Annotated in this window: 45 protein-coding genes and 2 tRNA genes (1 of these 47 running past the window's edge); 13 read left to right on the forward strand and 34 right to left on the reverse strand. The window is 65.7% G+C overall.

Annotated elements, in window-relative coordinates; genetic code table 11:
• Window positions 1-129: 129 nt before the first annotated feature.
• The 5 genes from ntrX to dusB form a co-directional block, all read right to left on the reverse strand.
• A complete protein-coding gene (gene ntrX / locus AC1VNY_RS24665; RefSeq protein ID WP_482407117.1) occupies window positions 130-1,500 on the reverse strand; it encodes a nitrogen assimilation response regulator NtrX in 1,371 nt (456 codons plus the stop codon).
• A gap of 17 nt (window positions 1,501-1,517) precedes the next feature.
• Window positions 1,518-3,989: a sensor histidine kinase NtrY-like gene (locus AC1VNY_RS24670; RefSeq protein ID WP_482407118.1), complete on the reverse strand. Its 2,472-nt coding sequence runs from the start codon at window positions 3,987-3,989 to the stop codon at window positions 1,518-1,520.
• A 178-nt stretch (window positions 3,990-4,167) separates the two neighbouring features.
• On the reverse strand, window positions 4,168-5,610 hold the full coding sequence (gene ntrC, locus AC1VNY_RS24675; protein ID WP_021079341.1) for a nitrogen regulation protein NR(I): 1,443 nt from the start codon (window positions 5,608-5,610) through the stop codon (window positions 4,168-4,170).
• A 9-nt stretch (window positions 5,611-5,619) separates the two neighbouring features.
• Window positions 5,620-6,795: a two-component system sensor histidine kinase NtrB gene (locus AC1VNY_RS24680; RefSeq protein ID WP_026192783.1), complete on the reverse strand. Its 1,176-nt coding sequence runs from the start codon at window positions 6,793-6,795 to the stop codon at window positions 5,620-5,622.
• Window positions 6,792-7,793, reverse strand: a complete 1,002-nt coding sequence (gene dusB / locus AC1VNY_RS24685) for a tRNA dihydrouridine synthase DusB (protein WP_482407160.1) — start codon at window positions 7,791-7,793, stop codon at window positions 6,792-6,794. Before dusB ends, AC1VNY_RS24680 begins: the two co-directional genes overlap by 4 nt.
• A 285-nt stretch (window positions 7,794-8,078) precedes the next feature.
• Here dusB and AC1VNY_RS24690 point away from each other — a divergent pair, with 285 nt between their 5' ends.
• From AC1VNY_RS24690 to AC1VNY_RS24700, 3 genes are all read left to right on the forward strand, one after another.
• On the forward strand, window positions 8,079-9,305 hold the full coding sequence (locus AC1VNY_RS24690) for a bifunctional 2-C-methyl-D-erythritol 4-phosphate cytidylyltransferase/2-C-methyl-D-erythritol 2,4-cyclodiphosphate synthase (RefSeq protein ID WP_482407119.1): 1,227 nt from the start codon (window positions 8,079-8,081) through the stop codon (window positions 9,303-9,305).
• A 1-nt stretch (window position 9,306) separates the two neighbouring features.
• Entirely contained in the window at window positions 9,307-9,906 is a 600-nt protein-coding gene (locus tag AC1VNY_RS24695) for a CinA family protein (protein ID WP_038386736.1), read from the forward strand.
• Between the two features lie 173 nt (window positions 9,907-10,079).
• On the forward strand, window positions 10,080-10,475 hold the full coding sequence (locus AC1VNY_RS24700) for a BA14K family protein (RefSeq protein WP_482407120.1): 396 nt from the start codon (window positions 10,080-10,082) through the stop codon (window positions 10,473-10,475).
• An 86-nt stretch (window positions 10,476-10,561) separates the two neighbouring features.
• Here AC1VNY_RS24700 and AC1VNY_RS24705 read toward each other — a convergent pair whose 3' ends face one another.
• The 3 genes from AC1VNY_RS24705 to lipA all read right to left on the reverse strand — a co-directional run bounded on the left by AC1VNY_RS24705 (window position 10,562) and on the right by lipA (window position 12,629).
• Window positions 10,562-11,029 (reverse strand): type II toxin-antitoxin system RatA family toxin, encoded by a 468-nt coding sequence (locus AC1VNY_RS24705; protein ID WP_028339778.1) that lies wholly within the window; start codon window positions 11,027-11,029, stop codon window positions 10,562-10,564.
• Window positions 11,029-11,568 (reverse strand): P-loop NTPase family protein, encoded by a 540-nt coding sequence (locus tag AC1VNY_RS24710; RefSeq protein WP_482407121.1) that lies wholly within the window; start codon window positions 11,566-11,568, stop codon window positions 11,029-11,031. Before AC1VNY_RS24710 ends, AC1VNY_RS24705 begins: the two co-directional genes overlap by 1 nt.
• Window positions 11,569-11,669: 101 nt before the next feature.
• Entirely contained in the window at window positions 11,670-12,629 is a 960-nt protein-coding gene (lipA, locus tag AC1VNY_RS24715; protein WP_038386732.1) for a lipoyl synthase, read from the reverse strand.
• Window positions 12,630-12,842: 213 nt separating this feature from the next.
• On the opposite strand from lipA, the gene AC1VNY_RS24720 reads away from it, so the two are divergent.
• On the forward strand, window positions 12,843-13,448 hold the full coding sequence (locus tag AC1VNY_RS24720; RefSeq protein ID WP_482407122.1) for a DNA-3-methyladenine glycosylase: 606 nt from the start codon (window positions 12,843-12,845) through the stop codon (window positions 13,446-13,448).
• Window positions 13,449-13,466: 18 nt separating this feature from the next.
• On the opposite strand, the gene AC1VNY_RS24725 is transcribed toward AC1VNY_RS24720, so the two are convergent.
• From AC1VNY_RS24725 to AC1VNY_RS24755, 7 genes are all read right to left on the reverse strand, one after another.
• A complete protein-coding gene (locus AC1VNY_RS24725; protein ID WP_482407123.1) occupies window positions 13,467-16,334 on the reverse strand; it encodes a valine--tRNA ligase in 2,868 nt (955 codons plus the stop codon).
• Window positions 16,335-16,508: 174 nt separating this feature from the next.
• Entirely contained in the window at window positions 16,509-17,237 is a 729-nt protein-coding gene (locus AC1VNY_RS24730; protein ID WP_482407124.1) for a PopZ family protein, read from the reverse strand.
• A 334-nt stretch (window positions 17,238-17,571) separates the two neighbouring features.
• Window positions 17,572-18,975 (reverse strand): TolC family outer membrane protein, encoded by a 1,404-nt coding sequence (locus AC1VNY_RS24735; protein ID WP_411781128.1) that lies wholly within the window; start codon window positions 18,973-18,975, stop codon window positions 17,572-17,574.
• A 213-nt stretch (window positions 18,976-19,188) separates the two neighbouring features.
• On the reverse strand, window positions 19,189-19,854 hold the full coding sequence (locus tag AC1VNY_RS24740) for a protein-L-isoaspartate O-methyltransferase family protein (protein WP_482407125.1): 666 nt from the start codon (window positions 19,852-19,854) through the stop codon (window positions 19,189-19,191).
• Between the two features lie 136 nt (window positions 19,855-19,990).
• Entirely contained in the window at window positions 19,991-20,170 is a 180-nt protein-coding gene (locus AC1VNY_RS24745) for a hypothetical protein (protein WP_016842100.1), read from the reverse strand.
• 131 nt (window positions 20,171-20,301) lie between these two features.
• A tRNA-Asn gene (locus AC1VNY_RS24750) sits at window positions 20,302-20,376 on the reverse strand.
• A 273-nt stretch (window positions 20,377-20,649) separates the two neighbouring features.
• Window positions 20,650-21,135 (reverse strand): anthrone oxygenase family protein, encoded by a 486-nt coding sequence (locus AC1VNY_RS24755; RefSeq protein WP_482407126.1) that lies wholly within the window; start codon window positions 21,133-21,135, stop codon window positions 20,650-20,652.
• 92 nt (window positions 21,136-21,227) lie between these two features.
• On the opposite strand from AC1VNY_RS24755, the gene AC1VNY_RS24760 reads away from it, so the two are divergent.
• A complete protein-coding gene (locus tag AC1VNY_RS24760; RefSeq protein ID WP_482407127.1) occupies window positions 21,228-21,866 on the forward strand; it encodes a TetR/AcrR family transcriptional regulator in 639 nt (212 codons plus the stop codon).
• 441 nt (window positions 21,867-22,307) lie between these two features.
• Window positions 22,308-22,490: a hypothetical protein gene (locus AC1VNY_RS24765; protein WP_482407128.1), complete on the forward strand. Its 183-nt coding sequence runs from the start codon at window positions 22,308-22,310 to the stop codon at window positions 22,488-22,490.
• Window positions 22,491-22,533: 43 nt separating this feature from the next.
• Here the strand turns inward: AC1VNY_RS24765 and AC1VNY_RS24770 are convergent.
• From AC1VNY_RS24770 to AC1VNY_RS24795, 6 genes are all read right to left on the reverse strand, one after another.
• A tRNA-Cys gene (locus AC1VNY_RS24770) sits at window positions 22,534-22,607 on the reverse strand.
• 120 nt (window positions 22,608-22,727) lie between these two features.
• A complete protein-coding gene (locus tag AC1VNY_RS24775; protein WP_482407129.1) occupies window positions 22,728-23,453 on the reverse strand; it encodes a tRNA-uridine aminocarboxypropyltransferase in 726 nt (241 codons plus the stop codon).
• Between the two features lie 35 nt (window positions 23,454-23,488).
• Window positions 23,489-26,593 (reverse strand): efflux RND transporter permease subunit, encoded by a 3,105-nt coding sequence (locus AC1VNY_RS24780; RefSeq protein WP_482407130.1) that lies wholly within the window; start codon window positions 26,591-26,593, stop codon window positions 23,489-23,491.
• The gene (locus AC1VNY_RS24785) at window positions 26,590-29,718 is read right to left on the reverse strand and encodes an efflux RND transporter permease subunit (RefSeq protein ID WP_482407131.1); all 3,129 of its coding nucleotides are present in this window, start codon (window positions 29,716-29,718) and stop codon (window positions 26,590-26,592) included. The genes AC1VNY_RS24780 and AC1VNY_RS24785 overlap by 4 nt, the downstream gene beginning before the upstream one ends.
• Window positions 29,719-29,766: 48 nt before the next feature.
• A complete protein-coding gene (locus AC1VNY_RS24790; RefSeq protein WP_482407132.1) occupies window positions 29,767-31,227 on the reverse strand; it encodes an efflux RND transporter periplasmic adaptor subunit in 1,461 nt (486 codons plus the stop codon).
• Window positions 31,217-32,686, reverse strand: a complete 1,470-nt coding sequence (locus tag AC1VNY_RS24795; protein WP_482407161.1) for an efflux transporter outer membrane subunit — start codon at window positions 32,684-32,686, stop codon at window positions 31,217-31,219. The genes AC1VNY_RS24790 and AC1VNY_RS24795 overlap by 11 nt, the downstream gene beginning before the upstream one ends.
• A gap of 612 nt (window positions 32,687-33,298) precedes the next feature.
• Between AC1VNY_RS24795 and AC1VNY_RS24800 the strand changes: the two genes are divergently transcribed.
• Window positions 33,299-34,333: a cysteine synthase A gene (locus AC1VNY_RS24800; RefSeq protein ID WP_482407133.1), complete on the forward strand. Its 1,035-nt coding sequence runs from the start codon at window positions 33,299-33,301 to the stop codon at window positions 34,331-34,333.
• A gap of 70 nt (window positions 34,334-34,403) precedes the next feature.
• Here AC1VNY_RS24800 and AC1VNY_RS24805 read toward each other — a convergent pair whose 3' ends face one another.
• The 4 genes from AC1VNY_RS24805 to AC1VNY_RS24820 are packed head-to-tail and all read right to left on the reverse strand — an operon-like array spanning window position 34,404 to window position 38,918.
• Window positions 34,404-35,144, reverse strand: coding sequence for an amino acid ABC transporter ATP-binding protein (locus tag AC1VNY_RS24805; RefSeq protein ID WP_028339762.1), 741 nt, complete (start codon window positions 35,142-35,144; stop codon window positions 34,404-34,406).
• Window positions 35,145-35,155: 11 nt separating this feature from the next.
• Window positions 35,156-36,676, reverse strand: a complete 1,521-nt coding sequence (locus AC1VNY_RS24810; RefSeq protein ID WP_482407134.1) for an amino acid ABC transporter permease — start codon at window positions 36,674-36,676, stop codon at window positions 35,156-35,158.
• Window positions 36,673-37,878: an amino acid ABC transporter permease gene (locus AC1VNY_RS24815; RefSeq protein WP_482407135.1), complete on the reverse strand. Its 1,206-nt coding sequence runs from the start codon at window positions 37,876-37,878 to the stop codon at window positions 36,673-36,675. The genes AC1VNY_RS24810 and AC1VNY_RS24815 overlap by 4 nt, the downstream gene beginning before the upstream one ends.
• Window positions 37,879-37,901: 23 nt before the next feature.
• Window positions 37,902-38,918 (reverse strand): amino acid ABC transporter substrate-binding protein, encoded by a 1,017-nt coding sequence (locus tag AC1VNY_RS24820; RefSeq protein ID WP_028331912.1) that lies wholly within the window; start codon window positions 38,916-38,918, stop codon window positions 37,902-37,904.
• A 328-nt stretch (window positions 38,919-39,246) separates the two neighbouring features.
• Here AC1VNY_RS24820 and metC point away from each other — a divergent pair, with 328 nt between their 5' ends.
• The 5 genes from metC to AC1VNY_RS24845 all read left to right on the forward strand — a co-directional run bounded on the left by metC (window position 39,247) and on the right by AC1VNY_RS24845 (window position 45,049).
• A complete protein-coding gene (gene metC, locus AC1VNY_RS24825; protein ID WP_482407136.1) occupies window positions 39,247-40,443 on the forward strand; it encodes a cystathionine beta-lyase in 1,197 nt (398 codons plus the stop codon).
• Between the two features lie 286 nt (window positions 40,444-40,729).
• A complete protein-coding gene (gene cpaB, locus AC1VNY_RS24830; RefSeq protein ID WP_016842117.1) occupies window positions 40,730-41,530 on the forward strand; it encodes a Flp pilus assembly protein CpaB in 801 nt (266 codons plus the stop codon).
• Window positions 41,531-41,564: 34 nt separating this feature from the next.
• Window positions 41,565-43,013 (forward strand): type II and III secretion system protein family protein, encoded by a 1,449-nt coding sequence (locus AC1VNY_RS24835; protein WP_038386716.1) that lies wholly within the window; start codon window positions 41,565-41,567, stop codon window positions 43,011-43,013.
• A 33-nt stretch (window positions 43,014-43,046) separates the two neighbouring features.
• The gene (locus AC1VNY_RS24840) at window positions 43,047-43,784 is read left to right on the forward strand and encodes a CpaD family pilus assembly protein (protein WP_028339756.1); all 738 of its coding nucleotides are present in this window, start codon (window positions 43,047-43,049) and stop codon (window positions 43,782-43,784) included.
• Window positions 43,781-45,049, forward strand: coding sequence for a CpaE/TadZ family protein (locus tag AC1VNY_RS24845; RefSeq protein WP_482407137.1), 1,269 nt, complete (start codon window positions 43,781-43,783; stop codon window positions 45,047-45,049). Before AC1VNY_RS24840 ends, AC1VNY_RS24845 begins: the two co-directional genes overlap by 4 nt.
• A gap of 19 nt (window positions 45,050-45,068) precedes the next feature.
• Here AC1VNY_RS24845 and AC1VNY_RS24850 read toward each other — a convergent pair whose 3' ends face one another.
• Together AC1VNY_RS24850 and AC1VNY_RS24855 are read right to left on the reverse strand one after the other, a co-directional pair.
• Window positions 45,069-45,893, reverse strand: coding sequence for a tetratricopeptide repeat protein (locus AC1VNY_RS24850; RefSeq protein WP_482407138.1), 825 nt, complete (start codon window positions 45,891-45,893; stop codon window positions 45,069-45,071).
• 150 nt (window positions 45,894-46,043) lie between these two features.
• The gene (locus AC1VNY_RS24855) at window positions 46,044-46,289 is read right to left on the reverse strand and encodes a PilZ domain-containing protein (protein WP_026192789.1); all 246 of its coding nucleotides are present in this window, start codon (window positions 46,287-46,289) and stop codon (window positions 46,044-46,046) included.
• A gap of 336 nt (window positions 46,290-46,625) precedes the next feature.
• Here AC1VNY_RS24855 and AC1VNY_RS24860 point away from each other — a divergent pair, with 336 nt between their 5' ends.
• A complete protein-coding gene (locus tag AC1VNY_RS24860) occupies window positions 46,626-48,323 on the forward strand; it encodes a Na/Pi cotransporter family protein (RefSeq protein WP_028339753.1) in 1,698 nt (565 codons plus the stop codon).
• A 49-nt stretch (window positions 48,324-48,372) separates the two neighbouring features.
• Here the strand turns inward: AC1VNY_RS24860 and AC1VNY_RS24865 are convergent, their stop codons facing one another.
• The 7 genes from AC1VNY_RS24865 to AC1VNY_RS24895 form a co-directional block, all read right to left on the reverse strand.
• Window positions 48,373-50,169 (reverse strand): peptidoglycan DD-metalloendopeptidase family protein, encoded by a 1,797-nt coding sequence (locus AC1VNY_RS24865; protein WP_482407139.1) that lies wholly within the window; start codon window positions 50,167-50,169, stop codon window positions 48,373-48,375.
• Window positions 50,170-50,309: 140 nt separating this feature from the next.
• Window positions 50,310-50,648, reverse strand: coding sequence for a lipid-A-disaccharide synthase N-terminal domain-containing protein (locus AC1VNY_RS24870; RefSeq protein ID WP_016845896.1), 339 nt, complete (start codon window positions 50,646-50,648; stop codon window positions 50,310-50,312).
• Window positions 50,648-51,439, reverse strand: a complete 792-nt coding sequence (locus tag AC1VNY_RS24875; RefSeq protein ID WP_482407140.1) for a glycosyltransferase family 2 protein — start codon at window positions 51,437-51,439, stop codon at window positions 50,648-50,650. Before AC1VNY_RS24875 ends, AC1VNY_RS24870 begins: the two co-directional genes overlap by 1 nt.
• Window positions 51,440-51,505: 66 nt before the next feature.
• Window positions 51,506-52,351, reverse strand: coding sequence for a phosphatase PAP2 family protein (locus AC1VNY_RS24880; protein ID WP_482407141.1), 846 nt, complete (start codon window positions 52,349-52,351; stop codon window positions 51,506-51,508).
• A gap of 1 nt (window position 52,352) precedes the next feature.
• Window positions 52,353-54,017, reverse strand: a complete 1,665-nt coding sequence (locus AC1VNY_RS24885; protein WP_482407142.1) for an ArnT family glycosyltransferase — start codon at window positions 54,015-54,017, stop codon at window positions 52,353-52,355.
• 163 nt (window positions 54,018-54,180) lie between these two features.
• Window positions 54,181-56,295, reverse strand: coding sequence for a penicillin-binding protein 1C (pbpC, locus tag AC1VNY_RS24890; protein ID WP_482407143.1), 2,115 nt, complete (start codon window positions 56,293-56,295; stop codon window positions 54,181-54,183).
• On the reverse strand, window positions 56,292-57,671 hold the 3' end of the coding sequence (locus tag AC1VNY_RS24895) for an alpha-2-macroglobulin family protein (RefSeq protein ID WP_482407144.1). It continues 3,828 nt past the right edge of the window; only the last 1,380 of its 5,208 coding nucleotides appear in the window; its start codon lies off the right edge, out of view — the gene reads right to left on this strand; its stop codon occupies window positions 56,292-56,294. Before AC1VNY_RS24895 ends, pbpC begins: the two co-directional genes overlap by 4 nt.

Raw genomic sequence — 57,671 nt, forward strand, 5'->3', positions numbered from 1 at the left:
GTACCGGCCCCACCCTCGCCCCGCCGATCGATCCAAACCGCCCCCGAGAGCCGCCTGTCGGCTCCCCGGCGGTGACCGCCGGGGCTTCGCTCCGAGCCGCCGGCGGACTGCCGGCCTGCCGCGCCGGGGTCAGCCGACCCCGAGCGCCTTCAGCTTGCGATGCAGCGCCGAGCGCTCCATGCCGACGAACTCCGCGGTGCGCGAGATATTGCCGGAGAAGCGGCTGATCTGGGCGATCAGATAGTCGCGCTCGAACACCTCGCGCGCCTCGCGCAACGGCAGGCCCATGATGTGCTCGCCATTGTTGGAGGTCGGCATCGCAGGCACCATCGAGCCGACATCCTGCGGCAGCATGTCGGCGGTGATGATCGCCTCCGGCCCGCCGCCGGCCAGGATCATCACGCGCTCGACATTGTTGCGGAGCTGCCGGACGTTGCCCGGCCAGACATGCGACTGCAGCACCGCCATCGCGTCCTGCCCGATCTGCCGCTTCGGCAGGCCGGTGGCGGCCGAGATCTGGTCCATGAAATAGTCGATCAGCTCGGGGATGTCCTCGCGCCGCTCCGACAGCGGCGGCACCCGGATCGGCACCACCGAGAGGCGATGATAGAGGTCCTCGCGGAAGCGGCCCGCTGCGATCTCCTCCTCGAGATTGCGCGCGGTCGAGGAGATGATGCGGACGTCGACATGGACCTTGCTGGTGCCGCCCTGGCGCTGGAAGGTCTGATCGACCAGCACGCGCAGAATCTTGTTCTGGGTCTCGCGGGGCATGTCCGCGATCTCGTCGATGAACAGCGTACCGCCATGCGCCTCCTCGAGCGCGCCGGCCTTGCGCTGCTGCTCGCCGTTCGCTCCCTCGATGCCGAACAGCTCGATCTCCATGCGCTCCGGCGTGATCGCGGCCGCATTGATCACCACGAACGGCCCCTCGGCGCGCCCGGAGGCATGGTGCAGCGTGCGCGCGGCAAGCTCCTTGCCGGCGCCGGAGGGACCGACGATCAGGATGCGGCTGTTGGCCTTGGCGGCGCGGTCGATGGTCTGGCGCAGCTGGTTCATGCAGGCCGAGCGGCCGGTCAGGACGCTCGCCGCAGGTGCCAGTTGCTTGAGCTCCTTCACCTCCCGGCGGAGCCGCGAGGTTTCCAGCGCCCGGGTCGCGACCAGGATCAGCCGATCCGACTTGAACGGCTTCTCGATGAAGTCGTAGGCGCCACGCTTGATCGCGGCGACGGCGGTCTCGATGTTGCCATGGCCCGAGATCATCACCACGGGCAGATCGGCATTGTCCTTCTTGATCTGCTCGAGCAGCTGCAGGCCATCGAGCTTGGAGCCCTGCAGCCAGATGTCGAGGAAGACCAGGTTGGGCCGGCGGTTGGCGATCTCGGCGAGCGCCGAATCGCTGTCGCGCGCGGTGCGCGTGGAAAACCCCTCATCGTCCAGAATACCCGCAACGAGGTCGCGAATGTCAGCTTCGTCGTCGACAATCAGAATGTCACTTGCCATGGGTTACACCTGCCTTGTCAGTCGCTCGTCGCGGCTTTGAATTTTGGCTGTTGCGCATTTGGCTCTTGATTATTTGGCCCTTGATCAGCGGGATCTTGGATTGGTTCTTGGGTCGGTTCTTGGATTTTTGGTTCATTGTTGGTCGCTTGTGCCGGGCTGTTGGTCGGCTCCTCCGGCGGATTTTTTTCACTGTCCGGTTCGGTCTTGTCCGGTTTGACGTCCGGTTTTTGGTCCTTGCCTTCGGACTTGCTCTCCGGCTTGGCCGCCTGGCCCGTGACGGCAAAGCGCAGCCGCATCCAGGCGCCGCGCTGGCCGTCGCGGAAATCGGAGGCATCCTTGAGCTCGATGCGGCCGCCATGGTCCTCCAGAACGCGGCCGACGATCGCCAGGCCGAGGCCGGTGCCCTTCGCTCGCGTCGTGACATAGGGCTCGAGCAGGCGCGCACGGGCGACCTTGGGCAGGCCGATTCCGTTGTCGACGACGTCGATCAGGATGTCGTCGTTCTCGCGCTGCGCCACGACGTCGATGCGGCCCTTGCCGAGCTCCTCGCGCGGCACCTGCTCGATCGCCTCGGTGGCGTTCTTGATGATGTTGGTCAGCGCCTGCGAGATCAGCCGGCGGTCGAACTGCGCCGGCAGCGGCGACTGCTTGATGTCGGCCTCGATGTCGAGATCGGGATGGGCGACCTTCATCAGGAACACCGCCTGGCGCACCACGTCGGCGACGTCCTCGCCTTCCATCACGGGCTTCGGCATCCGCGCAAAGCGCGAGAACTCGTCAACCATCCGCCTGATGTCGTCGACCTGGCGCACGATGGTATCGGTGCACTGCTCGAAGATCGACTTGTCCTTCTCCTCGGTGATGGTCTTGCCGAACTTGCGGCGGATGCGCTCGGCGGAGAGCTGGATCGGGGTCAGCGGATTCTTGATCTCGTGGGCGATGCGGCGGGCGACGTCGCCCCACGCCGAGGTGCGCTGCGCCGACACCAGTTCGGTGATGTCGTCGAGCGTGATGATGTAGCTGTCGCGCGACTGGCTGGTCTGCTCGGCCGAGACGCGGACCGACAGATTGCGCTCATGGCCGTCGCGCAGGATCGTGACCTGCCCCTGCACCAGGCGCTGGGTTCCCTCGCGCGCGGTCTTCATCATCTCGTCGAGCTCGGGCAGCACGTCCGAGAGCGGATGGCCGAGCGTCTCCGACTCGGCGTGGCCGATCAGCTTTTCCGCCGAGCGGTTGAGGACGCCGATGGTGCCTGAGGCGTCGACCCCGATGATGCCGGCCGAGGCCGACGACAGCACCGCCTCGATGAAGCGGCGGCGGCTGTCGATGGTTTCGCTGGCATCGACCAGCTCGTTGCGCTGGGTGCGCAGCTCCTGCGTCATCTTGTTGAAGATTTCGCCGAGCAGCGCGAGGTCGCTTTCCGACTTGTTGACGGGCACCTGGACATTGAGATTGCCGGTCGAGACCTCGCTCGCCGCGCCCATCAGCTGGCGGATCGGCGACACCAACCCGTTGGCGAAGTTCAGCCCGATCAGCACCGAGGCCATCAGGATGGTCAGCGCGATCACCGCGAACATCAGCGCGAACGCGACCTGGATGCCGAGCCTGCGGGTCTCGAGCTGGGCATATTCGGCGGCGCTGGTCTGTGTCTGCTTGAGCTGGGCGACCACCGCCGGATCGAGCAGCCGCGCCACATACAGGAACATGTCGTCATAGGCCCGCAGGCGGACCACGGAGGCGACGTAGTTTTCCGGAAAGACCGAGATCTTCGGCTCGGTCTCGTTGATGTCCTTCAGGATATCGGGCGGGGGCGCCTCGTAGTTCAGGCGAACGCCGGTTTCGGCGCTGGCGACGATCTTGCCGTCCTTGTCCATCAACACCGCGACCGGAAGATTGCGCGACTCGGCGCCGGCCGTCATCAGCTGCAGGAACGTCATGCGGTCCTGGTCGTAGAGCGGCCGCGCATGGGCGAGATCGTTGGCCATCGCCAGCGTGTCGCCGTTGATAAGCTGGGCGTGCTCCTGCATGTAGGCGCTGGCAATCGTCAGCGAGTTCTGGATCACCTGCTTGGTGGGCCCCGAGAACAGCCGGTCGAGGCCGCGCTCAATCGTGACGTTGGCCACGATCGACACCAGCACGGCGGGCAGCACTGCGATCACCGAGAACAGGCCGACGATCTGGACATGCAGCCGCGCCGCGGCCCGGCCGCGCCGCCTCGCCTGCACCATCTGCCAGACTTCCCGGACGATGATGCCGACCAGCAGCAGGATGGTGCCGGCATTGATCATCAGGAAGGAGCGAACCACCTCGGACGTGGGCTCGATCGGGGTCAGCCCGGTCAGCACCACGAAGGTCAGGAAGGCGGACAGCAGCGCGATGGCCACAGCGAACGGAGCCAGCCAGCGCCGCAGCGGGAAGCCCCGCGCCTTTGCATTGGGCTCGGCCGACGGGGCGCGTAATGTTGAAGCGGTGGTCTCTGCGCTGGTCATACCGGCAATTGAGCTGAGAGCGATCGCCCGCGGGAATTGCGAACTGATGCAATCATATCACAATGTTGCCGAATTGCGACATTTCCGCGGCGCAAACCCATGGTGCGGCGCCGTGTCCCCAAAACCATTCGTGACTACTCAATAACGGTAGCGGGGCCCGTGCCGGCCCCGTCAACCTCTACCCGCCGCTCCTGTAGACCTGGATGTCGAGGTCGCGGATCTTCTTGCGCAGGGTATTGCGGTTCAATCCGAGCAGGTCGGCGGCCCGGATCTGGTTGCCGCGGGTCGCCGCCAGGGCGGCGGTCAGAAGCGGGATCTCGATCTCCTTGAGGATGCGATGGTAGAGGCCCGGCGGCGGCACGCCGTTCGGGAAGCCGGAGAAGTGCGAGGACAGATAGGCCTCGACCGCGCCGCCGAGATTGTCGACGCCGACCGTCGCCGTGCTGCCCGAGGTGACCGCGGGCGGCGCCAGTTCGCCATCGATGACGGAAGCGGTGATGACGTCCTGCGGATAGAGCGCGGCAAGCCGCCGGGCGAGGTTCTCCAGCTCGCGGACGTTGCCCGGCCAGCGGTGCTGCTTGAGCCGCTCCAGCGCCTGGGCGTCGAGCTTCTTCGGCGGCAGGCCGTCCTTCTCGGCGAGCGAGAAGAAGTGCCGGATCAGGTCGGGCAGATCCTCGATGCGCTCGCGCAGCGGCGGCAGCCGCAGCGGCACCACGTTGAGGCGGAAGAACAGGTCTTCGCGGAACAGGCCTTGCTGGATCAGGATGCGCAGGTCCTTGTTGGAGGCGGCAACGATGCGCACGTCGGTCTTGATCGGGGTGCGGCCGCCAACCGTGGTGTATTCGCCCTGCTGCAGCACGCGGAGCAGACGGGTCTGCGCCTCCATCGGCATGTCGCCGATCTCGTCGAGGAACAGCGTGCCGCCCTCGGCCTGCTCGAAGCGGCCGGAGGCACGGGTGTTGGCGCCGGTGAATGCGCCGCGCTCATGGCCGAACAGCTCCGATTCGATCAGGTCGCGCGGGATTGCCGCCATGTTGACCGCGACGAACGGGCCGTTGCGGCGCCGCCCATAGTCGTGCAGCGCACGCGCGACCAGCTCCTTGCCGGTGCCTGATTCGCCCGAAATCATCACGGTGAGGTCGGTCTGCATCAGCCGCGCCAGCACGCGGTAGATTTCCTGCATCGCCGGCGAGCGGCCGACCAGCGGGATCGAGTCGAACTCGCCGTCGTCGGCGGGACTGGAGACCCGCTCCTTCGGCTCGGCCAGCGCGCGGCCGACGATGGTGATCAGCTCCTTCAGGTCGAACGGCTTCGGCAGGTATTCGTAGGCGCCGCGCTCGGAGGCGCGGATCGCGGTCATGAAGGTGTTCTGCGCGCTCATCACGATGACCGGCAAATTCGGCCGCATCTTCTTGATCCGCGGCAAGAGATCGAACGCGTTCTCGTCGGGCATCACCACGTCGGTGATGACGAGATCGCCCTCGCCCTGGCTGACCCAACGCCACAGCGTTGCGGCGTTGCCGGTTAGGCGCACCTCATAGCCGGCGCGCGAAAGCGCCTGGTTCAGGACGGTCCGGATGGCGGTGTCGTCGTCAGCGACAAGTATGCTACCTGCAGGCATTGGTGTTCCTCATCGTGCATCCTGAGAGGCAGGCGAGGACGTACCCGGAACGTCATCGCGGTTGCTTTGGTCGAGTTGTTTGGCGGCGCTGTACATCGGCATCAGCACGCGAAAGGTGGTTTTGCGCGGCTGCGACTCGCATTCGATGATGCCGCCGTGATCGCCGACGATCTTGGCGACCAGCGCGAGGCCGAGCCCGCTGCCGGTCTGCTTGGTGGTGACGAAGGGGTCGAACAGATTCGGCAGCAGGTCTTCCGGCACGCCCGAGCCGTTGTCCTTGACGCAGAATTCCAGCGGCAGCGAGACCCGCGATTTCTTGCCGGGTACCGACAGCCGCACCCCCGGCCGGAACGCCGTGGTGAGCTGGATCTCCGCATCGGTGCCGAGATCGGCGACCGCCTCGGCCGCGTTCTTGACGAGGTTGAGGAACACCTGGATCAGCTGGTCCTGGTTGGCCAGCACCGGCGGCAACGACGGATCGTAATCCTCGATGAAGCGCACATTGCGGGCAAAGCCGGACTGCGCCAGGCGCTTCACATGATCGAGCACGGAATGGATGTTGACCGGGCCGCGCGCCACCGGGCGGTCGTCGCCGAACACTTCCATGCGGTCGACCAGCGTCACGATGCGGTCCGCCTCGTCGCAGATCAGCCGTGTCAAGAGCCGGTCCTCGGAGGAGGCCTGCTGCTCCAAAAGCTGCGCCGCGCCGCGGATGCCCGACAACGGGTTCTTGATCTCGTGGGCGAGCATCGCCGCCAGCGCGATCACCGAGCGCGCCGCGCTGCGATGGGTGAGCTGCCGATCCATCTTGTCGGCGATGGTGCGCTCCTGCAGCATCACCACGATATGCCCGGGCCGCTCGGTCAGCGGCGCGACGTGCAGATCGACCTGGCGATCGCCGCCGATCCGCGGCGTGCCGAGATCGACCTTGTATTCATTGACCGGCGAGCCGCTTGTCCGCACCTGCTCGATCAGCGCCAGCAGCGGGCTGCCGAACGGCACCAGCTCCTTCAGCGACTGCCGGCGCAGGAACTGGGTCGATATCTCGAAGAAGGATTCGGCTGCGATATTGGCGTCGACGATCCGCCCGTCGGGTGCGACCAGCAGCACCGGATTGGGCAGCGCATTGAGGATGGCCTCCCCGTCAGTCGGCACCGGCCGGCGGAATTCCATGGCTGACGTCATGCGGCAGCACTCCAGGCAAAATCGTCGTAGGCGTCGGCGAGCGAGCGATGCACGCTGGACGGCTCTTCCGCGGTCAGGATCGCCTGCCGCCAGGTCTTCAGTGTCGCGGCCGGTGCGCAGCTATAGGCCGCAGCAGCCTCCAACGCCCAGCCGAGGTGCTTGCGCGCATGCTTGAGCCCGATGCGCAGGCCATAGTGGCTGCAAACCTCGTCATAGAGCGCGCGAATGTGCTTGAGCTGCTCGGCGAGCGACGGCGCGGCCTCGGCAACCCCGGTCTCCAGGCGGCGGCCAATCTGTCCCGGCAGCCAGGGCTGCCCCTGCGCGCCGCGGCCGATCATGACGGCGTCGGCACCCGACATCTCGAGCGCGCCGACAGCCTTGTCGAACGAGGTGATGTCGCCGTTGACCACGACCGGGACGGTGACGGCGTCCTTGACGGCGCGCACGGCGTTCCAGTTCGCCTCGCCCTTGTAGAACTGGCAGCGGGTCCGGCCATGTACGGTGATCATCTGCACGCCGGCAGCCTCGGCGCGGCGCGCCAGTTCCGGCGCATTCAGCGAGCGGTCATCCCAGCCGAGCCGCATCTTCAGCGTGACCGGCACCTTGACCGCCGACAGTGTCGCCTCGATCAGCGTGATCGCATGGTCGAGGTCGCGCATCAGGGCGGAGCCGGACTGGCCGCCGGTCACGTGGCGGGCCGGGCAGCCCATGTTGATGTCGATGACGTCGGCGCCGGCGCCTTCGGCGATCCGCGCGCCCTCCGCCATCCAGTGGGTCTCGCAGCCCGCCAGCTGGACCACATGCGGCCCGACCCCGGCTGCCTCGCAACGCAGCTTCGACATCGGCTTGCCGTTCACCAGATCGTTGCTGGCGGTCATCTCGGAGACCACCAGGCCGGCGCCCAAAGTGGCAGCGAGTCGCCGGAAGGGCGCATCGGTAATGCCGGACATGGGCGCGAGGAGAACCCGGTTGGCGACAGCAATATCGCCGATCTTCAATGGGTTACGAGGAGTACTTTGCACGCCGGTCACAGCCGTCTCGTCGTTCTGTCAGCCACGCCATTGCAGCTGACGTCGTCTATTCTGCGCACAATTCTTGTGCAGTCAAGGCTCATGCCTACGGTTTAGACATTCCTACCATCAGTGCAGGTGCACTGCAACAAAATCTGCTTTTCCCACAGTCATCGGCAAACGCTCTGTTTTTGCGCAGCGGTCATGCTAAGGGCTGTGCGCGGCGATCCTCGCCGTCCCCCTCATCCCCGATTCGTCTGTCACTGGTTCAAAATGCCGAAGCCTGAGCGTACCGCAGCCATTCTTGTCGCAGCCGGCCGTGGACTGCGCGCCGGCGCAGGCGGGCCGAAGCAATACCGGACGATCGGCGGACAGACGGTGATCTACCGCGCCATGGAGGCGTTCTCCGGACACCCGGACGTGTTTGCGGTGCAGCCTGTGGTCAATCCTGACGACACTGCGCTTTTCGATGACGCGGTTGCAGGCCTCCGTCATCGGCCGCCGACGCCGGGCGGCGCGACCCGGCAGGCCTCGGTCCATGCCGGTCTTGAGGCGCTTGCAAGCGAGAAGCCGGACATCGTGCTGATCCACGACGCGGCGCGCCCCTTCGTCACCGCAGCCGTGATCTCGCGCGCGATCGCCGCGGCCGGCCGGACCGGAGCTGCGATCCCCGTGATTCCCGTCACCGACACGATCAAGCTCACCGGCGACGCCGGCGACGTCGAGGCGACGCCGGAGCGCGCGCGCCTGCGGATCGCGCAGACACCGCAGGCTTTTCGTTTCGACGTAATATTGGAGGCGCATCGTCGCGCAGCGCGCGAGGGCCGCTCCGATTTCACCGACGATGCGGCGCTTGCCGAGTGGGCGGGATTGACGGTTGCGACGTTTGAAGGTGATGCTGCCAACATGAAACTCACCACACCCGAGGATTTCGTGCGCGAGGAAGCGCGGCTCGCAAGCCAACTCGGCGACATCAGAACCGGCACCGGCTACGACGTGCACGCCTTTGGCGACGGTGACCATGTGATGATCTGCGGCGTGCGCGTGCCGCACACGAAAGGATTCCTGGCCCATTCCGACGGCGATGTCGGGCTGCATGCGCTGGTCGACGCGATCCTCGGCGCGCTGGCCGACGGCGATATCGGCTCGCATTTCCCGCCGAGCGACGCCAAGTGGAAAGGCGCCTCCTCCGACCAGTTTCTGAAATACGCGGTCGAGCGCGTCACCGCGCGTGGCGGACGAATCGCCAATCTCGAAGTGACACTGATCTGCGAGCGGCCGAAGATCGGACCGTTGCGCGACACCATGCGGGCGAAGATCGCCGAGATCTCCGGCGTCCATATCTCGCGCGTGGCGGTCAAGGCCACCACCAGCGAGCGGCTCGGCTTCACCGGCCGCGAGGAAGGCATCGCGGCGACCGCGAGTGCCACGGTCCGTCTCCCTTGGGATGATAAAGGTTGGGACGATAAAGGCTGGGACGATAAAGGCCGGAGTGCCTGACATGGGCGGCAGCGACGCTCGTGCCCTCTCCCGCTCGCTGCTCGACCTGTGCCGGATGCGCAAGCTGACCATCGCGACCGCCGAATCCTGCACCGGCGGCCTGGTCGCGGGTGCGCTCACCGACATCCCCGGCTCTTCCGATGTGATCGACCGCGGCTTCGTGACCTATTCGAACGAGGCCAAGCGGGTCATGCTCGGCGTCAAGGCCGCCACGCTGGAAACGTTCGGCGCGGTGAGCAAGGAAACCGCGACCGCGATGGCGATCGGCGCGCTGGAAAAGGCCGGCGTCGACCTTGCGGTCTCGATCACCGGCATCGCGGGCCCTGGCGGTGCGACGCCGGGCAAGCCGGTCGGCCTGGTGCATTTCGCCGTCGCTGCGCGCGACGGCCGCATCATTCATCGTGAGCAGCGATTTGGCGCAATCGGCCGCAGCACGGTGCGGCAGCGCTCCGTGGTCGAAGCATTGCGCATGCTGATGGAGCTTGCGCGCCCACCGCAGGCCGCCAAGCCGCGCCGCGAGGCCGCCAGCCGGTTGCGGCCAAGGGTGGCCCGCTCGCCGCGGAGCCACGCCGCGAAACGCCGCCGGCCGCCGCGCGGATAGGCCCCACTCAAAGTCGGGTCGCGCCACGGCCCGCCCTACACTGACTTGTGTCAACTGCGGCCCAGTGACGCCTACCTAAAATGGAACTCTGACGCGGCTTCGCCGCTTTATGTTGTTCCAACTCTGCTGTTTCGATTGTTCGTTCAACAGCAAAATCCCACAACAAGGAGAAAATGATGAAGTTGGGAACTTTGGTCGTGGCCGCTATCAGCGCTGGCGCCATGACGCTGTCGACTGTTGCGCCGTCGTCCGCCGCACCACTCGCTCCCGCACGATTGCAGGACCAGCCTACCTCCGTCGAGCATGTGCAGTATCGTCATTGGCACGGTGGTCCGCGTTACGGCTATCGCGGCGGGTACGGCTACCGCGGTGGCTACTATCGCGATCGTGGCAGTAACGGCGCGGCGATCATCGGCGGGCTTGCGGCCGGCGCGATCATCGGCGGCGCCATCGCGGCAAGTCAGGCGAAGGCCAACAACGACGCCTATTGCTCCCAGCGATTCCGCTCCTACGACCCGGCTTCGGGCACCTACATCGCATCCGGCGGCGTGCGGCGATCCTGCCCGTAAGTCAGCGAACAGTCTCCCGCATCATCCGTCGTGCCCGGCCTCGTGCCGGGCATTTGCGTTCCAGGGAAGCAAACGAGACGGCTTCGCTACGTCGACAGCTGCGGCTTGCCGTAGACCTGATCCGCGCGCTTCTCGAACGCCGCGGCAAAGCGTGAAAACGCGGCGTCGAACATCGAGCCCATCAGCATCGCCAGCATCCGGCTCTTGAATTCGTAGTTCAGGAAGAAGCCGACATCGCATTCGGCTTCCGACTTCGGCTCAAAACTCCAGCGATTCTCCAGATTGCTGAACGGGCCGCGCAGATATTCGACCAGGATCTTCAGATTGGGACGGTCGAGCGTCACCCTGCTGGTGAAGGTTTCCCGCACCAGCTTGAAGGACACCGTCATGTCCGCCACCACGACCTCGGTGCCGTCGTCCTTGGGCGTGCGCTGGCGGATCTTGAGCGACTGGCACAGCGGCACGAATTCGGGATAGCGCTCGACGTCGGCGACCAGATCGAACATTTGAGGTGCGGTGTGGCGGACCCGCCGCTTGCTTGAGAATCGTGGCATCAGTGGATACTCGCACGGTTTTGCCCGAGTGCGAGGCGCTTCAGATAATCATCCGCCTGCGCCCGATCGGTGAAGCAGACCAGCGATTGATCGGGCCGCAAGCCGGCAAAATACTCGATCAGCTTCGGCCGCTGCTGCTGGCGATAGGTCCAGACGTAGCGGAAGAATTCGAGATCGATCTTCTCGGGGCAGCCTTCCGCCATCTCGGGGCGGACCTGGCCATAGCTCCCGGCAATCCGCCTGAAGATACCGAGCATGCAGGTCGACCGCGGCAGGTCGAACCAGATGATCGTATCGGAGAGCTCCCGGCGCAATTCGCCTGCACCATGCCTCATGTAGTTCCCATCCATGATCCAGCGCGGCGCCCGGGCTGCTTCGGTCATGCGGCGCTCGAATTCGTCCCTGCCCGACTCGACCCAGCCCGGTTTCCAGAACAGCGCATCGATCGACACGGCCGGAATCCCTGTCATCGCGGACAGCCGCCGCGCAAAGGTCGACTTGCCGGATCCCGACGATCCCATCACCAGAACGCGCTGCATTGGTCCAGTCCAAGGTTCGGTCAAGGTTCGGTCAAGATTCGATCAAGGCCCGATCAAGCAACGGCGCGTGACGGCGCCGGCTTACCGCCGCTTACAAAAATCTAGCGGCCGCGGGCCGTGCGCGCCGCCTGCAGTTTGGCGAAATCCTCGCCGGCGTGATGCGACGAGCGCGTCAACGGGCTCGCCGACACCATCAAAAAGCCCTTGGTATAGGCGACGCGCTCGTAGCCTGCGAACTCGTCCGGCGTCACGTAGCGCATCACGGCGTGATGCTTGCGAGTCGGCTGCAGGTATTGGCCGATGGTCAGGAAATCGACTTCGGCCGAGCGCAGATCGTCCATCACCTGCAGCACTTCGTGCCGCTCCTCGCCGAGGCCGACCATGATGCCGGACTTGGTAAAGATGGTCGGGTCCATTTCCTTGACCCGCTGCAGCAGCCGGATCGAATGGAAATAGCGGGCGCCGGGACGGACTGTCAGATAGCGCGACGGCACGGTTTCCAGATTGTGGTTGAAGACGTCGGGCTTGGCCGCGACCACGCGCTCCAGCGCGCCGTCCTTGCGCAGGAAGTCCGGTGTCAGGATCTCGATCGTGGTGGTCGGGCAGCGCGCGCGGATGGCGCGGATCGTCTCTGCAAAATGCTCGGCGCCGCCGTCGGCAAGATCGTCGCGGTCGACCGAGGTGACCACGACATGACTGAGCCCGAGCTTGGCGGTTGCCTCCGCGACGTATTCCGGCTCGCTCGCCTCGAGCGCGCCGGGCATGCCGGTCTTGACGTTGCAGAACGCGCAGGCGCGCGTGCAGGTGTCGCCCATGATCATGAAGGTGGCGTGCTTCTTGTCCCAGCACTCACCGATATTGGGGCAGCCCGCCTCCTCGCACACCGTGACGAGGCCATTCTCCTTCACGATCCGGCGCGTATCCGCATAGCCGCGCGTGTTCGGCGCACGGACGCGGATCCAGTCCGGCTTCGGCGGCGACACGGCATCCGGCCGGTTCACCTTTTCGGGGTGCCGCGGGCGGAGCTGAGTGGTGGAGATGGTGTCGACGATGGTGACCATTTGTGCCTGCAAGTCGCGGGAGCATGATCCGGAAAAGTGGAGACCGGTTTTCCCGCGACAAACCCGGAACGGGTTTGCGCTGGAGATCATGCTCCGAACCAAGGGTTTAGCTAATCGGTGTTGACGCGGCTCGCAACCCGCCCTGCGACCCTAGCAGGTCAGCCGATATATTGGCAGTCTTGCGGTCCGTTCCATGCCGATTCCCACCTCAAAATGGCTCAAAAACCCCGATCTATCCGCGCGACCGCGCCGCGCCTCGGCAAGCCGCTGAAACGCTCCTTCCTCGATCGCAGCGTCCACGAGGTCGCCCCCGACCTGATCGGCGCGACCTTCCTGGTCGGCGGCGCCGGCGGCATCATCACCGAGGTCGAGGCCTATCATCACACCGATCCGGCGGCGCATTCATACCGCGGGCCGACCCCGCGCAACCAGGTGATGTTCGGCCCGCCGGGCTTCTCCTACGTCTACCGCTCCTACGGCATCCATTGGTGCGTCAATTTCGTCTGCGAGGAAGCGGGCTCCGCCAGCGCCGTGCTGATCCGCGCGCTCGAGCCGACCCACGGGCTCGCGGCGATGCGCCGGCGGCGCGGGCTGGAGGACCCGCGCGCGCTGTGCTCGGGGCCGGGCAAGCTCTGCGAGGCGCTCGGCATCACCATCTCGCACAGCGAATTGCCGCTCGACCGCGCCCCGATCGCGCTCCATGCGCGGACCGAAGCACCCGACATCATCACCGGGGTGCGGATCGGCATCACCAAGGCCGTCGACCTGCCCTGGCGCTACGGGCTGAAGGGATCGAAATTCCTCAGCAAGCGGTTTTGAGCGCCACGGCGTTATCAGCTATGACGCCTTCTTCAACCGCTCGATCGCCTCGAGGATCTTGGCGCGGCGCTCCATTGCTGCCGCGCGCTTTTCCTTCTCTTCCTCGACGAGCTCTTCCGGCGCGTTGGCGACGAACTTTTCATTGGCGAGCTTGGCATCGACCCGCTTGATGTCGGCGTCGGCCTTGCCGAGCTCCTTCTCCAGCCGCGTGCGTTCAGCCGCGAGATCGATCACGCCCTTCAGCGGCAGCGCGACCGCCTCGCCGCGGACAAGGAGCTGCACCGCGCCTTCCGGCGGGTGGTCGGCGAACGAGATATCCGACAATCGCGCGAGCCGCTTGATGGTGTCGCTCCAGCGCTGCGCGCGATCACGCGTCTCGGCGGAGGCGCCCGCGATCACCAGCGGCGTCAGCGTCGACGGCGGGATGTTCATTTCCGCCTTCACCGACCGCATCGCGGTGACGAGATCGACCACCCAGCCGATCTCGGCCTCAGCCGCGGGATCGCTGAACTCGTCGGCGTCGAGCGCGGCAATGACCGGCGGAATGATCGGATCGACCACCGGACCGGCGGTTGCGATCGCGGCCAGCTGCTCGCCGGTCACGCCCGACTTGCGCGGCCAGGACGCCAGCACCAACAGGCCGTCGCGCTTTGCGGTCACCGCCCACAGCTCCTCGGTGATGAAGGGCATGAACGGATGCAGCAGCTTGAGGATCTCGTCGCGGGTCCAGGCGATCATGGCGCGGGTCTCGGACTTGGCCGCGCCCTCCTCGCCCATCAGCACGGGTTTCGCGAGCTCAAGATACCAGTCGCAGAACACGTTCCAGACGAAGCGGTAGATCGCGCCCGCGGCATCGTTGAAGCGATGATCCTCGATCGTCTCGGTGACCTCGCGGGTGACGCGCGAGGTTTCGTGCGCGATCCAGCGGTTCAACGTCTCCTTTGCACCCTTCGGATCGAAACCGTCCGGCTTGACGCACTCGTTCATCTCGGCGAAGCGGCAGGCGTTCCAGAACTTGGTCGCGAAATTGCGGTTGGTCTCGACCAGATGCGGCGACAGGCGGATGTCATGGCCTTGCGCCGCCTCGCGGGTCAGCGCGAAGCGCAGCGCGTCGGCGCCGTATTCGTCGATCACGCCGAGCGGGTCGATGACGTTGCCTTTCGACTTCGACATCTTGGCGCCCTTCTCGTCGCGGACGAGGCGGTGGATGTAGACGGTCGAGAACGGCGCCTCCTTCATGAAATGGAGGCCCATCATCATCATGCGGGCGACCCAGAAGAAGATGATGTCGAAGCCGGTGACGAGCGTGTTGGTCGGGTAGTAGCGCGCGACCTCCGGGGTGTCGTCCGGCCAACCCAGCGTCGAGAACGGCCACAGCGCCGACGAGAACCAGGTGTCGAGCACGTCCTCGTCACGCGTGATGAAACCCTCGCGCTTGGCGGGGTCGACCGCCATGTCGTGGCCCTGCTCCGGCGTGATGACTTCCTGCTCGACGTAATAGCCGAGCGCGTGGCCGACCGCCTCTTCCTCGGTCTCGGCGACGAACACCTTGCCGTCGGGTCCGTACCACGCCGGGATCTGATGGCCCCACCAGAGCTGGCGCGAGATGCACCAGGGCTGGATGTTCTCCATCCACTCGAAATAGGTTTTTTCCCAGTTCTTCGGCACGAACGTGGTTTCGCCCGAGCGCACCGCCGCGATCGCCGGCTGCGCCAGCGTCTTGGCGTCGACATACCACTGGTCGGTCAGATACGGCTCGATCACAACGCCGGAGCGGTCGCCATGCGGCACCATGTGGGTGTTGGGCTCGATGCGCTCGAGGAAGCCGAACTCCTCCAACCGTGCGACGATCTTCTTGCGCGCCGCGAAGCGCTCGATCTTGTCAAACTCGGCGGCGAACTCGTCGGCGCCCATCGGCAGGCCGCGAAGATAGTCCTCGTTGCCCACTAGGCTGAGGCTGCCTTCCTGATCGAGCACGCTGATCTGCGGCAGGCCGTGACGCTTGCCGATCTCGAAGTCGTTGAAGTCGTGCGCCGGCGTCACCTTGACCGCGCCCGAGCCCTTCTCCGGATCGGAATAGTCGTCGGCGACGATCGGAATCCTGCGGCCGACCAGCGGCAGGATGACGTGGTGGCCGACCAGATCGGTATAACGCTCGTCGTCCGGATGCACCGCGACCGCGGTGTCGCCAAGCATCGTCTCGGGGCGCGTCGTCGCGACCACGATGAACGATTTCGGATCCTCGGGGCTGAAGCTGCGGCCCTCGATCGGATAGCGCAGGTACCAGAGATGGCCCCTGACCTCGACCTGCTGCACTTCGAGGTCGGAGATCGCGGTAAGCAGCTTCGGGTCCCAATTGACCAGGCGCTTGTCCTTGTAGATCAGGCCATCGCGGTGCAGCTCGACGAACACCTTGACGACGGCGCGCGACAGGCCCTCGTCCATGGTGAAGCGCTCGCGCGACCAGTCGCAGGAGGCGCCGAGACGCTTGAGCTGGTTGACGATGGTGCCGCCGCTCTCGGCCTTCCACTGCCAGACCCGCTCGAGGAACTTGGCGCGGCCCATGTCGCGCCGGCCGGGCTCCTGCCGTTCCATCAGCTGACGCTCGACCACCATCTGGGTGGCGATGCCGGCATGATCGGTGCCGGGCTGCCACAGCACGTCGCGGCCGCGCATCCGCTCGAAGCGGCACAGGATGTCCTGCAGCGTGTTGTTGAGCGCGTGGCCCATGTGCAGCGAGCCGGTCACGTTCGGCGGCGGGATCACGATGGTGAAAGGCGCGGCGTCCTTGCGTTCAGGCCGGCCGGCCTTGAACGCACCGCTCTCCTCCCAGATCCGGGCCATGCGGTGCTCGATATCGGCGGGCTGGTAGTTTTTCTCGATCATGACAATGCGCTGTGGACCATGGAAAAGGCTAGAAAGCCGCCGGAGCGCACCAAGTCAACCGGACCGGCACGTCAAATCGGCGTTTAGGGCATTTGGGAAGCTGAATGAGGGCTGCCAGACCCGACGGCGGGAGCCAGCCTCGCACCCGCGGCGGAGCTAGCGCCCGCGGCGGAGCTAACGCCCGCGGGATACCCGCTCGATCTCGGCCTTGACGATCCGCTCGACCAGCCCGGGCAGATTGTCGTCCAGCCAGGACTTCAGCATCGGCCGCAGCATCTCCTTGACCAGATCCTCAAGCGTCCGCGCATTGTTGCTCAGCACGGTGTTGGCCAGCGAATTGAAGGCCGACTCGACGGCCCGCATCGTGGTTCCCGAGATGATCTGCTGCATGGGCGCGCTCTCGATCGCCGGCGGCTCCCTGGCCGGTTCCGGCGCCCGGCTCCGCGCTTCCGTGAACTCGAGGTCGTCCTGCGGCTCGACCTTGCGGAACGACGGCGCGGCCGCCGGATCCGGCAGCGCCATCTCGTCGGTGAGTTCGAACACGTCGGCTTCGGGCTGGGCTGCGGGCTGCGGCGACGGCCTGATCTCGGCTGCGGGCGTCGCCTCGTCGAGACTGGCGAGCAGCGAGTCGATGTCGTCCTGACTGTTGCTGGCCGCCGGCGCTGGCGCAGGCGGCGGTGATTTCGGCGCGGGCGCGGCGGCCTTCGCGGCCGATGGCGCTGCGGGCGGCGGGCTCTTCATCGCGGGCTTGGCTGCTGGTGCTGGCTCGACCTTCGGCGGCGGCGCTGCAGCGGCAGCCTTCTCGGCCGCGGCCGGCTTCGCCTCGTCATCGGCAATGATGCGACGGATCGACGCCAGGATCTCCTCCATCGAGGGCTCTTGGACCTTCGCAGGTTGCGTCATCTCCGACTCCACATCGAAACGATTCTACATCAAGCCCGAGAGGATTCGCCGGTTCCGATGATGCGGGCGGAGATTTTCATTGCTCCCGCCCGACTTGTCCCCAGATCAAGCCCGCCCGAGGCCTTGTGCAAGCCTCGTGTCGCCCAATGCAGCGTGATCACAGGTGGCGTCGCACCTGTCATCACGCTACGCCGGCGCGCCGCGAATCGCCTTGCTGCCCGACAAAACGGTATGTCAGGCCAATTATCGAATGCAAGCAAACGCGCCTGTTTGTGGTCCTGATTAACTCAGAACCACAAACATGACGCGACAAGCGATGATGATGCGAAGGTGTTTAGCGGCCGTCGGGCGTGCGGACGCCGGCCCAGTTGTCACGAACCTGCTGGTAATGCACGCTCGGATCGTAGACGTTGGTCGAAAGGCCCATCACCTGCGGCGACAGGCGGCCAACTGCGCTCAGCACGTTATAAGACGCGACGACGCGGTCATGTTGCGCGGTGACCAACGCGTTGCGCGCGTTGACGAGCGCCTGCTGTGCGTTGAGCACGTCGAGCGTGGTGCGCTGACCGGCCTTGGCTTCTTCGCGCACGCCGTTCAGGGCGATCTCCGACGCGGTCACCTGCGCCTGTGCCGATGCCACCTGCGACTTGCCGGCGACCAGCTGGCCCCATGCGGTGACGACGTTGGCGCGCGCCTGGTCGCGGGTCTGTTCGAGCACAAGGCGCTGCTGCGCCAGCGATTCCTTGGACTGGCGGATCAGCGAGTATTCCGCACCGCCCTGGTAGAGCGGCACCGACAGCTGGACCGCCGTTCCCGCGCTGAATGCGCGCTGGCTGATCATGGTCTGCTCGTATTGCTGCTGCACGGACGTTTGCAGGTTGACCGACGGGAACAGCGCACCTTCGCTGACCTTGACCTGCAGGAAGTTGACGTCGACGCCGTACATCGCCGACGTGACGTTCGGATTCTGGGTCAGGCTGAGTTCGACGGCGGACGCAAGCGTCGTTGGCAGAAACCGGTCAACGGGCGAGCCCGGCGCGAGATTCTGCGGCTCGTTGCCGATGATGCGGCGGAAATTCGATCGCGTCGTCGTCAGGTTCGATTCGGCGGTGAGCTGCTGGGTTTTGCCAGCCGCAAGCTGCGCTTCGGACTGCGCGACGTCGGTGCGCGTCACTTCGCCGACATTGAAGCGATCCTGGGTCTGCTTCAGCGTCTGTTCCAGCACGCGCGTGTTGCTGCGTTGAACTTCGACGATGGCGGAGTCGCGGAGAAAGTCCATGTAGATCGTGGCCGCGCTCAGGATCACGGTTTGCTCGAGCACACGCAGGCCCTCGCGGGCCGCCGAGACCTGGCTTTCCGCCGCGCGCACCCTGGGCGCGGTCTGCGCGTTGAACAGCGACTGGTTGACCGTGAGGCCTGCGCTGCGCGGCGCGTTGGCGCCATGGATTCCGGTGCGGACAAGATTGTTCGAGTCGCCACCCTGTGTCGTCAGCGTATCGGTGTATTGGTACCCCGCGCTTGCCGTCAGTGCGACTTTCGGGCGGTAGCCCGACAGTGCCTGCGGAACGTTCTCGTCGGTTGACCGCACCTGCGCGCGTTGCGCGTTCAGCTGGGGATTGTTCTGGTAGGACCGCACCAAAGCGGCCTCGATTGTATCGGCGAGTGCGGGCACAGGGCCCATCTCCGCCAACAGAAGGACGGCAGTCGCAGCCGCGGTGACAACCTTCACCCCACGCATCCCCGGAAATCCAATCATTGTAGTCGCCGTCTCCACACGCAAATCAGTCCGGCGGTCGCTTCAGTCGAAGTGAGTCCCGCCTCACCTTAGTCCGCAGCTAGGGCCAACGGAACTACCCCGCAACGGAACACGGTCGAAACTCTTCACATGGGGCAAACGGGCCACACTTCTGATTCGGAACGGGATTTTATCAGGCGGTGCGCCGCGATAGCGTCAGAAGACGAAGGCGGGAAGCCGCTCGAATCCGGGCAAAACGGGGGCCGAGGCGTCGAACAGCTCGCGGTGGCCGAAATCCCCGTGGGAGTGCGTCACCAGGGTGGCGCGCGGCGGCGGCAACAGGCCGAATACCCCGACCAGCCGGCCCCCCTCCTTGAGCTGGCCGAACAGCCCGGTCGGGACGATCTCCGTCGCACCATTGAGGATAATGACGTCAAACGGGGCACCCGCGGCATCGCCGTCGGCGGCCGCAGCCGTTTTGACGGTGATATTCTGGATCCCGAGCTGGGCGAAGGCCGTGGCCGCCTTTGCGGCAAGCGCCGGATCGCTTTCGGTCGCGCTGACGTCTGCGGCAAAGCGCGCCACGACGGCGGCGGCGTAACCGGTCGCGCAGCCGACCACCAGGACGCGGTCGGTGGCCTTGATCTCGGCGGCCTGGAGCATCCTGGCGAGCAGCGCCGGCGTGATCAGGCAGCGCCTCGTCGCACCGCCCTCGGCTACATCGAGGTCGAGGTCGAGATAGGCCAGCGCCTGCTTGCCGGCCGGCACGAAGACCTCGCGCGGCACGGTCAGCATGGCATCGAGAATACGATCATCGGTCACGTCGCTCGGACGCACCTGACCATCGACCATATACTGGCGCGCGGTCGAAAAACCGGTCATTGGCGGAGACCCTGCAAGTCGCGGCTTTGCCGCTGGAGAAGCTAGAACAGGGCCATCTTTTGGAACAAGCTCCGCCAAAACGCAACACGCCGCTGGCGTGCAAAACGCGCTCCCAAAACGCGCTCCACGGCGCGCTCTATTCGATCGTGACGGCGAGCCGGCCGATCAGGCGGGCCACTTCATCGAGATGCTCGGAATCATGCTCCTCGACGGCCCTCGCGAGCCGCCGGACGCACTCATCGTCACTGATGTCAGGGGCATCATTCGGAACCAGCGTCGGCTGCGGCATCGACAGGTCGATCAGGTTAATGGCCATCAAAATCACCTCTCAAGACCCGGCGAGAACAAGTCTCGACGGCTATTGAGTCGATTTGACGACGTTTCGGCCTGTCCGATGCGGACCACGGGCTTGTGATTGTTGATGAGTGTGATGGGGCCAGACCGAACTGGCTCCCCGGGCTGGATTCGAACCAGCGACCATTCGATTAACAGTCGAATGCTCTACCGCTGAGCTACCGAGGAATAGGCGAACATCCGTTCGCGCGCGGGCAGCGTATAACAAAGCCTTTCGGCCTTGCAAAGAACCAAATGGCCCCTCCGGCGAAACTTTAGCGCGCACGGTAAGCCTCTGCGATACAAGGGCTTACCCATCGCCCGGCTTGGTACATGCCCAGCCCGCCGGCCCGGTCGCAGCCCCTGCGGGCGCCTGGAAACACCGCCAGCGCGGCGATCGGGGCGCGCCTATGATTCTGGTCTCGGGCAGCACGGCCCGGCTCCTCGCGCAAACGGGGCTGGCTACCGGCCGGCGATGGCAACGATGAACAGCGCGCTCGCGGCCAGCGAGGCGATGGTCCGCACATGATTCCAGAAGGTCCAGTCGGTCAGATAGCGCGCCCAGACCGATGTCGCCGAAGCGCCCGCGGGGTCGGTAGCCGCAAGCTGATCGTTCAGGGGAACGTTGAAGACGACAGTGACGACGAACATGCCGACCACGTAGAGGCCGCCGCCGCAAATCATCGCAATCGCGCCCGGCTCCTGCCATCTGAGCCCGCCGAGCACGACCAGCACGGCGCAGGACAGCGTGGTGCCGAGGAACACCGGCATGAACGGCGAGCGGACGATATCGACATTGATCGCGTTCATCGCCGAGATGCCGGCGGCCTGATCGATGCGGCCGAGCGCGGTCATGACGAAAGCCGAGAACGCGAAATAGAGCCCGGCGAGCAGGCCGCAGCCGAGCGCGGAAAACCACAGCAAGCCCGAGGTCAGGATCTGGCGCATCGTTCCGCCTCCAAATGCGAGATATACTCGTATTTGTGAAATGCGATAAACTCTCGTATTAGAGCCGTCAACCCCGATCGCAGGGAAGAGAGATGTCGAGACGAAAGGCCGCGCCTGCGGAAGTCCCCCTGCCCGGGCTGGCGCGGCTTGCCCCGACCCAGCAGCGCAGCCGCGAGCGCTTCGAGCGCATCCTCGCCTGCGCGACCGAGATCATGGCGGAAAAGGGCAGCGAGGCTTTCCGCATGAGCGACGTCGTCGCGCGCAGCGGCGTCGCATTCGGCTCGCTCTATCAATATTTCCCGGACAAGGCCGCGATCATCGGCACCCTGGCCGAACGCCATAACGCGGTCGGGCGCGATTGCGTCAGACGCGATCTGGCCACCGTGACGACGGCGCGCGACCTGCACCCGGCGCTTTGCCGGATCGTCGACAGCTACTACGAGATGTTCATGCGCGAGCCGGTCATGCGCGACATCTGGCAGGCGACGCAAGCCGACCGCGCCCTGCAGAAGCTCGATGCGGACGACATGGCCGCGCTCTCCGGTCTGTTGTCCGATGCGGTCATGCGGATTGCGCCCGACATGCCGACTGCCACCGTCGCCACCTTTTCAGCACTGACCATGACACTGATCGCGGCCGCCGTGCGTCACGCGATCACGCTGCCACCGAGGAAGGCGCGGCAGGCGCTGACGCAGTTCAAGTCCATGCTGCCGCACACCTGGCCGGGCTGACATAACGGCGCGCAGACGTCGGGAATTTCCTCCGGCTAGAGGCGATAGACAGCGGGTGTCGACGATTTGCGCTGTCCGGGAGCTGCCCGCAGCGCCCAACGCTGCCCACTGGTGAAACCATGTCAGCAAGAGCCGAGGATCGAGGTGGCATGCGATCAACGAATATCCCGCGATGTATGCCCTCATTGTCACGGCTCCCTAAAATTCCTGCGATATTTGACGGCTAAGAGTATTGCCGGGAATTCCGGGCAGAGTTTTTCGCAAGATGTGATCTGTCTCACATGAGGTGCGGCCACGCGGACCTAGGTTCCCGAAGGGGTCACCAACGATTTATTAACCAACGCGGGCGCCATCGTTCTTTTCATAAAATTCGAACGAATCGCTCAATCCGGACCGAAGACTGTTTTGCGACCATGGCGCTCTCGAACCTCGGAGAGCGCGATGAGCGAAATCGAATTTGATCTGCTGCTGGACGCCGTACGAACGGCGATCGCGCCCATTGCTCAGGAGGATCTTGTGGCTCAGCCCTCGCCCCGCATTCAGCCGCCACCGCGCGCGGCCAATGACAACCAGGCGCCGTGGCCGCTGATTCCATTTCCTGAAGGTTGGTACGCCGCGAGCTAATGCGGCTTCTCATTGATTGCCTGCAAGCCATTGATGAGATGAGTGGAGGCCACGACCAGAATTGAACTGGTGTACACGGTTTTGCAGACCGTTGCGTAACCACTCCGCCACGTGGCCCCTTGCGGCGGACTTCATATACGGCCTCTCTCCGATAGGCAACTGAGCCGGAAGGTAAGGTGCCCCTTGTTTGAGCAGGATCCCTTCGGAAAGCCGCTTCGCGCTTTTCCGGATCAGGCGCTAGCGCCGGCGCCTCCGGAAATCCCGCTTCTTCGGTTTTGGCGCCAGTTCCGGCAATTTGGCCTGCACTTCCCGGAACCTCGCCAGCATCCGCTCGAAACTGCCTGACAACGTTGCAGCAATGTCCGGCCGCTTCTCCAGCCCCGCCAGCAGGATCGCGGCCGCCTCGATGGTGGCCAGGCCGTCGCGGCGCGGTTCCCGCCGCAGCTTGCCGTAGAGCGAGGGCCGTTTCGGTCCGAGAATCACCCGCTGGCACTTCAGCATCCAGGCATTGCGCCACCACAGCGCCTTGGCCTGGCTCCAGGTGCCGTCGAGCAGCACGATGCCCTCGATGTCGGAGAGAATCGCGCGCTGATGCGGCTCGAGTTCGCCCTTGCGGTTGATCGCGACGATCTCGGCATCGGTCTCGAGGTCCTCGACCTTGGCGGAGCCGAGATAGAGCACCGCCCAGCGCGACGGATCGGGCACCGGCCGGCCCAGCGCCTTGGCAAGGCTCGGCCAGGACAATCCGATCCGCACCACGGCGTTCTCGAAATGCCGCGCCAACAGTCGCGCGGTGCCGAGCGCCCTGTCCTGCTCCTGCGGATGGATCAGGATCAGGAGCTGGATGCGGCTCTCGATCGGCGTGACGCTGTCGCAGATGCACAGCGGCAGCGGCTTGCCGCAATGCGGGCACTCCTCGATCTCGGCGACATCGTCGGTTTTTGCTTCGGTCGGTTCGGACATCGCTCCGCTATACGCTTGCAATCGCGCAATTCAAACTATTCCGCGGGTGCGTGCACGCCAGACGGCTCGCGGCGCTGGCGCAGCCGGTCGATCAGCAGGTAGATCACCGGCGTCGTGTAGAGCGTCAGGATCTGCGACACGAACAGGCCGCCGATGATGGTGATGCCGAGCGGCCGGCGCAGCTCGGTGCCCGGGCCGGTCGCAATGACCAGCGGAATGCCGGCGAACAGCGCGGCCATCGTCGTCATCAGGATGGGACGGAAGCGCGCGCGGCAGGCCTCGAAGATCGCGTCCCGCGACGACAGGCCCTGATGCCGCTCGGCCTCGAGCGCGAAGTCGACCATCATGATGCCGTTCTTCTTGACGATGCCGATCAAGAGGATGATGCCGACGAAGGCGATCACCGTCAGCGGCGTGTTGGTCACCTGCAAGGCGAGCAAGGCGCCGAGGCCGGCCGACGGCAGTGTCGAGATGATCGTGATCGGATGCGCCAGGCTCTCATAGAGCACGCCGAGCACGATATACATCGCGACCAGCGCGCCGAGGATCAGCAGCGGCTGCCGCCCGCTGGTCTTGTTGAAATCGCCGGCATTGCCGTCGAAGCTGCCGCGGATGCCCTCGGGCATGTGCAGCTCGTCGACCGCCTGCTGGATGTTCGTCGTTGCGACCTCCAGCGGCACGTCCGGCAGCAGGTTGAACGAGACCGTGGTCGAGGGGAAGCCGCCGGAGTGATAGACGGCGAGCGCCGACAGGCCTCGCTGGTAATGCACCAGCGCCGACAGCGGCACCTGCACGTCGTTGGCGCCGGCAACGTAGATGCGCTCGAGGTTCGACGGGTCGCTCTGGAATTTCGGATCGATCTCGAGCACCACCACGTACTGGTTGCGCTGGGTGTAGATGTACGAGATCTGCCGCTGCGAGAAGGCGTTGTTGAGCGCGTTGTCGATGTCCTGCACGCGGACGCCGAGGCTGGAGGCGGTCTTGCGGTCGATCACGAGGTTGAGCTGCAGGCCGCCGGGATCGCGGTCGGAGGAGACGTCCGTAATGCCCTCCACCGTTTCCATGCGCTTGGCCACGATCGGCGCCCATTTCTGCAACAGCTCGAGGTCGGTCGAGGCGAGCGTGTACTGGTAGTCGGAATCGCTCTGCCGGCCGCCGGTGCGGATGTCCTGGGCGGCGAACATGAACAGGCGGATGCCCGGCACCATGAACAGGTTGCGGCGTAGCCGGTCGATCACCTGCGCGGTCGACAGGCCGCCCCGCTCCTCCGGCGGTTTCAGGCTGATGAACATGGTGCCGCGGTTGGAGGTGGCGCCGCCCGGGCCGCCGCCGGAGCCGACCGACGAGCCGATGCCGGCGACCGCGGGATCGGACATCACGATGTCGGCGAGCCGCTGCTGCAGCTGCAGCATCGCCTGGAACGAGATATCCGCCGACGCCCGCGTCGAGCCGATCACGAAGCCGCTGTCGTCGGTCGGAAAATAGCCCTTCGGCGTCTTGATGTAGAGCGTCACCGTCAGCGCGACGGTGGCGAAGAACACCACCAGGGTCAGGAAGGGATAGCCGAGCACGATCCGCAGCGTTGATGCGTAGAACGCCACGACACGGGACAGCGTGCCCTCGATGACGCGGTCGTACCAGGTGGCGTGATCCGATGTCGCTTCCCTGATGTAATGCGCGCAGATCATCGGCGTGATAGTCAGCGACACCACGGTCGAGACCGCGATCGCGAACACCAGCGTCAGCGAGAATTCGCGCAGCAGCCGCCCGACGATGCCATCCATGAAGATCAGCGGCGTGAAGGCCGCGATCAGCGACAGCGAGATCGACAGCACCGTGAAGCCGATCTGCTTGGCGCCTTCGACGGCGGCCGGATATGGCGCCATGCCCTGCTCGAGATTGCGATACATGTTCTCGATCATCACGATGGCGTCGTCGACCACGAAGCCGACGGAGATCGCGAGCGCCATCAGCGACAGATTGTCGATCGAGAAGCCGGCGAGCCACATCCCGGCGCAGGTGCCGGCCAGCGCCAGCGGCACCGAGACGCCGGCGGCGATCGTCGGCACCACCCGGCGCAGGAACACGAACACCACAATCATCACAAGCACGGCGGTCGCCAGCAGCGTGAACTGCATGTCCTCGACGCTGGCGCGGATCGTTCCGGTGCGATCGACCAGGGTCGAGATCTCGACGCCCGCCGGAATCCATTTCCTCAGCTCCGGCAGCAACCTGCGAACGCCGTCGACGGTGTCGATGACGTTGGCGTCGCCCTGCTTGGTGATCTGGATCAGCACCGCCGGCTGCTTGTTGAACCAGGCGATCGAGCGCGAATTGCGCACGGAATCCTCGACCTCGGCGACGTCGGCGAGGCGGACGAAATTGCCGTTCGAGCTCTTGATGACGATGTCGCGGAACTCGGCCGCGGTGCGCATCTGCTTGTTGATCGAGAGCGTCTCGCTCAGCCGGCCGCCATTGAAGATGCCGACCGGCCCCAGCGGGTTGGCGTTGATGATCGCGAGCCGGACGTCGTCGGTCGCGATCCCGGCGTTCGCCAGCGACACCGGATTGAGCGCGATGCGCACCGCCGGCTGGTCGGCGCCGCTGACGGTGACCTCGCCGACCCCCGGCACCTGCGAGATCCGTTGCGCCAGCACCGTGTCGGCTACGTCGTACATCGCGCTGGTCGAGATCGTCTTCGAGGTCAGCGCCAGCACGAATACCGGCGACGCGGCCGGGTTGGCCTTGCGGAACCTGGGCAGCGACGGCAGGTCGCTCGGCAGATCGGCGAGCGAGGCGTTGATCGCGGCCTGCACGTCGCGCGCGGCGCGGTCGATGTTGCGGCCGATCGAGAACTGAACCTGGATGCTGGTGGTGCCGAGCGAGCTCGTCGAGGTGATCTGGTCGACGCCCGAAATGGTGCCGAGCTTGCGCTCCAGCGGAGCGGCGACGGTCGCGGCCATCACCGAGGGATCGGCTCCCGGCCTGGACGCCGACACCCGGATGGTCGGGAAGTCGACATTCGGGACCGACGACACCGGCAGGAACTGGTAGGCGACGATCCCGACCAGGAACAGCCCGATCGCAAGCAGTGTGGTGCCCACCGGCCTGCGGATGAAGGGCTCCGAGATCGAGATCACTGCATGCCCTCGGTGGCGCCCGCGATCGGCGGGCCGCTGGGACCCGGCTCCGGCACGGCCCGCTCGATCCGGCGGTTGAGCCGGTCGAGCGCCAGATAGATCACCGGCGTGGTGTAGAGCGTCAGCAGCTGGCTCAGCAGCAGACCGCCAATGATCGAAATGCCGAGCGGGAAGCGCAGTTCGGCGCCGGTGCCGCTCTCGATCGCGAGCGGCAAAGCGCCGAACAGCGCCGCCAGCGTCGTCATCATGATCGGGCGGAAGCGCAGCAGGCAGGCCTGCACGATGGCGTCATAGGACGACATGCCCTGGTGACGCTCGGCCTCCAGCGCGAAGTCGATCATCATGATCGCGTTCTTCTTGACGATGCCCATCAACAGGATGATGCCGATCAGGCCGATCACCGAGAGGTCCTGCCCGCACAGCATCAAGGCGAGGATGGCGCCGACGCCGGCCGAGGGCAGCGTCGACAGGATGGTGATCGGATGGATATAGCTCTCATAGAGCACGCCGAGCACGATGTAGATCGTGATGATCGCCGCCAGGATCAACCAGGGCTGTCCGGCGAGCGAGCGCGCGAATTCGGCGGCGTCGCCGGAATAGATCCCGACGATGCTGCCGGGCATCCCGATCCTGCTCTCGATCGCCTTCACCGCCGCGACCGCGTCACCCAGCGCCTCGCCCGGCGCCAGGTTGAAGCTGAGCGAAACCGACGGGAATTGCGCCTGGTGCGAGATCGCGAGCGGCGCCGTGGTCCGGACCAGCGTCGCCACCGCCGACAGCGGCACCTGCGCGCCGTTGGCGCCGGGCAGATAGAGCTTGTCGAGGATCGACGGGTCGCGCTGATACATCGGCAGCGCCTCGAGCACGACGCGGTACTGGTTGGCCTGGCCGTAGATCGTCGAGATCTGCCGCTGAGCGAAGGCATCGTTCAGCGTGTCGGTGACGCCCTGCAGACTGACGCCGAGCTGGCCGGCACGCTGGCGGTTGACGTCGAGCGCCGCGCGCAAGCCGCCCTCCTGCGCCTCCGAGGAGACATCGCGGAAGATCGGGTCGCGCCGCATCTCGGCGACGAGCTTTTGCGCCCATTGCGAGACCTCGGCGGCGTCGGTCGCGGTCAGCGTGTACTGGTATTGCGAGCGGCTCGACTGGGTCGAGATCTGCACGTCCTGCACCGGCTGGAAGTACACCGTCATGCCGGGCACCGTCGCGACCTTCTGCTTGAGGCGCTCGATCACCTTGACGACGCCCTCGCGCCGCTCGTCGAGCGGCTTCAGCGTCATCACCAGACGGCCGACATTGGTGGTCGGATTGACCGAACCCGAGCCGATCACCGAAACCACGCCCACCACATCGGGATCGGCCTTGATGATGCCGGAGACCGCGCTCTGCCGCCGCTGCATCTCGGCGAACGAGACGTCGGGCCCGGCCTCGGTCACCGCCGTGATCGACGAGGTGTCCTGCAGCGGCAGAAAACCCTTCGGCGCCAGCACATACATGATCAGCGTCAACGCGATGGTCGCGAACGTCACCAGCAGCGTCGCGCGCTGGCGCCGCAGCACCCAGAGCAGCGTCCGATGGTAGAACTCCACCATGCGGTCGATGAAACGGCTGACCGCGGCCAGGCCCGGGACCGCCATTTCCTCATGGATGTTCTTGAGCAGCCGCGAGCACATCATCGGCGTCAGCGTCAGCGAGACGATCGCCGAGGTCACGACCGCGATCGTCAAGGTGAGCGCGAATTCGCGGAACATGCGGCCAACCAGGCCGGACATGAACAGCAGCGGGATAAACACCGCGATCAGCGACACCGTCAGCGAGATCACGGTGAAGCCGATCTCGCTGGCCCCCTTCAGCGAGGCCTCCATCACCGTCTCGCCACCTTCCATGTGGCGGACGATGTTCTCGATCATGACGATGGCGTCGTCGACCACAAACCCGGTTCCGATGGTCAGCGCCATCAGCGACAGATTGTCGAGGCTGAAGCCCGCGAAATACATGATGCCGAAGCTCGTGATCAGCGACAGCGGCAGCGCGACGCCGGCGATCAGGGTCGCGCGCAGCGACCGCAGGAACAGGAGCACCACCAGTGTCACCAGCACGACGCTCAGGATCAGCGTGAACTGAACGTCGCGCACCGAGGCGCGGATCGTCACGGTACGGTCGGAGACGATGGTCAGCTTGACGCCGGCCGGGACCGCCCGCTGCAGCCGCGGGATTTCGGCGCGGATCTGCTTGACGACGTCGATGACATTGGCGCCCGGCTGGCGCTGGATGTCGATGATGACGGCCGGCGTGCCCTGGTACCAGCCGCCGGTGCGGTCGTTCTCCAGCCCGTCGACGATCTGGGCGACGTCGCCGATCGTGACCGGCGAGCCGTTGCGATAGGCGATGATGATCGGCCGGTAGGCGTCGGCGGCGGCGATCTGGTCGTTGGCGGCGATGGTGTAGGATTGCTGGGCGCCGTCGAGCGAACCCTTCGGCCCCGACACGTTGGCGCCGGCGATCGCGTTACGCAAATCCTCCATCGCGATGCCATAGGCCGCAAGCCGGGCCAGATCGGCCTGCACGCGCACCGCCGGCTTGAGGCCGCCGAGGATCGAGACCCGGCCGACGCCGGAAATCTGGCTCAGCCGTTGGCCCAGGATGGTGTCGGCGAGATCGCTCATCGCCCGCAGCGAGATCGTGTCCGAGGTCAGCGCCAGCGTCATGACAGGCGCGTCCGCCGGGTTCACCTTGGCGTAGACCGGCGGATACGGCAGCGTCTTCGGCAAAATGCCGGCGGCGGCGTTGATCGCGGCCTGCACATCCTGCGTGGCGCCGTCGATGTCGCGGTTGAGGTCGAACTGCAGCGAGATCTGGCTGACGCCGAACGAGCTCGTCGAGTTCATCGACGACAGCGACGGGATCTGCCCGAGCTGCCGCTCCAGTGGCGCCGTGATCAGCGAGGCCACCACGTCGGGGCTCGCGCCGGGCAATTGCGTCGTCACCTGCACGGTCGGGAAGTCGACCTGCGGCAGCGCGGAGACCGGCAGCGCCCAATAGCCGAGCGCACCGCCGATCATCAGGGCGATGCCGAGCAGCGAGGTGGCGATCGGCCGGCGGATGAACGGTTCGGAGACGCTCATGGCTGCGTGCTCGCTGTTGGGTCGGACATTACGAGGTCAGGATGCCGGTCATGGCTGCGCCTTCGGCGCGCCACCCGACTGTTCGCCCCCTGCTGCCGGCGCGGGCGCCGGTCCGGTCTGCCCCTTCTGATCGCCTTCGCTATGCTCGTGCCGGCCGCGATGCTCGCCGTCCTTGCCCTGCCAGTCTTTCTTGCCGTCCTTGCCTTGATCCTTCCCTTGCCCTTCGCCTTGACCTGCGCCGCGCTTGCCGTCGGGATTGCGGCTGCGCTTGCGCGGCGCGAGATCGGCGGCCGGCGGCCCGTCGTCCTTGCCGACCACGACCTTCGCGCCATCGGCAAGATTGGCAAAGCCGGTCGTCACGACGCGGTCCGACGTGGTCAGGCCGCTGGCGATGACGGCCTCATGCTCGTTCTGCTGGGTGACCGTGACCGGCTTGGCGGTGACGATGTCGCCCTCGCCGATAACGTAGCTGAAGGTGCCGGCCGGACCGCGCTGCACCGCCGAGGTCGGCACCACGATCGCCTGCGGCAGGGTCTCGACCTTGAGCCGCACATTGACGAACTGGCCGGGCCAGAGCTGGTAGCTGGCGTTGGGAAATTCGGCCTTCAGCTTCAGCGTGCCGGTGGTCGGATCGACCTGGTTGTCGATGCCGGTCAGCTTGCCGGCATCGATCACGGTGACGCCGTCATTGCCGAACACATCGACCGCAAGCTGGCCCTTCGCCGCCGCGGCGTTGACGCGCATGATCTGCTGTTGCGGCAAGCTGAACCACACCGCGATCGGCCGCAACTGGGTCAGGATCACGAGCCCCGTGGTATCGGCGGCGTGGATGATGTTGCCCTGGTCGACCTGGCGCAGGCCGGCCCGCCCCGCGATCGGTGCGACGATCTTGGTATAGCCGAGCGTGGTGCGCGCATTGTCGATCTGGGCCTGGTCGGCCTTGATGATGGCCTCCTGCTGCGCGACCAGCGCGCGCTGCGTGTCGGCCTGCTGCTTGGAGCCCGCGTTGCTGGCAGCGAGCTGCTCATAGCGGGCGAGGTCGATCTTCTGATTGGCGAGCAGCGCTTCGTCCTTGGCCTTCGTGGCCACCGCCTGATCGTATTGTGCCTGATAGATCGCAGGATCGATCTCGCCCAGCACGTCGTCCTTCTTGACGTCCTGGCCCTCGACGAAATTTACCTTGAGCAGCTTGCCATCGACCTGCGAGCGCACGGTGACCGTGTTGAGCGCCTTCACCGAACCGACGCCGTCGAGATAGACCGGCACGTCCTGCACATGCGGCATCGCCGCAAGCACCGGCACCGGCAGGTCGGGCCGCCCGCCCGCGCCGCGCCCGCCGCCGCCATTTTGCTTGGGCTGGAAGGCGAGCCAGCCGAGATAGCCGAGGCCGCCCAGGATCACGAGCGTGATGAGCAAGGACACCATGCGCCCAAGCAGGCGCGAGAGAAGGCTCCGCTTGCGCGGCGCCGTGCGCTTCTCGTCGTCCGTCGAGTCGGGCTTAAAGAGCATCGACCGGTCTTTCCATCTTCGGTTCCCAGCCGCCCCCTAATGCCTGATATAGGCTCACGATCGCCAATAGCCGGGCCAGTTGGGCCTGCGAATAGGCATCTTCCGCCTGGAACAGGGTCAGCTGCGTGTTTAGCACAGTTACGATATCGGCGGTGCCGGCCTTGAGCTGCTGCTCGGCGAGGTCGAAGGCGCGCCGCGACGACGACAGCACGTCGCGCTGCAGCTGCAGCCGCCGCGTGGTCTCGCGGATCGCGACCAGCGCATTGTCGACGTCGGTGAACGACTGCACCACCGTCTTGCGGTAGGTCTGCAGCAACTCGTCCTGCTTGGCCTTGGTGTATTCGAAATTGCCGAGGATCCGGCCGCCGTCGAAGATCGGCTGGGTCATGCTGCCGACCAGGTTGAAGAAGGCGGCATGCGGCTGGAACAGCGAGACCAGCGCCTGGCTCTGGTAGCCGCCCGTTCCGGTCAGCTGGATGCTCGGGAAGAACTGCGCCCGCGCGCTGCCGACATTGGCGGTGGCGGATGCAAGCTGCGCCTCCTGCCGGCGGATGTCGGGACGCTGGGTCAGCAATTCAGACGGCAGGCCCGGCGTGACGCGCGGGATCGCAACGGCGTTGAGGGAGCCGCCGGAGACGCGCACGCTTTCCGGCGGCCGCGACACCAGCACGGCGAGCGCGTTGATATTCTGGGCGAGCGTCTGCCGCAGCGGCGGCACCAGCGCGCGCTGGTTGGCGAGCACGCTCTCCTGCTGCGCGACGTCGAGATCGGAGCCGGTGCCGGCCTTGAAGCGCTCCTTGATCGCATTGAGGATGCGCTCGGCGCTGGCGATGTTGCGCTGCGCGGTGCGCAGCCGGTCCTGCGTCGCGAGCACCGTGAAATAAGCATTGGCGACGCTCGCCAGCGTGGTCAGCGCCACCACCTCGCGATCGAACCGGTTGGCAACGGCGGTCTCCTCCGCCGCCTGCGCGGCGTCGCGGTTCTGGCCCCAGAAGTCGAGCTGATAGCTGGCGCTCAGCGAGGCGTTGTAGTTCACCACCTCGCGCCCGCCATTGGTGAGGCCGCTGGCGCTGGAGCCGGAGGTGCGCGAGTAGGTTTCCGATCCGTTGAGATTGAGGGTCGGCAGCAGCGCCGCGCCGGCCTGCCGCGCCAGCGCGTCGGCCTGGCGGAAGCGCGCAACCGCAGCGGCAATGTCGAGGTTGACGGTCTGCGCCTCCTCCATCAGCTGGGTCAGCTCCCTTGAGCGGAAGCCCCGCCACCAATCGAGCGTCGGAAGCGCGTCGCCCGGCCGGCCGAGACGCGCGGCCTTGTAGCCCTGCGGCACGTCGAGCGCGGGGTCAGGGATGTCCTGGGTCAGAATGCAGCCGGCAGAGCCGGCAACCAGGCCGAGCGCAACGAGCGAGCGTCCCGCGAGCCGGCGCACGCGGACGGCGAGGCCGAACCGGCCTCCAGGCACCATCACGGGCACGGGCTGGGTCACACCCGTTCTCCGCCGAAGCCAGACTTCGCCCGTGGCGCACGAATGACGCGTTCAGCGATGGTCTGGGTGACGTTCACGGGGGTATGCTTCCAATGGAACCTGCCTGTCCCATCCTACCCTTGGGACAATGGGGCGGACAGCCCCGTCACGATTGCGTGGCGTCGCATCGCAAGCGATTCGTGGCTACCTTGAATGCCGACTTTTCCCTATTTTTTACGGCATTTCCGCGCATTTCGGACCCATGCCGGAAGTCACGATTCTTACAAAGATTTCATGGGGATTTCTCGGCTCCTGTTGCATTGAGTCCGCAAGATGTGCCTACGCGGCGCCAAACTCGCGCCACCGCGCACCGCGCCGTCAGGTCTTGATCGGCCCGGAGCGCGCAACTCATGCAAAACCGCGGACCACAGGATGATTCTGCTGGCCGACCCAACCGCCGCAAAACGGCGTTCTCCCAAGTCCGCAACATTCGCGCTGGTGAGGTCAAGCGTGTTGACCCGCCTCTTGCCGCAGTGCAAAAGCCCTTCCCTTTTTCGATCAGCACACTAGGTTCGCCAAGCAAGACACAGACCGGCAAAGAAATTCCCCGACATGATATTCAACAAAGACGTCATCGAAGCGATCGGCAACACCCCGCTCATCAAGCTGAAACGCGCGTCCGAACTGACCGGCTGCACCATTCTCGGCAAGGCCGAATTCATGAACCCGGGCCAGTCGGTGAAGGATCGTGCCGGCAAATGGATGATCCTGGAGGCCGAGAGGCGCGGCGCGCTGAAGCCCGGCGGCCTGGTGGTCGAGTCGACCGCGGGCAATACCGGGATCGGGCTTGCGGTCGTGGCGAGTGCGCGCGGCTACCGCACCCTGATCGTCATTCCGGAGACGCAGAGCCAGGAAAAGAAGGACATGCTGCGGCTGTGCGGCGCCGAACTCGTCGAGGCGCCGGCGCTGCCCTTCGCCAATCCGAACAACTATCAGCATCTCGGCAAGCGTCTCGCCGAGCAGCTGCGCAAGACCGAACCGAACGGCGTGCTGTTCGCCGACCAGTGGAACAACCTCGACAATCCCAAGGCGCACTACGACTCGACCGGACCGGAAATCTGGCAGCAGACCGACGGCAAGGTCGACGGCTTCATCTGCTCGGTCGGCACCGGCGGCACGCTTGCCGGCGTCAGCCGCTACCTGAAGGAAAAGAACCCGGCCATCGTCACCGCCTGCGCCGATCCGCATGGCTTCGGGATGTACGAACTGTTCAAGAATGGGCAGGTCAAATCGACGCCGGGCGACTCGATCACGGAAGGCATCGGGCTCGGACGCGTCACGCCTGTGGTCGAGACAGCGAAGGTCGACACCGCGTTCCTGATCTCCGACGAGGAAGCCGTGACCATCATCTATGAGCTTTTGGAGCACGAAGGCCTGTGCCTCGGCGGCTCGACCGGCATCAACATCGCGGGCGCGATCCAGCTCGCCAAGCAGCTCGGCCCCGGCAAGACCATCGTCACCATCCTCTGCGACTCCGGCAACCGCTATCAGTCCAAGCTGTTCAACCCGGCCTTCATGCGCTCGAAGAATTTGCCGGTCCCGGAATGGCTGGAAAAGCGCAGCAAGATCGAGCTGCCGTTGGTCTAGGGAGCCAATAGCGAACGGCGAGCAGCAAATAGCGCGAAGCTCTATTCGCCATTCGCTGCTCTCTACTCCCTCATCTCAAGATTTGACTCAGGAATAGCTTCGACCGCGCGTGCTGAGGGTTGGCGAAGAATTCCTGCGGCGTGTTCGATTCGATGATCTGGCCCGCGTCCATGAAGACGACGCGGTTGGCGACCTCGCGGGCAAAGCCCATTTCATGGGTGACGACCAGCATGGTCATGCCCTCCTTGGCAAGATCGACCATGGTGTCGAGCACTTCCTTGACCATTTCCGGGTCGAGCGCCGAGGTCGGCTCGTCGAACAGCATCACCTTCGGGTTCATGGTCAGCGCGCGGGCGATCGCAACGCGCTGCTGCTGACCGCCCGACATCTGGCCGGGAAACTTGTTGGCCTGATGCGGGATTTTGACCCGCTCGAGGAACTTCATCGCGGCGGCCTCGGCATCCTTCTTCGGGATGTTGCGCACCCAGATCGGCGCCAGCGTGCAATTGTCGAGCACGGTGAGATGCGGGAACAGGTTGAAGCTCTGGAACACCATGCCGACCTCGCGGCGGACTTCGTCGACACGGCGAAGGTTCGGGCCAAGGTCGATGCCGTCGACCACGATCTCGCCCTCCTGGAATTCCTCCAGCGCGTTGATGCAGCGGATCAGGGTCGACTTGCCCGAACCGGACGGGCCGCAGATCACGATGCGCTCGCCCTTGCCGACCTCCAGGTTGATGTCGCGCAGCACATGGAAGTCGCCGTACCATTTGTTGAGAGCGGAAATGTTGACGATCGGGGTTGTGGACATGGTGACCTTGTTCAGTGGCGGCGGTGAGCGTTGAGCCGGTTTTCGACGAACAGCGAGTAGCGCGACATTCCAAAGCAGAACACGAAGTAGATCATTCCAGCGAAGGCGAAGCCGGTAAAGGCCGTGGTCGGCGTCGACCAGGTCGGATCGGAGAACGTCGCATGCAACGACCCCAAAAGGTCGAACAGCGCGACGATCGAAACCAGCGAGGTGTCCTTGAACAGCGCGATGAAGCTGTTGACGAGCCCCGGAATGACGTGGCGCAGCGCCTGCGGCATCACGATCAGCGACGTGGTTTTCCACCAGGACAGGCCGAGCGCGCTCGCCGCCTCGCCCTGCCCGCGCGGGATCGCGGCAAGGCCGCCGCGCACCACCTCGGCCTGGTAGGCGCCGGCAAACAGCGCGATGCCGATCAGCGCGCGGACCAGCCCGTCGACGTTGAAATTGCCCGGCAGGAACAGCGGCAGCATGTAGGTTGCGAAGAACAGCACCGTGATCAGCGGCACGCCGCGCCAGAACTCGATGAAGGCGATCGAGAATATCCGGATCAGCGGAATGGTCGAGCGGCGGCCCAGCGCCAGCGCGATCCCGATCGGCATCGAGGTGACGATGCCGGTAACCGACACCACCAGCGTTACCAAAAGGCCGCCCCACAGCCTGGTGTCGACGATGGGCAGTCCGCCGCGGTCGAGCTCCATCAGCTTGATCACGATCGCGATGCCGGCAAAGCTCGCGAGACTCCCGAGCAGCGCCCGTTGTCCGGTTCGCATGCCGCCGCCGAGGAAGAACAGGATCAGCGAGACGATACCAGTGGTCAGCAGGAAGTCGAACCAGAGCGGCTGGCTCGACATCTGAAGCTGCTCGCGCAGCCAGGTCAGCGGAAAGATCAGCCAACCGATCAGGCTGCCGACAAGCACGATGATCTTGCCGACGGCCCACAGCGGCGGTCCGATCGCCGAATTCCGGCTGAGATTGACCAGTACCTGCCCGGCATTGACGATGCTGTCGTCGAACAGCTGCAACAGGCTCGTGACCCAGCTGACGCCGAAACCGGCTAGTCCGCCGCCGCGCAGCAGGAAGAAGGCGACCGCCGGAAAGGCGAAGAAGAACAGGCTCGCATTCAGGCCCTTCGCCGGCAGGCGCGGTATCAGCAGCGGCAGCAGCAGGACGGCCGCGAGGATGAAGGTCAGGTTGACGCGCCAGCGTTCGGCTTCCGGGTAGAAGCCATAGATCAGCTGGGTGAGCTTGGCCTGGATGTAGGGCCAGCAGGCGCCGACCTGACGGCCGGCGGTCTCGGCAAGGCATGCATTGCGGTCCTTGCCGCTCCAGACCGCATCGACCAGCAGGAACCTGAACGCGGGAACGATCGTGTACCAGAGCAGCCCCAGCGCCAGGATCGTCAGCAGGATGTTGGTCGGCGAATTCAAGAGCCGCGTGCGGATGAAACCGACGAGGCCGGTGGTCCTCACCGGCGCCCGGCGTTCGGGCACCAGGTCCTGCCGGACAAAGGATGACGCGGTGACGTCGGTCATGCCCCAAGGCTCCGGTTGATGCGCCAGCCATAGACGCTCATGATCGCGCTGGTGACCAGCGAGATCAGCAGGTACACGCCCATGGTGATGGCGATGATCTCGATCGCCTGACCGGTCTGGCTCAGCGTCGTTCCGGCAAATACCGAGACCAGGTCGGGATAGCCGATCGCGACCGCCAGCGACGAATTCTTGGTCAGGTTGAGATACTGGTTGGTCAGCGGCGGAACGATGACGCGCATCGCCTGCGGCACGACGATCAGCCGCAAGGTGGTGCCGCGCGACAGACCGAGCGACGAGCCGGCTTCCATCTGTCCCTTATGGACCGACAGAATACCGGCGCGGACGATCTCGGCGATGAAGGCCGCCGTATAGGTCGACAGCGCAACCACCAGCGCAACCAGTTCCGGAATGACCCGCGCGCCGCCGGCGAAGTTGAAGCCCTTGAGTTGCGGCAGCTCGAAGGTCACCGGCAGGCCGAACACCAGCATCGTCACCAGCGGCAATCCAGCCAACAGGCCGAGCATATAGGGCCAGATCCGGATCGCCTGCCCGCGTTGAAACAGCGCCCGCCTTGCGTAGCCGCGCAGCGCCAGCGCGCCTGCGATGGCGATCGCGAGCGCGATCAGAAACGGATCAAGCCCGGCCTCGCCGATCGGCCGCGGGATCACCAGCCCGCGATTGGAGAGGAAGAAGGCGTTGAACAGCGAGATGCTCTGGCGCGGCCCCGGCAGCGCCGCCAGCACCGCGAGATACCAGAACAACAGCTGGAACAGCAGCGGCAGATTGCGGACGATCTCGACATAGATCTCGCCGAGCCGCGCCAGCAGCCAGTTCGGCGACAGCCGGCACAGCGCAACGATGAAGCCGATGATGGTGGCGAAGACGATGCCAATGCCCGCAACCAGCAGCGTGTTGAACAGGCCGACAAAGAACACCCGCGTATACGTGTCAGATCCCGAATACGGGATCAGGTTCAGGCTGACATCAAAGCCCGCATTGTTCTTGAGGAACCCGAACCCGGAGGCAATGCGCTGCGTCTCCAGGTTGGCACGGGCATTGGCCACGATCTCATAGGCGACCCAGGCCAACACCGCCGCGAACACGATCTGCACGGCAAGGCCAGTCCAGCCGGACTGGCCGCCGAGCGCGCGCTTCAGGCGGAAGATAAACTGCGGCGGTGGTTTTCGGGGCTCGGTCGTCATCGCCGCAGCCGCCTCGTCGCCGATCAGCGGATCGGAGGCGCGTACTGGATGCCGCCCTTGTTCCAGAGATTATTGAGCCCGCGTGCGATCTGCAGCTTCGATCCGGCGCCGACGTTGCGATCGTACATCTCGCCGTAATTGCCGACGGCCTTGATGATGCGGGAGAACCAGTCCTTGGTCAGGCCGAGCTGCTCACCGAGATTGCCGTCGGTGCCGAAGGCGCGCTTGAGGTCGGGCTTGTCCGACTTGGCCATCTCGTCGACGTTCTTCTGGGTGACACCGAGTTCCTCGGCATTGATCTGGGCGAACAGCGCCCACTTCACGATGTCGAACCACTGGTCGTCGCCGTGGCGAACCATCGGGCCGAGCGGCTCCTTGGAGATGATCTCGGGCAGCACGACGTGGTCGGCCGGGTTGGCGAGCTTCAGCCGCTGCGCATAGAGCTGGGACACGTCGGAGGTGAACACGTCGCAGCGGCCGGTCTCGTAGGCCTTCACGGTCTCGTCGGCGCCGGCGAACGCGATCACCTCGTACTTCATGTTGTTGCCCTTGAAGTAGTCGGCGAGGTTCTGCTCGGTCGTGGTGCCGGTCTGCACGCAGACCGACGCGCTGTTCAGCTCCAGCGCCGAGTTCACTTTCAGCGACTTCTTCACCAGAAAGCCCTGCCCGTCATAATAGGTCACGCCGGTGAAGTTGGCGCCGAGCGAGGTATCGCGCGACAGCGTCCAGGTGGTGTTGCGCGACAGCACGTCGATCTCGCCCGACTGCAGCGCGGTGAAGCGGTCCTTGGCCGACAGCGGCACGAACTTGACCTTGGACGGATCGTCGAAGATCGCCGCGGCGATGCCACGGCAGATGTCGACGTCGATGCCGGTCCAGTTCCCCTTGTCGTCCGGCGACGAGAAGCCCGGCAGGCCGCCGCTGACGCCGCAGGACAGCTGGCCTCGGTCCTTGACCGTCTTGAGGGTTTGCGCCGAGGCGGCCTGGACCGACAGGGCGGCGGCGGCGGCAAGGGTGACAGCCAGGGATACGCGTTTCATGGGCGGGGCCTTTCAGGGTCGTCCGGTGGACGGTTACTTTGTGATCGCCTCGCGTTCACGGGCCATCCCAATGATCCCTTGCAGCAAAAATGCCGATTTGACCGGCAGTTTGACCTGCAAACCGGTCAGGCAACGGATCGTAGGTCGCGGCAGGCCCCTCAACGTGCGGCGACTGGTAGTTGCGGCGCATCACATAGCGACTGACGAGCCGGGTCAAGGGGTTGACGCATGTCTTCTACCTCTTGTTAGTAACACCTCCCGGCCCGGCCCTGTCTTCCCGACGCGGTACGGCTGCGGCAAAAAGTCTAAAGTCTAACGGCAGCGCTCCATGACCTCCTCCGACGGCTCCACGCCCTCCCACCCGCAACAGGCCGCGACCCGTCTGGTCACGGCCGGCCGCGACACCAAAGCCCAGAAGGGCTTTGTCAATCCGCCGGTGTTTCACGGCTCGACCGTGCTCTATCCGACCGCGGAGGACCTCCACGCCCATCGCGCCGAATTTACCTATGGGCGCCATGGCAGCCCGACCACGCGGGCGCTGCAGGACGTGCTGATGGCGCTGGAAGGCCCGCAATGCGCCGGCGTCGGCCTCGCCCCGTCAGGGCTGGCGGCGATCAGCACCACGCTGCTCGCCGTACTCAAAACCGGCGATCACCTCCTGGTGTGCGACAATGCCTATCGGCCGACCCGCAATTTCTGCGACAACATGCTCAAGCGCTACGGCATCGAGACCAGCTATTTCGACCCGCTGATCGGCGCCGGTATCGAGACGCTGTTCAAGCCGAACACCCGCGCGGTGCTGATCGAAGCGCCCGGCTCGCAGACCTTCGAGATGCCGGACGTGCGGGCCATATCGGCCGCGGCGCACGCCCGCGGCGCGCTCATGATCGACGACAACACCTGGGCGACACCGCTCTATCACCGCTCGCTCGAACAGGGCGTCGACATCAGCATGCAGGCCGGCACCAAATATGTCGGCGGCCACTCCGACATCATGTTCGGCACCGTCGCAGCCAATGCGAAAGCCTGGCCGCTGATCCAGGAGGCGATCCGCCTGCTCGGCGTCTGCGCCGGGCCCGACGACGTCTATCTCGCGCTGCGCGGGGTTCGCACGCTATCGGTGCGGCTTGCGCAGCACCACCGCTCCGGGCTCGAGATCGCGCGCTGGCTCAGCGCGCGGCCCGAGGTCGATCGCGTGCTGCACCCTGCCCTCGACACCGATCCCGGGCACGCAATCTGGAAACGCGACTTCACCGGCGCCTCCGGGCTGTTCAGCATCGTGCTGAAGCCGGTGCCGCAGACCGCGGTCGATGCGATGCTGAACGCGCTCACTCTGTTCGGCATGGGCTTTTCCTGGGGCGGGTTCGAAAGCCTCGCCATCCCGTTCGATTGCAGCGACTATCGCACCGCGACCAAATGGTCGCCGGGCGGGCCGACGCTGCGGCTGCATATCGGGCTCGAGAATCTCGACGACCTCAAGGCCGATCTCGATCGCGGATTTGCGGCGCTGAAGGCCGCGCTCTGATCCTCCCGCGCTGCGCGCACGTTAGACGACGTTAACCACGACCGACCGGCTGTGACGCCGCGTTGCGACTCCCACATCGCACACGTTGCGCGAGCGCGATCTCCGGGATTCTGCGGAGATGCGATGGCGCCGATAACTCGCCGTTCACCATCCCCACCAATCCCTTAATTGTCCGGACCTTCCATCAAGTTCCCTTATACTTTTGCGGCCGTAGTGATGCCTCGGGAAGGGCTGTCAGTGCCGCAAGGACGCGACTGCCCTGTGTGAAGGGCATTCAGACAATCGCATGAAAACGGCACGCATCGTGGTCCTCGGCATCGCCGGCGTCGCAGGCCTCGCGGCCATGTATCTCGCGAGTGTTGGCGATCGCAAACCGGCGCCGGTCGCGCCGCCCGTCGCGCAACTGCCGACCGTCGAAGTGCTGGTCGCAAAGTCCGACATCGGGCTCGGTCAATCGGTCAAGGCCGAAGACATCCAGTGGCAGCGTTGGCCGGCTGAAACCGCCAGCAGCGCGTTCATCCGCCACGACGCCAACGCCAATGCCATGAACGACGTCATCGGTTCGATCGCACGCGCGCCCTTCATCGTCGGCGAACCGATCCGCGAGCAAAAGCTGGTCAAGGCCAATGGAAGCGGCTTCATGGCCGCGATCCTGCCCTCCGGCATGCGCGCGATCTCCACCGAAATCTCGCCGGAGACCGGCGCCGGCGGCTTCATTCTGCCGAACGACCGCGTCGATGTGATCCTGTCGCGACGCGACAAGAATCCCGACCAGCAAGGCGGCCGCGATATCGTCACCACTGAAATCCTGCTGTCCAACGTCCGCGTGCTGGCGATCGACCAGGCGCCGAAGGAGAAGGACGGCAACAACTCCCTCGTCGGCAAGACCGTGACCCTCGAGCTCAAGCCCGAACAGGCCGAGACGCTGGCGCGCGCCCGGCAGAGCGGCACGCTGGCGCTGGCGCTGCGCAGCATCGCGGACGTCAACGAACAGACCGACGAGACCAGAGACCATGCCCCGAAGCGGGGCGAGAGCATCAAGGTGGTGCGCTTCGGCATCCCGAGCTCTCTGACGACGCAGAAGTGATGGGGGCTTCGATATGACGACGGGTGCGAAACAAATGGCGACGTCGACCACGCTGGTCCGTGCGCTGTCATTCTCGGCGATCACTGCGCTGATGCTGATCCCTGCCCTTGCCAGCGCGACCGATCCCGACAAGAACGCGGATGTCGCGGTGACGAGCAGCATCGCCGCCAAGACGCGCTCCGTCTCGCTCGGCGTTGGCAAGTCGGTCGTGGTCGATCTGCCGCGCGAGGCCAAGGACGTTCTGGTCGCGGATCCCAAGATCGCCAATGCCGTGATCCGCTCGGCGCAGCGCGCCTATATCATCGGCGCGGCGGTCGGCCAGACCAACGTGGTGTTCTTCGACGCCGACGGCAACCAGGTCGCCTCCTACGACATCGCGATCAAGCGCGACCTCAACGGCATGCGCGCCGCGCTGAAGCAGATGCTGCCCGGCGTCCAGATCGAGGGCGTCGGCGACAGCGTCGTTCTGACCGGCACGGTGGCAAGCCCGGTCGAGGCCCAGCAGGCTGGCGACATCGCCGCCAAGCTGGTCGGCAGCGCCGACAAGGTCGTCAATTCCATCGTGGTGCGCGGCCGCGACCAGGTGATGCTAAAAGTCACCGTCGCCGAAGTCCGCCGGGACGTCGTCAAGCAGCTCGGCGTCGACCTCAGCGCCAACATGAACTACGGCACCGCCGCGGTGGTCTTCAACAACGCCAACGCCTTCACCGCCAATAATGGTGCGCTCGCCCCCAACAACGGGCTAACGGGCGCAGCCCTGAACAAGCTCGGCGTGCCGACCGTCACCGCGACGCTGCGCGCGATGGAGAGCGCGGGCGTCGTCAAGACGCTGGCCGAGCCCAACCTCACCGCGATCTCGGGCGAGTCGGCGACCTTCATTTCGGGCGGCGAGTTTCCGATTCCGACCGGCGTCACCTGCCAGACGACGACGTCGGGTACGATCGGCAATTGCGTCCAGACCGTCAGCTTCAAGAAGTTCGGCATCTCGCTCAACTTCACTCCGGTGGTGCTGACCGAGGGACGGATCAGCCTGAAGGTGATGACCGAGGTCTCCGAAGTTTCGATGGAAAACGCCCTGACCGGCGGCCAGAACGGCACCACCATTCCCTCGATCAAGACCCGCCGCGCCGACACCACGCTGGAGGTGCCCTCCGGCGGCTCGATCGCGATGGCCGGTTTGATCCAGGAGCAGACCAAGCAGGCCATCAACGGCATGCCCGGCGTCGATCAGATCCCGATCCTCGGCCAGCTCTTCAGGAGCCAGGACTTCGTCAACAACGAGACCGAGCTCATGGTCATCGTGACGCCCTACGTGGTGCGCGCCGTTGCGCAGAAGGAGCTGTCCCGTCCCGACGACGGATTTGCCCCGGCTTCCGACGCGCAGTCGGCGCTGCTGGCGCGCGTCAATCGCATCTACGGCGTTGCCGCCCGCGGCGAGCCGATCGGCGCCACGCCGGTCAATTTCGGCTTCATCATCGACTGAGGCGCGGACCTGAAGGGGTTGGGGGATGCTATGATGACACGCAACACACAAGCCGGTCGTGCCAGGACGCTGTCGCTGTTCGGCGCCCTCGTCGTCAGCGCGATCGCGCTCGGCGGCTGCAATCTGACGGGCGATGTCGTCACCGGCACGGTGCCCGACGACTACCGGCAGCGGCATCCGATCGCCGTCACCGAAGGCGAGCAATCGATCGTCGTCTTCGTCGGCCGCGCCCGCGGCAACCTCACCGAAACGCAGCGCGACGACGTCATGGGGCTGGCGCGCACCTGGCGCCGCGAAGGCACCGGCGCGATCGCGATCGACGTGCCGGCCGACAGCTCGAACGCGCGCTCGGCACAGGCGGTGTATCAGGAGATCCGCGGCCTGCTGGCGTCGATGGGCGTGCCCGCCCATGCCATCACCAAGCGCCCCTATCATCTCGACGATCCGCGCGCGCTTCCGACCATTCGCCTGAGCTATCCGAAGATGGCCGCCGTCGCCGGTCCCTGCGGAGTGTGGCCGAGCGACCTCGGTCCCTCGATCTACAATCCGAGCTACAACGAGAACAAGCAGTACGACAATTTCGGCTGCGCGACGCAGCGTAACCTTGCCGCCATGGTCGCCAATCCGTCCGACCTCGAACAGCCGCGAACCGAGACCGCAGCCTATACGCCGCGCCGTACGATCGCGTTCGATAAATACCGCAAGGGTGAGTCGACCGCGACCGCCTACCCCGAAGCCGAGAAAGCCAAGCTGAGCGACGCCGCGAAATGACCGAACAGCAAGACGAGCCGCAGCACGCCAACGATTACATCGCGCCGGCGCCGCGGATTTCCGTGCAGGCGTTCTGCGCCAGCGTCGCGACCGCCGCGAACGCACGCGCGGCGGCCGACGACCGCCGGCTCGCCAAGGCTCATCTCTCGGTCCATATGGGCGGCATCGCCGCGGCGATCGACGCCTACCACAAGGCGCCGACGCCCAACGTCATCATGCTGGAGACCGAGCCGGATCACGATTTCCTCGCCGGTCTCGACGAGCTCGCCACGGTCTGCGATCCCGGCACCCGCGTCGTGGTGCTCGGCAGGCCCGGCGAGACTGCGCCGTATCGCGAATTGGTCCGGCGCGGCGTCAACGACTACGTCATCGGGCCGGTCAAGGTGCTCGACATCGTGCGCTCGATCTGCAGCCTGTTCTCGGCCTCCGAAGCAGTCTCGGTCGGCCGCCTGATCGCGGTCGCGGGCGCCAAGGGCGGGGTCGGCGCCTCGACCGTTGCCCACAATGTCGCCTGGACCATTGCGCGCGACCTCGGGCTGGATTCGGTCGTCGTCGATCTCGACCTCGCCTTCGGTACCGCCGGCCTGGACTACAATCAGGACCCGGTGCAGGGCATTGCCAACGCCGTGTTCTCGCCTGAGCGTCCGGACTCAGCCTTCATGGAGCGCCTGCTCGCAAAGTGCGGCGATCATCTCAGCCTGCTGGCGGCGCCGGCCACCCTCGACCAGGTCTACGATTTCGGCGCCGAGGCGTTCGATGCCATCTTCGATACGATGCGCATGACGACGTCCTGCATCGTGCTCGACGTGCCGCATCAATGGACCGCCTGGACCAAACGCGTACTGGTCGGTGCCGACGATATCCTGATCGTGGCCGAGCCCGACCTCGCCAACATGCGCAACACCAAGAACATGATGAACCTGTTGAGGACCGCGCGTCCGAACGACCGCCCGCCGCTCTACTGCCTGAACCAGGTCGGCATGTCGAAGCGCCCCGAGATCGAGGTCAAGGATTTCGCCAAGACGATCGAGAGCCAGCCCATCGCGGCGATCCCGTTCGACTGCAGGCTGTTCGGTGAAGCCGCCAACAACGGCCAGATGATCGCGGAGGTCTCCGCGCGTCACCGCACCACAAGGACTTTCCTGCAGATCGCGCAGCGCCTCACCGGCCGTCCCGATCTCGCCGAAGCCCGCGAGTCGTTCCTGTCGCCGATCCTCAGGAAGCTGCAGTCGCGCCGAAACGACGGGCGCCGGGCCGCCGGCTAGCGACCCGCCTGAAAGTGTCCTAGTCGCGGCGACTGGCCGCGACCGGGATCTTTTCGGCGTCGGTGCGGCTCGCATCCCTGCGCGCCAACAGCCGCTTCAGCGCGGCGACGTTGGCTGAGCCCTGCTCCGACGGCAAATCGGCCTTCATGATGGTTTCCGCCTCGGACTGGCGGCCCTGCAAGCCAACCACGACGGCGAGATTGGTTCGCACCCGCATGTCGCCGGGGGCGCGCTCCCGCGCACGGCGCAGCGTCTCCTCGGCCTTCGGCAGGTCCTTCGACAGCAGATAGGACAACCCGATATTGGAGAGCACTGACGGATCGTCAGGCACGATCTTCAGCGCACTCGCATAATATTGCCGCGCCTCGTCGTGGCGATCGAGCTGGTCGAGCACGGCGCCCTGCGCCGACAGGATGCGCCAGTCCGGATCTTCCGGGGTATGCGCGCGCCCGAGCACGTCGAATGCCTGCTGGAAATTGCCGTTGTCGGCGAGCGCCCGTCCGTAACCTGCGAGCAGCGCCTTGTTGCTGGGCTGCGCCAGCACCGCCTGCTCCATGACGGCGACCGCCTGGGCCCGCTGGCCGGTGGCGCGCAGCGCCCGGGCGTATTTCAGCACGGCGTCGGTGTCTTTCGGGTTGGCGCGGACGCGCTCGTGGTAGGTCGCGATGTCGCGCCGCGGATCGGCCGGCACCGGCGTGGCCTCCGCCGTGTCGCCCAATGAGCCGGTGATGTCAGACGGGCCGGAGGTTTGACAGGCGGACAACCCGATCAGCAGGATCGCGGCAGATACCGTGCCCGCGAGACGGCGCGCACGGCCTGAGGGTCGGGGGAATTTCTCAAACATAAAGCGAGACTCGGAACGGCGAAGGTTCCGGGATGCTCACAGCTTAACCCTAAGGTCCGGTTAAGGATGCCATCATGTCGCCGTCATCCGGCCCAGATGCGGTGCCGGACGCCTGGCGAGAAAGCAGCCAAATGGTAGATTCAGTCGACTTCAGTCGACGAACTGGGCGCCGAACTCGTGCCCGATCTGCCAGGCCAGGCGGCACTGACGCGGACTGCCGGTCGACAGGATGATGGTGAATTCCGGCGGGATCTCCAGATATTCGGCGATCACCTTGACGCCGCCGGCCGAAATATCGGTGATCATGCAGTCGCGTGGCAGCGACCCTGTGCCCAGTTGAATTTTGGCGACGCTCCGGCACGGGCGGCGTTCGCTCTTGCGGCGATTCATAAACATTCTGATCCCCAAGCCTTTCTGGGCAACTTCCTGGCCTATCGTCATACCCGGGAAAGATTGGAAACTGCCTAGCGGAACCCATCGCAATTGAGCGGTCGCGTTCGAGATTCGTTTACCGGGGGCGCCCTCGCCGGGCCCCGGAAGCCTGGATCAATCTAAGATTGAATAGTTGGAGATTGATGCTGTAGATCGAATGACACCTCCCGATCGGCCGATCCACTCAGCGGCGTGCGTCGCTCCCGCCCGGGATCGCATGAGAACAAAAAGGGGTTGATCGCCAGTCGATAGACGATACCTATATCCTTTCGACTCGAATTCGCCGGGATGCCAGGAAGCATGGGAAGCATTGTTCTGCTCGATCTGATGGGAGGCGTGGCGCTCCTGCTGTGGGGCCTGCACATGGTCCATAGCGGGATTCTGCGTGCCTTCGGACCGGATTTGCGGTTGCTGCTTGCCCGGGCGCTGCGCAATCGCTTTACCGCCCTTGGCGCCGGTCTCGGCCTGACCGCCCTGCTCCAGAGCTCGACCGCGACTGCCCTGATCACCAGTTCCTTCGCCGCCGAAGAGATCGTCAGCCTGGTGCCGGCGCTCGCGATCATGCTCGGCGCCAATATCGGTACCACGCTGATCGTGCAGGTGCTGTCGTTCAACGTCGCCGCCATCGCGCCGGTTCTGTTCATTGTCGGCCTCGTCGCGTTCCGCAGCGGGCCGCGCTCCCGGATCAAGGATCTCGGCCGCGTCTCGATCGGCCTCGGCCTGATGCTGCTGGCGCTGCACATCCTGCTCGATACGATGGCGCCCGCCGAGAATGCCCCGGGCGTGCGCGTCTTTCTGGGCGCGATCACCGGCGATCCCGTGCTCTGCATCCTGATCGGCGCCGTCGTCACCTGGCTGGTCCATTCCAGTGTCGCCAGCGTGCTGCTGGTGATGTCGCTGGCCTTTTCCCAGTTCATCTCGCCCTATGCCGCTTTTGCGCTGGTGCTCGGCGCCAACCTCGGCAGCGCCATCAATCCGTTGCTGGAGGGCGCGCGGCGCGACAATCCGGCGAGCTACCGGCTGCCGGTCGGCAACCTCGTCAACCGCGTCGTCGGCATCCTGCTGGTGGCGCCGTTCCTGCGCCCGATCACCGAGATCATCTACGCCTGGCAACCCGATCTCGCCAAGGCGACGGCGCTGTTCCACATCGCCTTCAACGTTGCGACTGCGCTGCTGTTCATCGGCGTGCTCGATCACATGGCGCGGCTGCTCGAGCGTCTGTTGCCGAAGCGAGCGCAGGAGACCGATCCATCACGGCCGCGCTATCTCGACGAGAGCGCGCTGGAGACGCCTTCACTGGCGCTGGCCGATGCGGCGCGCGAAGTGCTGCATATGGGCGATCACACCGAGGCCATGCTGCGCAAGGTGATGGCGGCGATGCTGACCAACGATCGCGCCCTGGTCGATCAGGTCTCGAAGATGGACAACACCGTCGACCGGCTGAACGAGGCGATCAAGCTTTACGTCACGAAACTCACCCGCGGCAGCCTGGACGAGCGCGAGGGCCAGCGCGCGATGGAGATCGTCGCGTTCGCGATCAATCTCGAACATATCGGCGACATCGTCGACAAGAACCTGAGCGAGCTCGCGACCAAGAAGATCAAGCATCGCCTGCAATTCTCCACCGAAGGCGCCGAGGAACTGTCGGCGTTCCACAAGCGCACGATCGACTCGCTGCGGATCGCGTTCGGCGTGTTCATGTCGGGCGACGCCAACGAGGCGCGCAAGCTGCTCACCGAGAAGGCGGCGCTGCGCGCGGCCGAATTGGCCGCCGTCGAGCGTCATCTGGAGCGTCTGCGCGAAGGCCGGCCCGAAACCATCGAGACCACTTCGCTGCATCTCGACGTGCTGCGCGATCTTCGCCGCATCCATTCGCATATCTGCTCGGTCGCCTATCCCGTGCTCGATGCCGCCGGCGAGACCGCCGCCGATCGCGAGAGCACGATGGCGACGACCGACGTTGCGGCGCCCGTGCCTTCGAGCTCTCCGGGCTCCTGACCCCGGCAAGGCCCGCCGCGGCAGCATGGCGTGATGCGATCTGCGCTCGCTATGTCGGCGGCCGATGTTCGGAGCCGGAACGCCGCTGAGGAAGCGCGGAGACGGCAGCAAGTTGGTTGATGCTGTCACGCTGGCGATCGAAGGCCCCGAGCAGGTCGCCTTGCAGCAGCCGGCCGCCTGACAGCTTCATCCGAAGCGGATCGACGTTGCGGCCGTTGATCCGCACCTCGTAATAGAGATGCGGTCCGGTCGAGAGACCGGTCGATCCGACAAAGGCGATCGTCTCGCCCTGACGAACGCGGTCTCCGATCTTCAGCCCGGACGGGAAGCTCGCGACGTGGGCATAGGTCGTCTCATAGCCGCGGTCGTGCCGCACGCGGATATATTTCCCGTACCCCCGTTCGTACCCTTCGGTCTCGACCACGCCGGCGCCCGCGGCCGCGATGGGCGACCCATAGGGCGCCGCATAATCGACGCCCTCATGGAAGCGGCGGTCGCCAAGGATCGGATGAATCCGCCAGCCAAAGCCGTCGCCGAGCCGCCCGCTCACGACCGGCTTGCGCAACAGGAATTTGGTGATGGACTGGCCAGTCTCGTCATAGAAATCGGAGCTGCCATCGTCCGGTGCCGTGAAGCGATAGTACCGGCGGGCCTGCCCGCCCGCCGTCAAGTCAATGAAGACCAATTCCGGCTGACCGATGTCGTTCGGCGCGTAGATGATCTCAGCCACATCGGCGTCGCCGAGCGGCTCGTCGAGATCGAAATCGCGGCCACAGAGCCGCATCAGTTCAGCAACGATCCCCTGATCGACGTGGTTGGAGCGCGCAAGCGCGTTAAGCCCGTCACGGAGCGTTTCGCCCGGAACGGAATGCGTAGCGATCGACTCACGCAGCGGGCTCTCGCTCCGCGAGGTGATATCCGGCTGTTCCGGCACGATCGCCTGGTACTCTCCGCCATCGGTGCGACCGACGGCGGACACATTGGAGCCGGCCCGTTCGATCGACACTTTCGCGACATGGCCGCGCGCCGAACCGGCGTCTTCGCCCTGTTCGATGACCGTGATTTTGTCGCCACCGGACAGCGTCTCTCGAGCGCCCGGCGACGGGAAAGCCGCGAGGATCGCCGGCGCGTCCTCCGCGGCCGCCGCCAGCGCCCGCAGAATGGCGGACAGCGTATCGCCGCTTCTCGCGATAATGACATGTCGCCGGTGACGCGACGACGAAGGAGACTTCGGAAGGTTGGTGACGTTGACAGCCTCACCGATCGGAGCCGGCGGATGCGGCACGTCCTCACCGTCAGCATAGGCGCTGGTGCCGCCCGGCAGCGGGCGGCGCGATGGACCTGTCCGTATGATGGCCGGCAGTTCCGACAGCAGGTCTCGTTGCGAGCCCGGTCGCGCCTCGTCCTTTTCGTCTCGCCGCGCTTCCTGTCGTGGTTCGAGATCGATCTCCGCGAGCCGCGCTGACACGCGGGTAAATCGACGGACCGCGCCGGCATCGCTCAGCTGCTCAATCTTGAGCGCAGCGGAATTGCCCTGCGAGCCGAGCCTGCGGTCGAGACGATCGCCGCGCCGCGCCTCGTCAACCACCTGCCCTGCGAAGCGCGGAAGCGACACGACCGGCGCGGCTGCGAATCGCGCGTGATCGCCAAACGCCCCGCGAAGCGCGCCAGCAAGAAGAGCGACGGCAGCGGATCCGATCAGAATCGTCCCCCTCATCCAGCGGAAACTGACGGCGCGCCGGTCAGGCAATTTGCGCTCGCCGGTCAGCGGCGGCTCGTCAAGCGACGGAACATCGCGGGAGCCGGATAGACCACCCGCTTTCGTCGCTTCGTCACGGCTGGCCATCAACGCCCCTCATCCCCTGGGGCACGGTCTCGAGATGCCGCCACGCCCACGGCAGGGCGTAGATGCCATGCGCCTTGGGGCGAATCTTTGACCTTGGTTCAGATCCGGTCGCAATTGATCCGGGCTGACAATGACGGCAATCAGCTATCGAGCGTCTTCGACCCGCGGCCGCGGTTCTTCACGATCAGCATGATGTTGCGGATGTAGATCAGCGTGGCCAGACCCTGCCCGATGATGATGACGGGCTCGCGCTTGGCAAGCCCGTAGATCAGCGTCATCAGGCCGCCGCCCATCGAAAAGAACCAGAACGCCATCGGCACCACGCTCTGGCCGGCGCGTTCGCTGGAAATCCACTGCACGAGGAAGCGCGCGGTGAAGAACAGTTGCGCGATCAGGCCGAACGCCAGCCAGAAATCGAACTTGGCGATGAACACGTCGTAGAGATAGGCGCTCAGCGCCTGACCGTACTGAATCAGCATCACTTCACCTCGGTCACGCCCGGCACGCCGGTGACATCGGGCACTTCGGCGACCACTTCAGTGACGACCGGCGTCGGCTTCTTGCGGCGGATCAGCCACCACACGCCGGCGAGATCCATGATCCCGATCCAGAGCCGGTCGAAGAATCCATAGTTCGACACGCCGGAATGGCGCGGTCGGTCGACGACGTCGACATAGGCAATCGTCAGCCCCTCGCGGCGGACCAGTGCCGGAAGAAAACGATGCAGCCCGTCGAAGTAAGGCATCGCCAGAAACACCTCGCGCGGAAACGCCTTCAGGCCGCATCCGGTGTCGCGGGTGCCGTCGCGCAGGATGATGCCGCGCACCGTGTTGGCGATGCGCGATTGCAGCTTCTTGAAGCCGGTGTCCTTGCGCCCGACGCGCTGGCCCGCGGCGAGGCCGACGCGGCCATTGCCGCTCTCGACCGCCGCGATCAGGTCCGGCAGGAAGGCCGGATTGTTCTGGCCGTCACCGTCGAGCGTCGCCACGATCGCGCCGCGCGCGGCGCGCACGCCGCTGCGCACGGCCGCTGACTGGCCCGACGAGACGGCGTGGCGGAGCTGCCGGAGATTGCGCCGCTCGGCCATGACCGCGCTCAGCCGTTCGCCGGTGGCATCGGTCGAACCGTCATTGATGTAGATGATCTCGTAGGCCCAGCGTCCGTCGAGCGCGGCCGCGATCTCGGCGATCAGCGGCGCGATATTGTCCGCCTCGTTGCGCACAGGCACGACGATGGAAACGGCGACCGGCGTCTGGTCGGGAGCAGGCAAATCGGCACTCGTGGTTGGTATTGTCGGCGATGGAACCAGCCCGATCCGACCGTCGGGCGACCGCTTTTATGGGGCGAAGGCGCTCCTCGCAACCCTTTTGAGACGCCCGTCCGACGGTCCTGACAGCGCCAACACGGTGCCGTCGCGATGAATGGCAAAACCAAGGCGGCGGGCGGCGAACCAGTAGCGCACGACCATTGCGCCGATCACCCCGACCAGCGCACCGGCCACCACGTCGCTCGGATGATGCGCCAGCAGCACAAGCCGGGTCGCGGCGATCACCAGCGCATAGACCAGCATCGCGAACCGTGCACGGGGCCACACCGCGGACACGGCAAAGGCCAGTGCGAACGCGGTGATCGAATGTCCCGACGGAAAGCTTGAATAGGCCTCGGTGCCGGCGAAATGCTGGAAGTTGAAGGCATTGGCCTTGCCGCCGACAAAGGGCCGCCCGCGGCCGACGATCCACTTGATCAATTCACCGACAGCGACCGAGAGCACGACCGACAGAAACAGGTATTGCAGCCTCGTCCCGAGGCCGAGCAAGGTGGCGCGCGGCACGCCACGCAGCGCAGGCGCCGCCAACGCGACCGCGATCAGCAGCAGGCCAAGCGCGCACAGCACATACTCGTCCTTGCCGAAGTCGGTGAGCGTCTTCACCCACCAGAGACTCGGCGTGCCGCGTGGCGGCATCAGACTGATCTCGGTCACATCGAAAGCATACATCAGCGTGATGATCACGGCGCCGACAATGACGACGAGCAAAAGTCCGTGGCGCGCGGAGCGGCGCGCCGCCTGGGCGCGGCGCGAATGCGACGGCGCCCGCACGAGCTGGGCGAGGGAAAGCCAAACCAGCGTCAGCAATCGTGCGAAATAGTTGGCGGATTCCGGGGTCGCTGGCAGCGCCGGCATGTCATTCCGTCCCTTCGGAACGGAAGATCGCGATCGAGACCGCCTTGCCCTGCGAGATGTTGTAGCCCTCGACGCGCACCGGTGCGTTGTAGCGCAGGCCGATCGCCTCGGCGCGCTGCACGAAGGCGCGCTCCGAGCGCTGTTCGACCAGCGCGAAGCGGCAGGAGCCCTGCCCGAGGAAATCCGCGGCGCCCGATCCGTCGGTGAGCAGCGTCGAGGTATCGGTCATGAAGACGAGGCTCGGCTCGTGGAAGCCGGCGGCTGCCGCCTTCGGGCCGACGCAGGTCACGTTACGCAAGGCGCGTGCGACCTCCTGGCTCGGAAATACGGTGGTGAGCCGCGGCAGCACCACGCCATAGGTGCCGGCTGCCATCAGAGCCGCGGCGACCACCGCATTGAGCAGCGAGCGCTCGGCGCGGCTGTCCTCGAACAACCACCACGCGATCAGGCCGAACACCATCGCGACGGCGAACAACGGCCAGGCCGGAAACACCGGCTGATGGATCGCCTTGATCGCGCCGACGATCACCAGCACCGCGCCGAAGGCGGGGATCGCGAACCACCAGGCGGCGCCCCGCAACAGCCAGGGCGAGCGCGACAGCACGCGCCGCTCCAGCGCACCGACCGTCAGGATCGCGATCGCCGGATAGAGCGGCAGCACGTAATGCGGCAGCTTGGTCAGCACGGCCTCGAACACGATCCAGGACGGGATCAGCCAGGCCAGCAGGAACTGCGCACCGGGCTCGCGCCGCGCCCGCCAAACCGCAGGCGCCGCCATGCCGGCCAGCGGCGCACCGGGCCAGAACGTGATCCAGAACAGCAGGAGATAGATTCCAGGCGGCGCACCGTGGGATTCCTGTGCACCGAGCTTGCTCAGCATGTCGCCGCCGACCGAGTCGGCAAAGAAGGTCTCGCCGGCGCGCAGGAAGATCAGCACGAACCACGGCAGCACCAGCACCAGGGTCCACATCAGGCCCCAGACCGGGCGCATGCGCCAGAACCAGGCCGCCGATCGATCGAGAATCGCAAGCCCCGCCATCGCAAGGCCGACGAACATCAGGATCAGCGGCCCCTTGAGCAGGATGCCGACCGCCAGCGCCGTCCAGAAGACCGCCGGCGGGACCCATGACGGGTGCGCGGGGTCCTCGCCGCGCTGCCACGACAGATAGACCCGCGCCATCGCGCCCATCGCCGCGGTGACCGTCAGCAGCAGCATCGCGTCGGTCTTGGCGAGCCGGGCTTCGACCCCGAGCAACACGCAGCTCGCCATCATCAGGGCGGCCAGCACCGCCCCCTGCCGCGTCACGAAGGCCAGCGCCGTCCAATAGGTCAGCAAAACGGCGCCGATGGCGCCGATCAGGGACGGCAGGCGGTAGACCCAGATGCGGACCTGGGCGCGCGGCACCCCGAGCGCGGAGACGGTCTTCAGCGCCGCCGCCTGCATCCAGTAGATGCCGACCGGTTTCTTGTAACGGACGTCGTCCTGGAAGCGGATGTCGACGAAATCGCCGCTCTCGACCATCTGCTTGGTCGCCTGGGCAAAGCGGACCTCGTCACGGTCGATCGGCGGGATGGTGAAGAAGCCCGGCAGGAACAGCACCAGGCAGGCCAGCGTCAGGAACAGGATCGAACGCCATTGGCTGGCCGTTGCGAACTCGAACGCCATGAACAGCCTGCGGCTCGAATGCGCAGGTTTTACAGACTGTTGCCCTGCTCCGAAGCGCCGGGGTTGGAGGCCATCCACCATGGGTTTCGCATACGATGAAACCGCAGCGCAAACAACTGTGCTGTTCCGCTTTCCGACCGTGCCGCTCCGCTTTCCCGTGCGATCATTGCACGCGGATCACAACGGTATCCGCGGCACCCGTGGCGTCGATCACGGTGAGCCGGGCGAAGCCCGGCCCGGGCGGGTCGATCAGGCGCTGCCGCCGGCTGTCGATGTCCCCGGCTGAGACACCATTCACGAGCACCGTCAGCGGCAGCACCCCGCCGGCGACCTTGACCGGCAGCGCGGCATTACGGCCGTCCTCGGAATGATCGACATCGATGCGCGAGCCGTTCAGCGGAAACTGGATGTGCGGAGCCTGGTCGCTGCCGCTGCGGACCAGTTCGCCGAGCGGCCGGAAGCGGCGCAGCGGCGGCGGCAGTTTCGCGTTGGAGGCGACCAGAACGCCGCGTGGCGGCTTCGGCAATGCCGCCGGGATTTTGCCGGTGCGCGCAAAGGCGTCGAACAGAATCGGTGCCGCGGCCGTACGGCCGACCAGACCCGGCACCGGCGCGCCGTCGGGACGGCCGACCCAGACGCCGATCGTGACGCGGCCGTCGAAGCCGACCGACCAGGCATCGCGATAGCCGTAGCTGGTGCCGGTCTTGAACGCGATCCGGTTGTGCACGCCGTTCTCCGGCGGCGGCGTGCCGAGCAGGACATTGCCGACCTGCCAGGCCGCAGCCTGATCCATCAGCCGCATCGTGTCGCGGCCGTCATTGGCCTGCATGATCTCGCGCAGCGGCTTGGTCGCGCCAAGCCGCGCCAGGCCGGAATAGAGCTGGGCGAGATCCTGCAGCGTGATGCCGACACCGCCGAGACCCATCGCAAGGCCCGGTGCCTCGTCCTTCGGCAGCACGAGACTGGTGCCGGCCTGCTTCAGTCGCGACGACAGCCGGCTGGCACCGACCCGGTCGAGCAGCGCGATCGCCGGCACGTTGAGCGACAATTGCAGCGCCTTGCGGATCGGCACCGTGCCCTGGAACGTCATGTCGAAATTTTCCGGCGCGTAGGTGCCGAAGCGGATCGGCCGGTCCTCGATCAGGCTGTCGGGATGGACAAAGCCATCCTCGAAGGCGAGCCCATAGATGAACGGCTTCAAGGTCGAGCCAGGCGAGCGCACGGCGCGCGTCATGTCGACCTGCCCGGCCCGCCGCTCGTCGAAATAATCCGCCGAGCCGACGCGCGCGAGCACATCACCCGTCTCATTGTCGACCACGACGATCGCGACCGAGACGTCAGGCCCCTGCGCGATGGCGCGGTCGCGCGCTAGCGCCTCCAGGTTCCGTTGCAGCGTGGCGTCGAGCGTCAGCTTGACGACGGGCGCACCCTTCATCGTCGCGATCGCCTGATCGGACGAATGCGGCGCCAGGATCGGAATCTGCTTGCGCATCTTCGGCACCGCCGTCGCCGTGGCCTGCGCGGCATCGTCCTTCGACACCACACCATCCTCGACCATGCGCTCGAGCACGCGGTCGCGCGCGGCGTGGGCCGCGTCCGGGTAACGATCGAGCCGCCGCCGCTCCGGCGATTGCGGCAGCGCCACCAGCAGTGCGGCCTCGGCGAGCGACAGCCGCTTCGGCTCCTTGCCGAAATAGGCGATCGAGGCGGCGCGGATGCCCTCGAGATTGCCGCCGAACGGCGCCAGCGCAAGATAGAGATCGAGGATCTGGTCTTTCGAAAGCTGCCGCTCCAGTTCGACCGCGCGCACCATCTGCCGCAGCTTTGCGTAGACCGAGCGCTGGTGGCGCGGCTCGATCAGCCGCGCCAGCTGCATCGTGATCGTCGAACCGCCCGAGACGATATGGCCGCTCGTGAGCAGCTGGAATGCGGCGCGCGACAACGCCAGTGGATCGATGCCGTGATGCTCATAGAAGCGCTTGTCCTCATAGGCGAACAAGAGCTTCAGATAGGTGGGATCGACGGACGTCTTCGCGTCGATCGGCAGCCGCCAGCGCCCGTCTGCCATCGCATAGGCGCGCAACAGCTTGCCGTTGCGATCGATCACCGTGGTCGAGACCTGCTGGGCCTTGTCGAGCGGCAGCGGCCCGAGCGACACGACCCAGGCGGCGAATGCGCCGGCTGCGCTCAGCGTCGCGACGGCACAGATCGCAAGGACCGTCTTGATCCGTGGCCAGCGCGATCCGCGTACTGGTGCTGTCCTCAACGTTCCGTTCATTTCGCCGGCTTCACCTCAACCGCACCGGTTCCGCTGCGGCCATAGCGCGAGGAATTGTACATGTCCTCGACATAGGCCTGCGGCAGCACATATTTGCCCGGCGACACCGCGCGCACGACATAAGCGACGGTGAACACCGATTTGTCGTTGGCGCCCCGGTCGATCGCCGCCGTGAAGCGGTCATCGCGGAACTCGGTGTTCTTCGGCTCGACGCCGTCCTCGATCCAACCGAGCGTGCCGGAATCCCCCGACGACACCAGGTTCGGGTTGTCGATCTCGAGCCCGGCCGGCAGATAGTCGGCCACCATGATGTGCCCAAACTCCGGTTTTGCTTCCGTGACCTTCAGGACAACCGCGAAGCGGTCATTCTGTTTCGCCTTGGCGACATCGGCCGGCTTGCCATCGAGCGTGAAATAGCTGCGCTCGATCTTGAACCCGTTGGAGGCCGCCGGCTCCGGCGTGACCGGCGAGCCCGACACCGAGATCACCGCCTGCACAGGTGCGTCTCCGGTATTGGTGATCCTGAGCGGCTGGCCGGTCATCTCCTCGGCCTTGTAGCTGCGATAGACCGCGGTCTTGACCGGCTGGCCGTTGATATCGAGCGCCAGCGTTTCCTTGGCGAGCGCCCGCGCCGCCAGCACCATCCACGCATTTTCCTGCGTCGAGGTGTAGGGCGACAGTCCCCGCGCCGCCTCGACCCGCAGCACGGCCTGCGTCAGCGTGGTGCGCGGTGCATTGCCCTCGCCGGCAAGCGAGACCAGCGCAGCAGCGTCGCGCAATGCGGAGCCGTAGTCGACCCGGCCGAACTCGATCACGGGTTTCGGGTTCAGCGCATCGAGCGCGGCACCATAGACCCGCTCGGCCCGCGCCTTGTCGCCGACCAGCGCAAGCGCCGCGGCAAGCTGGGCCTTGGAGATCGGGGTCGCCAGATTGTTCAGCTTGGTGTCGGCGAGATAGCGCAGATCACCGATCGGCGCCGCGCCGTTGCGCGCGAGCACGTAGAGGCCGTAGGCCAGATCGCGGCCGCCGTCCTTCTCCGGCTCGTTGGCATTGACCACCGAGTTCCTGACGCGGTCGAGCGCGTTCTTGAACAGCACGTCCGGCACCGCAAAGCCCTTTTCGCGGGCCCGGGTCAGGAAGTCAGTGACGTAGGCATCGAGCCAGGCATCGTCGCCGCCCGCCGACCACAGACCAAACGAGCCGTTGGACCCTTGTCGAGCGAGGAGCCGTTCGATCGCGTCGCGGATGCGCTGGTCGACCGCGGTATCCATCGCGAGATGGGCGCCGGCGGCGAGATCATTGACATAGAGCAGCGGCAGCGCGCGGCTCGTGATCTGCTCGGAGCAGCCATAGGGATAGCGATCGAGCGCCTTCAG

The organism is Bradyrhizobium ferriligni (genome assembly GCF_056837965.1).

What these genes read in the sequence shown, in the direction of transcription:
- ntrX (WP_482407117.1), bottom strand. Translation starts at nt 1,500, where the DNA reads ATGGCAAGTGACATTCTGATTGTCGACGACGAAGCTGACATTCGCGAC.
- AC1VNY_RS24670 (WP_482407118.1), bottom strand. Translation starts at nt 3,989, where the DNA reads ATGACCAGCGCAGAGACCACCGCTTCAACATTACGCGCCCCGTCGGCC.
- ntrC (WP_021079341.1), bottom strand. Translation starts at nt 5,610, where the DNA reads ATGCCTGCAGGTAGCATACTTGTCGCTGACGACGACACCGCCATCCGG.
- AC1VNY_RS24680 (WP_026192783.1), bottom strand. Translation starts at nt 6,795, where the DNA reads ATGACGTCAGCCATGGAATTCCGCCGGCCGGTGCCGACTGACGGGGAG.
- AC1VNY_RS24690 (WP_482407119.1), top strand. Translation starts at nt 8,079, where the DNA reads ATGCCGAAGCCTGAGCGTACCGCAGCCATTCTTGTCGCAGCCGGCCGT.
- AC1VNY_RS24695 (WP_038386736.1), top strand. Translation starts at nt 9,307, where the DNA reads ATGGGCGGCAGCGACGCTCGTGCCCTCTCCCGCTCGCTGCTCGACCTG.
- AC1VNY_RS24700 (WP_482407120.1), top strand. Translation starts at nt 10,080, where the DNA reads ATGATGAAGTTGGGAACTTTGGTCGTGGCCGCTATCAGCGCTGGCGCC.
- AC1VNY_RS24705 (WP_028339778.1), bottom strand. Translation starts at nt 11,029, where the DNA reads ATGCCACGATTCTCAAGCAAGCGGCGGGTCCGCCACACCGCACCTCAA.
- AC1VNY_RS24710 (WP_482407121.1), bottom strand. Translation starts at nt 11,568, where the DNA reads ATGCAGCGCGTTCTGGTGATGGGATCGTCGGGATCCGGCAAGTCGACC.
- lipA (WP_038386732.1), bottom strand. Translation starts at nt 12,629, where the DNA reads ATGGTCACCATCGTCGACACCATCTCCACCACTCAGCTCCGCCCGCGG.
- AC1VNY_RS24720 (WP_482407122.1), top strand. Translation starts at nt 12,843, where the DNA reads ATGGCTCAAAAACCCCGATCTATCCGCGCGACCGCGCCGCGCCTCGGC.
- AC1VNY_RS24725 (WP_482407123.1), bottom strand. Translation starts at nt 16,334, where the DNA reads ATGATCGAGAAAAACTACCAGCCCGCCGATATCGAGCACCGCATGGCC.
- AC1VNY_RS24730 (WP_482407124.1), bottom strand. Translation starts at nt 17,237, where the DNA reads ATGACGCAACCTGCGAAGGTCCAAGAGCCCTCGATGGAGGAGATCCTG.
- AC1VNY_RS24735 (WP_411781128.1), bottom strand. Translation starts at nt 18,975, where the DNA reads ATGCGTGGGGTGAAGGTTGTCACCGCGGCTGCGACTGCCGTCCTTCTG.
- AC1VNY_RS24740 (WP_482407125.1), bottom strand. Translation starts at nt 19,854, where the DNA reads ATGACCGGTTTTTCGACCGCGCGCCAGTATATGGTCGATGGTCAGGTG.
- AC1VNY_RS24745 (WP_016842100.1), bottom strand. Translation starts at nt 20,170, where the DNA reads ATGGCCATTAACCTGATCGACCTGTCGATGCCGCAGCCGACGCTGGTT.
- AC1VNY_RS24755 (WP_482407126.1), bottom strand. Translation starts at nt 21,135, where the DNA reads ATGCGCCAGATCCTGACCTCGGGCTTGCTGTGGTTTTCCGCGCTCGGC.
- AC1VNY_RS24760 (WP_482407127.1), top strand. Translation starts at nt 21,228, where the DNA reads ATGTCGAGACGAAAGGCCGCGCCTGCGGAAGTCCCCCTGCCCGGGCTG.
- AC1VNY_RS24765 (WP_482407128.1), top strand. Translation starts at nt 22,308, where the DNA reads ATGAGCGAAATCGAATTTGATCTGCTGCTGGACGCCGTACGAACGGCG.
- AC1VNY_RS24775 (WP_482407129.1), bottom strand. Translation starts at nt 23,453, where the DNA reads ATGTCCGAACCGACCGAAGCAAAAACCGACGATGTCGCCGAGATCGAG.
- AC1VNY_RS24785 (WP_482407131.1), bottom strand. Translation starts at nt 29,718, where the DNA reads ATGAGCGTCTCCGAACCGTTCATCCGCCGGCCGATCGCCACCTCGCTG.
- AC1VNY_RS24790 (WP_482407132.1), bottom strand. Translation starts at nt 31,227, where the DNA reads ATGCTCTTTAAGCCCGACTCGACGGACGACGAGAAGCGCACGGCGCCG.
- AC1VNY_RS24795 (WP_482407161.1), bottom strand. Translation starts at nt 32,686, where the DNA reads ATGGTGCCTGGAGGCCGGTTCGGCCTCGCCGTCCGCGTGCGCCGGCTC.
- AC1VNY_RS24800 (WP_482407133.1), top strand. Translation starts at nt 33,299, where the DNA reads ATGATATTCAACAAAGACGTCATCGAAGCGATCGGCAACACCCCGCTC.
- AC1VNY_RS24805 (WP_028339762.1), bottom strand. Translation starts at nt 35,144, where the DNA reads ATGTCCACAACCCCGATCGTCAACATTTCCGCTCTCAACAAATGGTAC.
- AC1VNY_RS24810 (WP_482407134.1), bottom strand. Translation starts at nt 36,676, where the DNA reads ATGACCGACGTCACCGCGTCATCCTTTGTCCGGCAGGACCTGGTGCCC.
- AC1VNY_RS24815 (WP_482407135.1), bottom strand. Translation starts at nt 37,878, where the DNA reads ATGACGACCGAGCCCCGAAAACCACCGCCGCAGTTTATCTTCCGCCTG.
- AC1VNY_RS24820 (WP_028331912.1), bottom strand. Translation starts at nt 38,918, where the DNA reads ATGAAACGCGTATCCCTGGCTGTCACCCTTGCCGCCGCCGCCGCCCTG.
- metC (WP_482407136.1), top strand. Translation starts at nt 39,247, where the DNA reads ATGACCTCCTCCGACGGCTCCACGCCCTCCCACCCGCAACAGGCCGCG.
- cpaB (WP_016842117.1), top strand. Translation starts at nt 40,730, where the DNA reads ATGAAAACGGCACGCATCGTGGTCCTCGGCATCGCCGGCGTCGCAGGC.
- AC1VNY_RS24835 (WP_038386716.1), top strand. Translation starts at nt 41,565, where the DNA reads ATGGCGACGTCGACCACGCTGGTCCGTGCGCTGTCATTCTCGGCGATC.
- AC1VNY_RS24840 (WP_028339756.1), top strand. Translation starts at nt 43,047, where the DNA reads ATGACACGCAACACACAAGCCGGTCGTGCCAGGACGCTGTCGCTGTTC.
- AC1VNY_RS24845 (WP_482407137.1), top strand. Translation starts at nt 43,781, where the DNA reads ATGACCGAACAGCAAGACGAGCCGCAGCACGCCAACGATTACATCGCG.
- AC1VNY_RS24850 (WP_482407138.1), bottom strand. Translation starts at nt 45,893, where the DNA reads ATGTTTGAGAAATTCCCCCGACCCTCAGGCCGTGCGCGCCGTCTCGCG.
- AC1VNY_RS24855 (WP_026192789.1), bottom strand. Translation starts at nt 46,289, where the DNA reads ATGTTTATGAATCGCCGCAAGAGCGAACGCCGCCCGTGCCGGAGCGTC.
- AC1VNY_RS24860 (WP_028339753.1), top strand. Translation starts at nt 46,626, where the DNA reads ATGGGAAGCATTGTTCTGCTCGATCTGATGGGAGGCGTGGCGCTCCTG.
- AC1VNY_RS24865 (WP_482407139.1), bottom strand. Translation starts at nt 50,169, where the DNA reads ATGGCCAGCCGTGACGAAGCGACGAAAGCGGGTGGTCTATCCGGCTCC.
- AC1VNY_RS24870 (WP_016845896.1), bottom strand. Translation starts at nt 50,648, where the DNA reads ATGCTGATTCAGTACGGTCAGGCGCTGAGCGCCTATCTCTACGACGTG.
- AC1VNY_RS24880 (WP_482407141.1), bottom strand. Translation starts at nt 52,351, where the DNA reads ATGCCGGCGCTGCCAGCGACCCCGGAATCCGCCAACTATTTCGCACGA.
- AC1VNY_RS24885 (WP_482407142.1), bottom strand. Translation starts at nt 54,017, where the DNA reads ATGGCGTTCGAGTTCGCAACGGCCAGCCAATGGCGTTCGATCCTGTTC.
- pbpC (WP_482407143.1), bottom strand. Translation starts at nt 56,295, where the DNA reads ATGAACGGAACGTTGAGGACAGCACCAGTACGCGGATCGCGCTGGCCA.